Raw genomic sequence first — 49,150 nt, 5'->3', positions numbered from 1 at the left:
GGGCTTTGCGTTGTTTGCCGCTAAAGCGGGTGGGACCGAAGTACACCTGGTTAAGACTTGCTAGTTCGGCGGCATCGGAGGCATCCGCGCCGAGCGCGCGGAGCTCGTCGGGTGAGCCAGGAATGTTTTCCACCAGCGCAATCCCCGAATTGCGGAGGCGGATGTAGGTTTCAATATCCCCCATGAGCACAGAGACTAAAACAGGTCTCTACACCCCGCAACCGGAAGAAGAAAAATTCTGGTCGCGGGTAGCGGAGGGATAAGAAAAGCCCCTCAGGGGAGGGGCTTAGCAGCTACATCTCGGTAAGCGAGCGGTCACCTGACCATTCGATATGGAACGTGCCCTCGCGGTCCACACGCTTGAAGGTGTGGGCGCCGAAGAAATCGCGCTGGCCCTGAATCAGAGCAGCTGGGAGGCGCTCGGCGCGCAAGCTGTCGTAGTAGGACAGGGAAGAGGCAAACACCGGAACCGGCAGGCCCAGCTGCGTTGCAGTAACCACGACGCGACGCCAGGGGTCGATGAGGTTCTCCAGCTCGCCCTTGAAGTACGGGTCCAGAATCAAGGCAGGCAGGTCGGCATTGTTGTCGTAGGCCTCACGGATGCGATCGAGGAACTTCGCGCGAATGATGCATCCACCGCGCCAGATGGTGGCCAAATCGCGTGGGTCCACGTTCCAGCCGAACTCCTCGGAGCCAGCCTTGATCTCATCGAAGCCCTGGGAGTAGGCAATGAGCTTCGCGGCATACAGTGCACGGCGAACGTCTTCGACGAACTCAGCCTTGTCCACATTGAGCTCGGCAATGGTTCCGGAAGGCAGCTGGCCTTCCTGGGCAGCTGCACGTTGAGCAGTGGCAGAAGAGAGCGCACGCGCGAAAACGGATTCCGCAATGCCGGTGATCGGCACGCCCAGCTCGAGACCATTAATGGCGGTCCAGCGGCCGGTGCCCTTCTGACCGGCGGCGTCCACGATGACGTCGACAAGCGGGGCACCTGTCTCCGGATCTTTCTGTGCTAGTACTTCGGCGGTGATCTCAATGAGGTAGGAGTCTAGGTCTCCGGCGTTCCATTCGCGGAAGACTTCGGCGATTTCAGCCGGTTCCATGCCCGCACCATAACGAAGCAACTGGTAAGCCTCACCGATAACCTGCATGTCGGCGTATTCGATGCCGTTATGCACCATCTTGACGAAGTGGCCAGCGCCATCGGGTCCGATGTGGGTCACGCACGGAGTACCGTCGACATTAGCGGCGATGGACTCGAGGATTGGTCCCAAGGTCTCCCAAGACTCAGCTGGGCCACCAGGCATGATGGACGGGCCATTGAGCGCGCCTTCCTCACCACCGGAAATGCCTGCGCCGACGAAGTGACGGCCCTTAGCGGCCACCTCCTTCTCGCGGCGAATGGTGTCCGTGAACAGTGCATTGCCGCCATCGATGATGATGTCACCCTCATCCATGGCTTCGGTGAGTTGCTCGATGACGGCGTCAGTAGCCGCGCCAGCCTTAACCATGATGATCGCCTTACGCGGGCGCTCGAGGGAGGCAACGAAGTCCTCGACGTTCTCGGAGGCAATGAACGCTCCTTCATCGCCGTGCTCGCTGATGAGCGCGCGAGTCTTTTCCGGGCTGCGGTTGTACACCGCGACCGTGTTGCCGTTGCGAGCAAAGTTTCGCGCAAGGTTGGAGCCCATCACAGCAAGCCCCACAACGCCAATCTGAGCGAGATCTGTCTTTTCAGCACTTTGAGTCATGTTCACCATCCTACGTCACCGAATTCCACTAACCTGTTGTGGCATGAACCACTCTGAAATCTTTGAAAAGCTCTTGGCCGTTTCCCAGTCGCGTCCGCTCAACGCGGAAGAACTCGAGTTGATCAACTCCAACCCGCAGGGGCTCGCAGGGCTTATTGGCCTGCGCTACACGCACATTTCTGCAGACGAGGTTCGATCTGAGGTGGAAGTCGTCCCAGATCACCACCAGCCTTGGGGCGTTGCAAATGGGGGTCTGTACTGCACAATTACGGAATCGACTGCATCCGTCGGCAGCCTAATCCTCGCAGGCAAGCCCGTTGTCGGTGTCAACAACAACACGGATTTCCTCAAGCCGGTGGCTTCGGGCACGGTGACCGCCGTTGCTACACCGCTGTACAAGGGGCGCCGCACGCAGCTGTGGGAGGTTAAGATCAGCCAGGGGGATGTGCTCCTCGCCGCGTCCACGCTGCGCACGATGGTGGTGCAGTAGCCTCTTACAACCAGTTGTTGCGGCGGAACCACCACCACATTCCGGCCACGACTAACACCATGAGGCCGATTGCGCCGTAATAGCCCCAAGGAAAATGCAGCTCCGGCATGACATCGAAGTTCATTCCGTAGATACCCGCGACAAGCGTTGGTGCGGCCCACATACCAACCACCGCGGAAATCGTGCGCATGTCGGAGTTTTGCTGCATGCTGATCTTGGCCACGGAGGCGTCGATAAGCGAGGTCAAGCGTTCATCGAACCCCGACACGTGGTCCTGGACCACCAGCTGGTGATCGTTGACGTCCCTGATGTAGGAGCGAATCGCCTTCGGAATGAGGTCCTTGTGGTCAGAGACCATCGAGCGCAAAGCAGGCGAAAGCGGCACGATGGCGTGCTTCATCTCCAGAATCTCGCGCTTGAACATATAGATGCGATCGATGTTCGGCAGCGAATTCGGAGTGAAGATTTCTTCCTCGAGCTCGTCGACCTCGATGGCGATGAGGCGGCAGATCTCCGAATAGCGGTCCACCATCATGTCTAGGATCTTCCACGCTAGGGACACGGGGCCCTGTTCGACGAGGTCCTGCTCATCATCGATCACGTAGGCCAAGTTGGGTAGCTTCGCCGAGTGACGCACCGTGATGATGAATGTGTCACCGATGATCATCTGCATCTCACCAGTGGAAATAATTTGGCGCTTATCGGCTACCTCGTCGTGATCCCGGTAGTTCACCGACCGCGCCACCACGAACAGCTGGTCATCGTAGCGTTCCAGCTTCGGGCGCTGGTGAGCTTGGACGACGTCCTCGACGATGAGCTCGTGGATACGAAACTCAGCCGCCACCTTCGTCATCTGTGATTCGAGCGGCTCGTAGAGGCCTACCCACACGAAGCCGCGTCCGTACTCTTCCACGGTTTGCAGCGCGCTGTGCGGCGAAAACTCGCCGGGAAGAGCCTCGCCATCGACGAACACGCGGCAGTGCTCAATGGCACGTTCGACGGGAACGGAAAAACTCGGAGCACTGTCGTCAGAAGTGTTTTTCTTGCGTGGCTTGAATGGTGACGGTACAGATGGCATCGTGTCTCAGCCTCCTTCGTTTCGTATAGGCGTTTTGTAATGGCGGCTAAAGCTTACACCTGTAAGGGCATATAATCGTTGTCATGCCTACCTGGAAAGAAGTTACTGCAGCGAATCCCGCCCATTCCCATAACTTTGCGCGGAAGTGGAAGACACTTCGGGCCCAGGGCAAGGACATCGATGGGGAAGCCCGGCTTATCGACGCCATGAGTGAACGCCACTCCCGCGTCCTCGACGCCGGCTGCGGTTCCGGGCGCCTCGGCGGTGAGTTGGCAAAGCGCGGCCACACGGTGTTGGGCGTGGACGTCGATCCCATCCTGATCGAGCATGCGGTCAATGATTATCCGGAGGCCCGTTGGGAAGTGGGGGACCTTTCGGAAGAGGAAATCCCGGAGGGTAACTTTGATATCGCTGTGGCTGCGGGCAACGTGATGACCTTCATTGCCATCGAAGGACGTGAGGCCGCTCTGCGCAACGTCTTCAACGCTTTGCGCCCGGGTGGTCGGTTCGTCGTTGGTTTTGGCGAAGGTCGTGGTTGGGGCTTCGATGAATTCCTCGACCTCGCCCGCGCGGTGGGCTACCGAGTCGACTTCATCTTCGCATCCTGGGACATGAAGGTCTTTAAGGAGAACTCCACCTTCATGGTGGCCGTGCTTACCCGCCCCGGCGCAGACCTATTGGGTTAGCGCTGCGCGCCTGCGGCGAGGCGCCGCAGCCGGTGACCATGGTCAACGGGGCCGCGCCCGCGACCGACGTGAAGCGCATCAGCATTCTCTATCGCTTCGTGGAGCCATTCGGTGGCCCATACCAATGCCTCGTCGAGTGTTTCCCCCGCTCCTAAACGTGCTGCGAGCGCGGAGGAGAGCGAGCAGCCGGTGCCGTGCGTGTTCTTCGTGTTAATCCGCGGGCAGGGCACGCGGGTTACCGCGCCGGACGGGCTTACCGTTGCATTATCGGCTTGGGCGCCGTCGAGGTGTCCGCCCTTGACCACGACCCAGGTCCCATTGTCGTGAGCCCACTGAATGGCGATATCGATTGCTTCCTCGAGGATGCGCGGCTGTGCGACGTCCGCGAGGACAGCGAGCTCCGGCAAGTTCGGCGTGACCACGGTGGAGCGGCGGGCGAGTTCGCGCACAGCGCGCTCCGCCTCCCGTTCGAGTAGGCGGTCGCCGCTGGAGGCGACCATGACCGGATCGCAGACTATGGGAACCCCCTCGGGCAGGGTAGAGACGAACTTGCTCACCGTTTCGGTGATGGACACCGAGCCGAGCATGCCGATCTTGAGGGCGTCGATAGTCACGTCCTCCTTCACACTTGTCAGTTGTTCGCGCAGGAATTCCACCGGAGGGGTGTGGATGGCGCGCACCCCTTGCGTGTTTTGCGCGACGAGGGCCGTCACCACTGCCATGCCATAGGCGCCGGCCGCCTCAAAGGATTTGAGGTCAGCGTGAATTCCCGCCCCTCCCGTGGGATCGGTGCCAGCAATGCTGAGGACGCGAGGCAGGGCAGGACGGTTCACGGTTTTCTCCTTTACGCTAGGGACTTCTTCCGTTCTACCGTATGTGGCCAAAGAAAAGGGAGAGAGGATGATTCCTCTCTCCCTTAAAGCGCGTAGAACTTAGTGAAGGTCGCGGTCAATGACGTTGCGAGCGACGCGCTGCTGCTGGGTGATTTCCAGGTTGCCGCGGTCGCGCGAGAAGGCGTTGAGGATCCAGTGCAGCGCCACGAGGGTACGGCTGCGGAAGCCAACGATGTAGAAGATGTGCAGGCCGAGCCAGGAGATCCACGCCGGGAAGCCAGCAAACTCGGTCTTGCCCAGCTTGACGACGGCGTTGAAGCGGGAAATAACGGCCATGGAGCCCTTGTCAAAGTACTCGAACGGCTCGGCTTCGTTCGCGGTGGACTCTTCATCGATCTTGGCTTCGATGAGCTTGCCCACGTGGTTGCCGCCCTGGATGGCCACCTGGGCCACGCCCGGAAGGCGGTTGAGGGAAATCATGTCGCCGACGATGTAGACGTTCTTGTACTCGCCAACCGTGAGGTCCTCGTTAACGGAGACGCGGCCGGCACGGTCGGATTCCACGCCAGCCTGGTCAGCGATGACCTTGCCCAACGGGGAAGCGGCGACACCTGCGGACCAGATCTTGGTCGCGGCCTCGATGGTGACCTCTTCCTCGGTCTTCATGTTCTTGTAGGTGACGGCGTCAGCGGTGACGTCGGTAACCATGGCGTTGAGGCGCACGTCAACGCCCAGCTTCTCCAGCGTGCGCTGAGCCTTGCGGCCGAGGCGCTTGCCGAACGGCGGAAGGACCTGCGGAGCGCCGTCCAAGAGGTAAATCTTGGCGGAGGAGGAACCGAAATTGGAGTATTCGCCAGCAAAGGTGCGCTGTGCCAGCTCGGCAATCTGGCCGGTCAGCTCAACGCCGGTCGGGCCAGCGCCCACGATGACGAAGGTCAGCAGCTTCTCGCGCTTTGCAGGATCCTCTTCCAGCTCCGCCTTCTCAAAAGCGGAGATAATGCGGGAGCGGATCTCTAGGGCATCATCCAGCGTCTTCATGCCCGGGGCATACTCGGCGAAGTGGTCGTTGCCGAAGTAAGACTGGCCAGCGCCGGCTGCCACAATGAGGGAGTCGTAGCCGTAGGTACGAACAGCGCCATCGAGTTCCGCGGTGACGGTCTGATCCTTGATATTGACGTCGGTGACCTCACCGTTGACAAAGTTAACGTTGTCCTGGTGACGCAAGATCTGACGCGTAGACGGGGCGATTTCGCCGGCGGAAATGACGCCGGTGGCTACCTGGTAGAGCATCGGCTGGAAGAGGTGGTGGTTCTTCTTGTCGATGAGGGTGATCTCAACATCCGCGTCCTTGAGCTTCTTGACGGCGTTGATACCGCCGAAGCCGGCACCGATAACAACGACGTGGTGGCGGCCGTTACTAGGACGGTGGGGAGTTTGCGCCATGGTGTTTGATTACCTTCCTTAAGAAAGCCAGATTATTTTACCCGAGTCAGTCTAAACCTTTCTAGCGGTACATGCATACTTTATGGGTTATTAACTGGCTTTTTGGGCCGCGCCTCCACCCGCGCGGGCCCCGTTGGCTTTAGTCTGGGAGGACACATGCGTGCGATGAGGAAGGCTGACTTGAGCGTGTATCCCCACTTGGCTTCGATTGATGCTGCGGTGTGGCCCGGTGTGGCTACTGTCCCTTCACCGCGCCTACTGCGTATGAAAGCTGGCCGGGCTGAGGCGGAGTTCGCGCAGGCCTGTTCCAAGGCTGGGGTAGAGCTGGACGGCGAAGACCCAGATGTCACCGTGCTTCACGACGCCCTTTTCTCCCGCATCGCCGATTCGGGCTGGCTGGGCCTGGCCGAGTCTTATATGGCTGGCGAGTGGACAACTCCCGATTCTGAGCGCCTTGTCAGAGTCCTCACGCGGCTGGTGGGGGTGGGTTATCGGCCGAAGGCCAAGGAGCTTGCCGTGGAGACATCGAGCCCTGGTGAACTACCCCTTGACGTTGTGAAACTGTACGCAGGTGACTCGTTGAGCCATTCGGGCGGCATTTTTGCAAGTGGCGTACCCACTACGGTGCGCGAGGCGGTGCGTAGCTATAGCGCGCGTGCGGGCAGAAAAGAACCCAAAGAGCACTTCGTCGATGTAACCACGGTGACCGAGCCGGCATCAACGGACCGCGAGGACTTGGGCGACGCACAGCGTCGCGCTGCGCAGTGGCTTCTCGACGCCACCCGCACCGGCGCCGGAACCCACCTCCTGGTCTACCCAGCCACTGGGCTGCAAGTAGCGGTTCAGGCGGTGGCCCGGCGCGCCACGGTGGACGTGCTTACGGGCGACACGGAGCAGAAGGCGCTTTTCGACGAGCAACTGCTTCTCGAAGGCGCCGCTGATTCGGTTCACGTGCAGGGCATAGAGACGGCCTTGCCCAACCCAAAGAAGTGGCGCGGGCGGTATGACGCGATAGTGAGCGTCGAAAAGCTGGAGACGCTTTCGCCGCCGGAACGCCGCCGATATGTCGAGATGCTGGACCGCTCGCTGGTCAGTGGCGGGCGTCTGGCTTTAGCTTCGCTTTTTGCCACGAATGCGATGACTCCGGCGGCGCGTTCGGCGATTCAGGTTCTGCGTGCCTATATCTGGCCTGGCTTGGAATACCCGTCGTTGGAAGAAACCCATAGGCTCTTCGATAAGCGCTCCAACCTGCGAATCATCGCGCAAACCCACACCGGAAGCCACTACCTCGAAACGCTTCGCTACCAGCGCAGCTTTTTCGATGGCCGCCACCGCGAAGCCGGGGCAGCCGGGTTCGATCAGGTCTTTCGACGCCTGTGGACCTTCCAATTTGCCCTGCGCGAGGCGTTGCTCAGCCTGGGCATGCTGGATGCCGTGCACGTGGTGGCGACCCACCGCCACCGCGGCGGCCGGCGTTAGCGGTCTACACTGGGGCGGCGCCAACGTCACAATTCACTTTGCCGCCCGGAGGATAAGAGTATGTCAGAGCGCCCAGGAATCATCGCGCACCGAGGTTATAACGGCTGGTACCCCGAAAACACATTCCGGTCCTTCGAAGAAGCTCTCAAGCTCGACGTGGCTGGTGTGGAGTGCGACGTCAACCTAACCAAAGACGGAGAAGTCGTAGTTATCCACGATCAGACGGTGGGCAGGACGTCGGATGGCGCCGGCGCTGTTGGCGACATGACCCTAGAGGAGCTGCGCACACTCAATTTCGGTACCCACGGGGATCCGCAACGCATCATGCTTCTCGACGAACTCGTGGACCTCGTCATGTCTTACCCCGGAAAGCAGCTGCTCATAGAGACGAAGCATCCGTCTCCTTTTGGTGCACGCCTTGAGGAATCGGTAGCGGAAGTCCTACGCGGCCGACAGCTCGATGCCGACCCACGGTTTAGCCTGATCTCCTTCAACCCCGAAGCAATTGCTCGGTTTCGACACTTCTTGCCGTCCTTGCGGTCATTCCTTCTCCTTGAACCTGATGAGGGAGTCCCGGAAACGCTCGAGGGTGCAACGGGATTTGGGCCTTCCATTCACCAAGTGCGGAGGGACGCCGTCTTCTTTGTCGGTGTTGATGCCCCGTCCTACGTGTGGACGGTGAACCTGCCGAAGGACATGGAGTGGTGCCGCGAAAACGGAGTATCGCTCATGGCAACCGACCTGCCAGAGCTGGCAATCAACGTGCTTTCGCGCAGTTAGCCAGCGTTAGGCTACATCCTCATCTGATCCGTCATGGACCGAAATGGTCTATCTAAAGAGATGGCGGAGTTCTCTCATTAACGCAACGTGATGTGAGGTCTTCCATTGTGTTGCTTGTGATGTTCCCCACGCGCAGCATGGGTTTTCGAGTGCTCGGCTCCGGAAATTTTCCTGCTGTTTATCAAGTCAATACTTTCAATAAACTTTTTGTTTACTGCCTTGGTCTAGTTTCTTCTGCATGGCAATTTCCACCCCGGCAAGCGGGCTAACGGCTGCGATCCCTGCAGTCACTGAGAAGCCGGTCGTCTCCGAGGACTTCGCGCGTCATCCACGCAAACGGAAGCTCGATTGGAAACAGATCGGTCTTGCGGCATTGCTCGTTGGCCCGAACCTTCTCCTTCTCGTTCTTTTCACTTATCGGCCGTTGGTCGATAACATTCGCATCTCTTTCTTTAACTGGAATATTTCATCGCCGACCATGACCTTTGTCGGTCTTCAGAACTACATCGACTGGTTCCAAGCACCGGATACCGGACGCGTGGTGTTCAACACTGTCGTTTTTACTTTCTTCGCGGTGGCCGGTTCGATGGTTTTGGGACTGGCTCTGGCATTGCTGCTGGACCAAAAGCTTTTTGGTCGCGCTGCGGTGCGTTCGATAGTCTTCGCTCCCTACGTCATCGCAGGTGCGGCGATTGGCGTGGCCTTCCAGTTTGTCTTTGATCCCAACTACGGCCTCATCCAATACTTCTTGGGGATCATCGGGGTCGATGTGCCGAACTTTTACCAACAACAGAACTGGGCGCTGTTCATGATTACGGTGACCTATATTTGGAAAAACGTAGGCTACGTCTTCGTTATCTATCTGGCTGCCTTGCAAGGACGGCGCCGTGATCTTGACGAAGCATCGGAGATTGACGGCACCCCGGCCGCGCGACACTTCTTCCGTGTGGTCCTGCCGCAGCTTCGCGGCACCACCTTCTTCTTGTTGATTACCGTGCTGCTCAATTCCTTCCAGGTCTTCGACATCATCAATGCGATGACCGGTGGTGGACCGTTCGGCTACGGAACTTCCACGATGGTTTTCCAGGTGTACCAGGAGACCTTCATCAACAACCGTGCCGGCTATGGTGCAGCAGTAGCCACCATCATGTTCCTCGTAGTGCTTGTCATTACGGTGCTGCAGATTAAGTTGCAGGAAAGGATGGATAAGTAAATGTCCGAAAGCCACTCAATTCCGGCTTCCGTCCAGGTAGGTCTCCCGCAAGCCAAAGGCGAACTGCCACCCGTTCCTGGCTCCCAATCCCTCGCAGCGCCGGTCATTACTGATGCCCAGCGAAAACGCAAAGGCGAGCCAATTGATCACAGTCATCCAGCGACGAAGGTCATCGGCTACATCGCCTTGGTACTGACAGTGCTGATGATTATGGTGCCGCTGTACTTTATTTTCATCACCAGCTTCAAGTCTTTCCAGGACGTGTACTCGGATCCAATTTCCTTCTGGCCTAATCCGCTCGAGGCGGAGAACTATTCCTACGTCTGGCAGACCTCTGGCTTCTCGAGCTACCTGAAAAACTCCGTCATCATCACTCTGATCCTGACGGTGGTAGAGGTAGTCCTCGGCGTTCTGACTGCCTATGCCTTCGCATTCATTCGTTTCCCCGGCCGAAACCTACTGTTCCTGCTTATCATCGCCTCGCTGATGGTTCCCAACCAGATCACCATTATTTCGAACTACTCGCTGGTTGCGTCATGGGGTTGGAGAGATACCTACGCTGGCGTCATCATCCCACTGGCGGGCGTGGCGTTCGGTGCCTTCCTCATGCGCAATCACTTCCAGTCATTGCCCCCGGAAATTCTCGAGGCCGCTCGCATGGACGGAGCAGGTTTCTTTACCACCTTGTTCCGAGTGGTCCTGCCAATGTCGTGGCCAACGCTGTCTGCGTTTGTCCTCATTACCGTGGTCAATGAATGGAACCAATACTTGTGGCCCTTCCTGATTACGGATACACCGGCTGCCGCCACGCTGCCGGTGGGCCTGACCCGCTTGCAGGATGCGGAAGGCGTTACAAACTGGGCGCCGGTGATGGCCGGCACCGTGCTGACAACTCTGCCCATGATCATTATCTTCCTCATTCTTCAGAAGCCGATGATCAAGGGCCTGACTGCGGGCGCAGTCAAGGGTTAGTCTGACCGCCTGCTATCTCAACGCCCAACTCACTCAAGTCCCCCATATTCTTCACTTTTCAAGGAGAACCTCCACCATGTCTCGTAAGACCTCTACTCGCATCGCTGCCGTTTGTGCAGCACTGCTGACCACCGTGTCTCTGACCGCCTGCGCAGGTGGCTCGACCACTGCAGGAAGCGGCTCCAAGGATGGCGGCGATGCCAACACTATTACTTTCTGGTCCAATCACCCGGGATCCTCGCGCGACTTAGAGCAAGAGCTCATTGATGAGTTTGAGAAGGAAAACCCGGATCTCAAGGTTGAGCTGGTCACCGCGGGATCCAACTATGAGGAAGTTGCGCAGCGCTTCAATGCTGCCCTCGCAGGCGGCGATCTGCCTGACGTCCTCGTTGCCTCCGACGTCACCTGGTTCAACTTCGCACTGAATGAGGCCACCACGCCGCTCGATGACCTCTGGGAGATGAACGACATTGACTCGGAGAGCTACGTCGATACCCTGCGTGAAGACTACAAGTACAAGGACAAGCACTACGGCGTGCCGTACTCCCGATCCACGAACCTGATGTACTGGAACACCGATGACCTCAAGGCAGCGGGGCTTCCTACCGATCGTGGCCCGAAGGACTGGGAAGAGTTCGACGAGTGGGCTACCAAGATCAAGGACAAGCTCAACAAGCCGGCTGTTACTGTTCCGGATGGCTCCAGCTATCTCGACTGGTACTTCCAGGGCATGATTTGGGCCTTCGGTGGTTCTTACTCTGATGAGTGGGAACCGAACTTTACCTCGAAGGAGTCCATCGAGGCAGGTAAGTTCCTGCAGGAGCAAGTCAAGGCTGGGCATATCGAAATCTCCACTGACCCGACCGTCGCATTCGGCTCCGGCAAGGCCTCCGGTCTGTTGGAGTCCACCGGTTCCTTGGGTGGCCTGAAGGAGACGGCAACGATTCCGTTCATCACCACCTACCTGCCGGGCCCTGGTCCTTCGGCAGCGACTGGCGGTGCCGGACTGGCCGTGCCGGCTGGCATTTCTGACGAGCGCAAGGCTAACGCGGTTAAGTTCATTGACTTCCTGACTAATACCGAGAACACCATCAAGTTCTCCCAGAAGACGGGTTACATGCCGGTGCGCAAGGACGCCTTGGACGATCCGGAAGAGAAGAAGTTCTTGGAGGAGAACCCGAACGCGCAGACCGCTATCGAGCAGCTCAACGAGAACACCAAGCCGCAGGACTATGCTCGCGTCTTCGTACCAGGCGGCGGCCAGCGTATCGGTGGTGTTCTCGATCGCATCACCGTAGGCAATGAGGACGTGGAGTCCGCATTCGGTGACCTGCAGAAGGAGACCCAGAGCGTTATCGACCGCGACATCACCCCGAAGCTCAAGTAACACTTCGGATAGTTTGAAAGGACACCATGGCTACAGTTGAATTCCGTCAAGCTTCCAGGATTTATGATCCGAAGAAGCCTCCGGCGGTTAGCCGCATAAACCTAGATATCAAGGACGGCGAGTTCCTAGTACTCGTCGGGCCTTCGGGCTGCGGCAAATCTACGACATTGCGCATGCTCGCTGGCCTTGAGCCAATCGACGAAGGCCAGATCTTCATCGACGGGGTTGACGTTACTGAAGCCCGCTCGCGGGATCGCGATGTAGCTATGGTGTTCCAATCCTATGCGCTGTACCCCAACATGACAGCGCGCCAGAACATGGCCTTTGCTTTGCAGAACGCCAAGGTGGATAAGGCAACCATCGAAAAGCGCGTTAATAATGCCGCCAAGATGTTGGAACTGGAAGACCTCATTGATCGCAAGCCTTCCGCGATGTCGGGCGGCCAGCGCCAGCGCGTGGCGATGGGACGCGCTATAGTTCGCCAGCCCAAGGTCTTTCTCATGGATGAGCCGCTGTCTAACTTGGATGCGAAGCTGCGTGTCTCCACACGTGCACAAATCCTGCAGCTGCAGCGCGAGCTCAATACCACCACGGTCTACGTCACCCACGACCAGACTGAAGCGATGACCATGGGGGACCGCGTGTGCGTTCTCAAACAAGGCATCATTCAGCAGGTCGACGCGCCGAACACGTTGTATGAGAATCCGGGTAACTCGTTCGTGGCGACGTTTATCGGTTCGCCGGCTATGACTCTCATCGACAACGTCCCCTTCGTCGACGGTCGCGTTGTCGGCGGCAAGGACCATGCTTTGGACTACTACATGCCGCCGGAGCAGGCCGCGAAGGTGGCATCGGATCGCGTCATCGTCGGCGTGCGCCCAGAGAACTGGGAAATCGTTGGCGTGAACCAACCCGGTGAGCAATATGGTCTACCAGTTCGGGTCGACATTGTGGAGCACCTTGGCTCCGAGTTGTACGTCTACGGCGGCCGGGAGGAATCGGCGGACGACGTCATCGCAGTCCGCGGTGACCGGATCACTGTGAAGGTGCCGCGCGGCATTGCCGTGCACCAGGGAGACACGATTTACCTGCGCCCGATTAAGGGAGGTTGCGTGTTCTTCGCCCCAGACACCGAAATCAATTACGACTATCTCTAAGCTGCTTCCGCCACGACTGACGTGCCGGTGGCGGGGCTCCCACGAGGGGTGCCGCCACCGGCATGGTGCTATGGAGTGACGACCGGACGGGAAGCCCTCTCCAACAGCACTGCAATCGAGTCATAGGTCTTGCCCGCAATCATCTCTAGACCCATCTCGCAGGTGCGGTTATCGGAGACGTACGCGTCGAAGTGTTCGGCGTCGAGAGAAGCGCGCTCCTCGCGGGTAGCGGACTCAACAAGCTCCGGGTGAAGCATGACGCGGTCGCCGGCGGAGCCACAGCACATCGCGCCCTCAGGGATCTGGGCGTCACCGCAGAGGTTGGCCAAGTCAAGGAGGTCCTGGCTAATCCCCATGTGGTCTGTCGAGCACGTCGGGTGGACGGCGATGCTGCCCATGCTCTTCACGATTGGCAGGTGTGGTGCAATTTCATCACGCAGCCACTCCACGACATCGAGGATCTTTAAGTCCTCCCAGAGCTCGCGGTCAGCGGGGGAGAGCACCTCGGGAACCGAATCGAGTAACCCGTGGGTGCAGCTGGCAGCATCGACCACGATGGGCAGGCGGCCGTGTTCCGACCAGTGCCAGAGGTCGCGAACGATCTTTTGAGCTTGATATTCAAATCCCTCTTTGTAGCCCTTGGAGGACCATGGGGTGCCGCAGCAATCGCCCGCGACATCTTCGGGGATCCACACTGGCTGGCCAGCCCGGCGACCAAGCTCCACGATGGCGCGCGGCAGGTCTACGGAATCCTTGGCTGCCCCTGCTGGGTGGCCGAAGATGCGGTTAATACAGGCTGGGAAGTAGAGTGCGCCTGCGGCCTCGCGCGGCGTTTCCGGCAGGCGCGATGCGGCCTTCGGAAGTGGGCCCGGGACGGTGGGCAGCAAGTCGGGAGCTACCACGTTGCGAGCCATGTTGGCGCCCAGCTCGAGGGGCTTGTGGGGGATCTTGTTGGCGGAGATGATGCCAGCGCGGGCAAGCTTTTCCACCAGTTCCCAGCGCTGTGCCGTCGTTAGTGCCACCTTCTCGCGGGCCGGGGTGGCCTGTTGCGCGCGCAGCTGCTTCATGACCGCACCGGTATCGATGCTGATCGGGCAGGGGATAGAGCACGTACCGTCGGCCGCGCACATGTCGACGGCGTCGTACTGGTACTCCTTCTGCAGCTGAGCCAGAACCTCCGAGCCTTCTTTCTGCCGGGCCATTTCTCGGCGCAAGACGATGCGCTGGCGCGGGGTTACCGTGGCGTGCCGGGAGGGGCAGACAGGCTCGCAGAAGCCGCACTCCACGCAGGGGTTGATTTCATTTTCGACCTTGGGGAAGGACTTGAAGTTGCGCAGGTGGATAGTCTGGTCACGCGTAAGCTTCACGTTCGGCGCGAGGATGCCCTTGGGGTCGATCATGTTCTTGACCTCCCAGAACAACTCAAAGGCCTCCGTGCCCCACTCGTGCTCAAGGAAGGGAGCCATGTTCACGCCGGTGCCGTGCTCGGCCTTCATCGAGCCCTGGTACTTATCAATGACCAGCTCGGCGAGGTCATCCAAGAACGCGGCATAGGACTCGCGCTCTTCCTCGACATCAAAACGCGGGGTGAAGAAGAAGTGTAGGTTGCCAAAGGCTGCGTGGCCCATGACAGATTCCGGGTAGCCATACTTGGCCTGCAGATCGAGCAGATCCGCCGCTGCCTCGCCGACCTGGGAGGGCGGGAAACATACGTCCTCGGTGATATAGGCCGTGCCATTCGGGCGATCCGCACCCAACAGGCCGTACAGGCCATTGCGTAGCTCCCAGGCGCCGCGCATTCCTTCTGCGGTGGTGAGGAATTCGAGGGGGCGCAGTAGTGGGGCGTCGGCAAGCACGGTGCGCAGGCGATCCATGGCCTTGTTCAGGTCTGCCTCGTCGCTGCCGCCGACCTCCACGAGGAGTGCTGCGGCGTCATCGTCGAGGTTGCGCCAGGACTCCGGGGCGTGGGAGTAGTGCTCGGCCGAGCGACGCATGACCGGGGCGACGAGAAGTTCGCAGGCTTCCGCGCCGGTTTCCATGATGGGGTGCACGTAATTGGCTGCGTCGCGGAGATTGGGCAGCTCGACCCACGTCGTGGCCTTCACGCGGGGTAGCTTCACCGTGCGGATGATGGATTCCGTGATCGCGCCGAAAATGCCCTCGGAGCCGATGAGCAGGCGCTTGAGGATGTGCACGGGCTCGTCTTCGTCAAGGAAGGCATCGATGCGCAGGCCGTTGGTGTTGCGGATGGAGAACTTGGTGCGCAGGAACTCTACCATTTCGGTGTTGGCGCGTAACTTATCGCGGAAGGCCAGCAGCTCGGCGTGGAGCTTCGGCTCCTGCTTGCGGAAGGCCTCATCGCCGCGCGAGGTATCGACGATGGTGCCGGATGGCAGGACGAAGATGAGCTCTTCGATGCTGTGGTAGCTGTCGCGTTCCAAGGAGCAACGCATGCCGCCGGAGTTATCCGCCAGCACGCCACCGATAGTGCATACGGACGTGGAACCCGGGTCAGGCCCCAGCATGAAGCCGTGGCGGGAGAGTACTGCTTGGGCATCGCCCAAAATGACGCCGGGGCGCGACCACAACGTGCGGCCTTCCTCGCGCACTTCCATGCCACCGAAGTGGGTCTTGACATCGACGAGGATGTCGTCGCCCATAGCTTGGCCGTTGAGCGAGGTTCCTGCAGCGCGGAAGGTCATGTGGCGATCGTGGCTATCGCAATACTTCATCAAGGCAGACAGGTCCGCCGCGTTGCGTGGAGAGACCACGATGTTGGGGATGGAGCGGTAGGGGCCGGCATCGGAGGAGAAGCGCACGAGGTCGCTGAGACGTCCATGCACGTTTTCTGCGCCGACGATGGCTTCCATGTCCGCGAGGAGTTCGGCGGGGGAGCCGTTCTTGAAGCGTGCGGGGACGGCGTCGGCCTGGCTTGTGGTGCCGGCTGGACGTGAGAAACGAGAGGAATCGGGGCTTAGTAGCTTGGACATGTTTCTAATCTATCGCTTGATAGTAAATATGGGTCAAACCGGGTACGTGAGGTTCATCATATGAGATACTCAATTCATCTAGTGAGACACCTTCTGGAAAGGAAACACCGTGACGAACCCACGCACAGAGGGGGAGACCGGCGAGAAATTCGCCGTGTATATCTTCCCCATCGTCATCATTGCCTGCGCTTTTGTTGCTTTCATGAGCCCCAACACCTTTGAACCGATAGGGCAGTACACCTCGCAATTGCTGATGGTCATCATGTTCTCGATGGGTCTGACCTTGACCATTCCGGACCTGGCGCTCGTGGCGAAGCGTCCGTTGCCCATCTTCTTGGGTGTTATCTGCCAATTTGCCATCATGCCGACCAGCGCCGTACTCGTGGCAAAACTGTTGGGGCTTTCCGACGCCGCCACCGTCGGCCTCATCCTCCTCGGCTCTGTCCCCGGCGGTACCGCATCCAACGTCATGGCTTACCTAGCCAAGGGTGATGTGGCACTGTCAGTGGCGATGACCTCGGTATCGACCCTCGTCTCACCGATTATGACGCCTTTGCTCATGCTGTGGCTGGCGGGGGAGACCGCTGAGGTCGACGGCGCCGGCATGATGTGGTCGCTGGTTCAGACAGTGCTCATTCCTGTAGGACTCGGGCTTCTCTTGCGCGTTATCGCCAGCAAGGCAGTGGACAAGGTCCTGCCGGCGTTTCCGTGGGTAGCTATTGCCGGCATCGGAGGCGTGGTCATGGCTGTGGTTTCACAATCGCAGGACAAGCTCGTCACCGTTGGCCTGGTCGTCTTCGCAGGTGTGGCCATTCAGAACCTCATCGGCTTCCTTTTTGGCTATTACTCGGCGAAGCTTGCCCGTCAACGCGAGGCGGCGGCGCGTACTACGGCAATCGAAGTGGCAACGCAGAACTCCGGATTGGCTTCGGCCTTGGCGCTGCAGTTCTTTACCCCGGAGGCGGCGCTGCCGGGTGTCGTGGCCGCGGTGTGGGCCAATGTCACCGGAGCGATTTTCGCCGCCATCGTGCGCCGCAAGCCCATTGTCAACGAACTCCAGACCGAGCGAGCAACTGTTGCTGCGTAGTTAGCAGGCGCCTCTGTCACAAAGCAGCATCTCATGGGCGGCTAGCAACTACTGTGCTAGCCGCCCTTTCCATTTGTCCAGACCTGAAAGTGCAGGAACGCTGGTCGTCGCCAAGCACTGCCCGGATGCTTAGCGACGGCCACCTGCAGGTATGCACTTTCTAGTCTGCGCTTTTGGAAGCAGCGGCAGAGTGCTCCCACGATTGGATCCCCCAATCGGTGTCTTTCGGGACGGCGCTGCCGGGGCCAAGCCGCCGACGGAACCGAAACCAAAATCTCCCCGACCTTTGGTGTGAAACACCAGAAGAAGTCGGGGAGAAGTATGTGTCTTAAGACCGGCTAAACCTGCGAGAGGTCATGGTCCTTCAGCTCCTGCATCATGATGATTGCGATGAGAGAGATGAAGCAGACGATGATGAGATAGTATCCAACAAAATTCACGTTATAGGAGCTGACCAGCCACGTTGCGATGAAAGGTGCTACTGCAGCACCGAGGATGGATGAGACGTTGTACGCGATGCCGGAACCGGTGTAGCGCACGTTGGTGGGGAAGAGCTCTGGAAGGACAGCGGACATAGGGCCGAAGATGAGTCCCATGATGAACATGCCGACGACGAGGAATCCGAGGACCGAGTTTCGGTCAGCGTTGTCGATGCCGAGGAAGAAGGGGAAGCTAAAGCCGAAGGCAATCATGATGAGTGAGGTTACGGTCAAGATTGGCTTGCGCCCGTACTTATCCGAAAGCATCGAAGATACGGGGATGCCGATCATGAACATGAAGATGGAGATTAGCTGAATCTCGAGGAATTCCAGGTAAGGGATTCCCAGGCCCAGCTCCTTGGTCTTATCACCAATGCCGTAGGAGAGAATCCAGGTGGTGACCAGGTAGAACAACGTGTAGCAGGAGACCATGACGAAGGTGCCGATGATCATTGGCTTCCAGGCGATGCGGAATGCTTCAGCCATAGGTGTTTTGACCTTCTTGCCTTCGTCAACGGCCTGCCGGAAGACAGGAGTTTCTTCCAAGCGCAGGCGGACATAGAGGCCGATGAGAACCATGACCGCAGACGCGAGGAAGGGGAGGCGCCAGCCCCATTCCATGAAGGTGCCGGTGGTGTCACCGCGTGAGTAATCCATGGTGGCAACCAAGGTTAGGAAAAAGCCGTTAGCTAAGAAGAAGCCGAAAGGTGCGCCAAATTGTGGCCACATGGCAGCAGAAGCGCGCTTACCTTCCTCAGCGGTTTCGGAGGCCAACAGTGCTGCGCCGGACCATTCGCCACCCAAGCCTAAGCCTTGGCAGAAACGCATCAGAGCCAGCAAGGCCGGGGCGATGATACCTGCGGTCTGGTACGTGGGCAGGATACCGATGATGAAGGTGGCGATGCCCATTGTCAGGAGCGCACCGACGAGCGTGGCTTTGCGGCCGACGCGATCGCCGAAGTGTCCGAAGAGCAATGACCCCAGCGGCCTCGCGATGAAGGCCAAGCCGAAGGTGGCGAAGGACTGGAGCAGGGCGACGGTGGGATCCTCGGTCTTCGGGAAAAAGAGAAAAGGAAAGACGGCTACGGCTGCCGTGGCATAAATATAGAAGTCGTAGAACTCGATGGTCGTGCCAATGGTCGAAGCCACGGCAATACGAACACGATCACGTTTGGTGAGTTGCTGTGTTGTGCCCGCTGGCTTTGGCAGCGTGGTGTTGACGGCGGTCATGTGAGAGGCGCCCTCCTTGAAAATTTCAATAGCTTGATTGGTTATGGAGGAAACACTACCGTCTCACCGGGTGAAATGAAAGTCTCATTGAGTGAAAAAGTTAAAGCGAGCGACTAGCGGTTGAAAGCTGGGGAGCGGAAGCGTGGTTAGAATGACATAATGTACATTATCGGACAAACACTTATGAACTGGGTGGGGTCTTTCCTTCAGGGCTGCCCGGTTCCGAGTTTGTTCCTTGACTGTGCTGTCTCGACTCACTCATGGACGCTCATGGTTTCACCCTGGTCGCAGCGCGTGCTGTTGGCGGCTGGCTGGCGATTGGTTTCTGGGCTGCGTGTCGTATCGGCGTTGCCGATTCTGTGTTGGGAAATCCTTCGTGGCTGCAAGGTTCCTTTGCTTGCTACCTTCCGGATGCCCCTTTTTGCGCGCCACTCCTTGTTTTGTGGATAAGGTCTCGTGCGCGGGGTTGCTATAGTTGGCGGCCGCTTACCTTCATCTGCGCCTCCCTGTTGGCTGCTTAGTGGGCGGCCCCCAAATTGCCATTAAATAGTCACAGTTACGTAATTGGGGTATACTTCTGTGCATGCGTCAAGCGTCAGTTTTAGCGCTGACGGTAGGCGATCACCAGCTGCACGATGGTAAGAGCTACGAGTACCGCCGAGAAGGCAGCGAGGAGCTTCATCTCCTGCAACCAAATAAAGATGCCAAACCCTACGAGCACGACGAGCCGTACCCACAGGATTGGAATGAGGCGTTGGGAATTCATGAAGAACAGTGAATCTTACTTCTCAAAGGTGACGCGGACGTTGATCTCGCCAGTTTCGGAGATCCGCGCGGCGATCATTTCAGGAGTCTCAATGCCGAAATCGAGGCGGTTAATCGGGATGTCGCCACCCAAGATGATGGTGTCGCCATCGCGGACCACCTGAAAATCCTGGCTAACGCTCTTGGTCTGGCCGTGGATGGTGAGATCGCCTGTGAGTGGGATGGTGACTACTGAGCCGTCGTCAGGCACGGCGGAGACGTCTGCGGGCTCGGTCAATGTGAAGGTAGACTCTGGATACTTTGTGACCTCAAAGAGCTTTGTCTTCATGTTCTGGTCGCGCACCTTCTTGTCCGTGGTCAGGCTCGCCATGTCCACGGCGATGTGCGCCTTCTCAACGGTGCCGTCCTTGATGGTGGCCTGGCCGGTGACATGCTTGGTTGAGCCGGATGTCGTGCGCTTATCGGCTGGGAGGATCTCATCGATAGTAAAACCTGCCGAGGTGTGGTTATATGCCGTACCTTGCGCCACGTGCCATTCGCCATCGACGTTGGTAGTAGCGGCCTGGACCTTATCCGCATTGATGGGCTCGGTTTTGACACCGCGGCCCATGATCAAAGAAAACACGAGTGGTCCTAGGGCCAGCGCTGTCGAGGCCACAATCAGGATCACGAAGATACTAACGATCAGTTTGCGGTTGCCTAATAGGGATTTCATGTACTATCTCAATTCCTCAAGCTTTCGAGCCAGTGCGACCAGTTCAGCACACAGCTGTTCCATCTCTTCAGCGCTGGCGCTTTCCGACGCTGCCGTAGCAACATCCTCAGCGCAACACCGCAGCTCAAAGAGGCCGTCGCGGAGACGATCAGCCTTCTCTGGAGTTAGGATGACGGCATCCGCAGGAATGGGCGTTCCAACCACGTTGTGGCGCTGCTCGTAGGCTCGCTGCTTGCAGGATGGCGAGCAGAACTTGCGTGGCCTACCCCGGCCGCCCTGCGCGATTTCCTTGCCACACCACTGGCAGGTTGCCGGGCTGCGCCTTGGCGGCGTGTCGGGCTGCGGATCCTGTGTACCAATCACCTCAATCACCTTAGCCCATTAACCCGAGGGTGGGAACAAAGGCAAGGGGCCATTCGTTATAATGATAGATCTTTGGGTGATATAGGTCGACCCTGATCCCTTTCCTACCTCAACACTTGAAAAGGATGATGTTGCATGGCAGATCGCGTACTCCGTGGCAGCCGCATGGGCGCAGTGAGCTACGAAACCGACCGCGACCACGACTTGGCCCCGCGCCAGATGGTGAAGTACCGCACCGAAGACGGCGACATCTACGAGGTGCCCTTCGCTGACGATGCGGAGATTCCCGAGGAGTGGATGTGCAAGAACGGTAAGCTCGGCACTCTGGTTGAGGGCGAAGGCGTAGAGTCCAAGCCCGTGAAGCCGCCGCGGACCCACTGGGACATGCTGCGTGAGCGTCGCTCCATTGAGGAGCTGGATGAACTCTTGACGGAGCGCATTGAGAATCTGCGTTCGCGACGTCGCGCGGCGGCACGCCTCCTCAAGGAGCAGAAGGCGCAGGAAGAAGGAGAGGCCTAGCAGCCTTTGCGCGCCGCATAGAATTCTCAAGGGTAGTGAATCCACGAAGAAGTGGATACCACTACCCTATTTTTCGTTTTGGGGCCGGCTTGCCCGCAGCGCCTTATGCGGCGCTGCCATCGGGTGAATCGGAATTGAGTTCGGGCCATTGTAGCGCCAACTCAGCGAGATAGACTGCGAGGGCCGGACCGAGCACAACGAGAAAGAACAGGTAGCCTCCCCACTGCGCAGGGAAAAAGAGTGGGTACAGTACCAGCAGTGCCCAAGGGCACACTGCTAAAAGCGTACGCGGAAGGTGCGCTACCGCCTTCATCATGGCCGTTGTGCACCGTTGACTAAACCTCAACCCTGGCGCATCGAGGTGGAAGAACCACACACTAATGCAGCTTATGACAATGAGGCCTGAGACCAGCGCAGCGCGAAGCACTACGCCCATCGTCCCGAGCTCAGCCTTTGCGATAATGGCGAATTCATAGGCGGCCAAGGCGCCTACGGCGAGGTAAATGAGCCACCATGTAGTGTTTACCCCGGGACGCGTCAAAAGGCCCCGAACGAAGGCCGAGCCGCGGCGGGAACCTTCTTCGCGAACCATCTGACCAGTCACCGCGTGAGCGGTGCGTAGGGACATTCCCCCAGTGAATACGGGAAAGCACGTGATAACCAGGAGAACGTTAACGATGACGAGGTCAGCGAAGAGGCTCAGAGCAGCATAGAACTTCGATTCGGGGCCCAGCATGCGGTTCATGGTTTTCTAACCTACCGCACTGCGGATTAGCCCTTGACAGCGCCGGCAGCAACACCTTCGATGATGTGCTTCTGCGTGGAGAAGTAGAAGATGACGATAGGAATAATGGCCAGAACCAGCATCGCCATCATGGCGCCCATATCGCGGTTACCGTTGGAGCCAACGAAGGACTGGATGACTACCGGGATGGTCTTGTAGCGGGTGGAAAGGCCGATGACCAGGTACGGCAGCAGGTAGTCGTTCCATACCCACATGGCATTGAGAATGGCCACGGTAATGGCAGTCGGCTTAAGCATAGGCCACACCACGCGGAAGTAGTTCTGGAGCGGGCCGCAGCCGTCGATCATCGCGGCTTCCTCGACGTCCAAGGGGATGGACTTCACGAATCCGGCAAACATGAACACCGATAGACCGGAACCGAAACCGAGGTAGAGCACCACGATGCCGATCGGGTTGTTGAGGTGAAGCATGTCTGCAATCTTGACCGTCGGGAACATGACCATCTGGAAGGGGATAATCATGGACACCACGAAGAGGTAGTACAGAAGGTTCGTCCACCAGGTCTTAACGCGCGTGATGTAGTAGGCGGTCATCGCGGAGAAAAACACGATGACAATCACGGAGAGAATCGTAATGACGAAGGACCACAAGGTCGCTTCAAGGAAGCCCTGCTTGGTCAAGCCCACCATGAAGTTCTCGAAACCGACCCAGGTTTCACCGATGGGTAGGGAGAAAGGATCGGATGAGATAGCGAACTTGGACTTAAAGGAGTTGATGAAGATGAAGAGAATCGGGCCAAGGAACACGATGGTAAAGAACACCAGGATGGCGTAGACAATGAACTTGGCGCCGCCGGACATCCTGGTCTGGTTGTCCGTGGGAAGCTGGTGTTCCTTCTTCTTCGGGGCCGGTGCGGCCTGCGCTGAAGTACTGGTAGTCATGACTTAAGCCTCGATTTCCTTGGAGCGGGTCGCGCGCAACTGGAAGTACGCGATGACGACCACGACGACGACGAAGATGACGGCCTTGGCCTGCCCCACGCCCTCGACGTTCATACGGTTGAACAGCGTATTGACGATGTTAAGGGCGACCATCTCAGTTTGTCCGCCAGGTGCACCGTTGGTCAGTGCAAGGTTTTGGTCGAAGAGTTTGAAGGAATTCGACAAGGTCAGGAAGAGACAAATGGTGATTGACGGCATGACCATCGGAATGGTGACGTGGCGCAGCATTTCCCACTTGTTGACACCATCGAGCTCAGCGGCCTCGAGAAGCTCCGGCGGGACGTTTTGTAGACCGGCGATGTAGATAATCATCATGTAGCCGATCAGCTGCCAGTTCAGCAGCATGATGAGGCCGGCGTAACCGAATTTCCAGTCCGCGCTAATAGTCGTGGAATAGTGCGAAAGCACGGCGTTGATCATGGTCTGCCAGGTATAGCCCAGGACGATGCCGCCGATGAGGTTCGGCATGAAAAAGACCGTGCGGAAGAAATTTGTTCCGCGAAGCTTGCGGGTCAGCATCCACGCCAAGAGGAAGGCGAAGACGTTGACGGTGATCACGGAGACGATGACCACGAGGACGGTGAAACCGAAGGCTGAGATGAATCCTTCGCGTTGGGAGAAAGCTTTGACGTAGTTGTCGATGCCAACCCACTTGGCGTTAGTGATGGTGGTGAATTTCGTAAAGGAGAGGAAGAAACCCACGATAAACGGCACCAAGAAGGCAATCATGAATGCCAGAAGGGTGGGCAAGACAAAGACTGGGAAGTATTTCTTCAGCGTTGCTTGCATGGTGGTGAAACCTTAAATTCAGGTGGTGCCACGCGTTTCCCAAAGGATGGCGGCGAGGAGAGGGGGGCTGAGGGCGTGGAACAAACTGACGAGTACGTGCCATGCCTCTCACCTACTCCCCTCCCCGCCCTCCGTTTGGGAAGGCGGATGGCGAGGGGATGGGACTAAAGGTTTAGCCCCAGTTGGATTCCTTTTCAGCAGCCCAGTTGTCCTTGAACTGCTTGACGACGTCATCCCACTTCAGGGTGCCGGAGGCATACTGAGACAGGGCTTGGCCGAAGTCATCCTTGAACTGCTGTGACGGGAAGTACTGGAAGTTCCACGGGTAGGTGGTGAGGTCTTCGTTGTCGATAGCTTCCGCGACCTGCTTTGCCAGCGGGTCATTCGGAGTGTCTTCTGCGGAGTAGTTCTTGAACGGGGCAATGAAGCCAAGGTCCTTAACCACGTGCTCCTTGCCGGCATCGGAGGTGAAGAGCCAGTCCACGAAGTCCTTGGTAGCCTTCTGGTCTGCCTCGGAAGCCTCCGAGTTCACACCCAAGTAGTTTTCGGTACCGACGTTGATGCCGTGCTTCTCCTCATCCGGCAGGCCCATGTACATCGGCAGGAACTTGATCTTGTCTTCCTTGACTACGTTGCCGGAGGTCTCGGAAATCTGGGACCATGCCCAGTTACCGTTTTGGACCATGGCGGCCTTGCCCTGAGCGAACTCAGCCATGGAGTCAGAGACCGTCTTAGACGGGGCAAGAGACTTCTCGACGGTGGAGTTGTCCAGGTAGAGATCGAAGAGGTTCTTGTACTCCTTGTTATAGGAGAAGTCGATTTCGTTGGTGTCCTCGACGCCCTTGTCTTGGTACTCCTGCCAAATCGGAGCGTTGGCCAGGTGTGTCTGCCAGCGCCAGTCCTCGCCGGAGGTCAGTGAGGTGGAGGCAAAGGCGCCCTCAATGCCGAGCTCGTCCTTCTTCGCCTGCATGTCCTCGGCGACTTCCTTGAGCTTCTGGTAGCTCTTGATCTCATCGGTGGACTTGATCTTTGCCCCGGAGGTGGCGATGTACTTGTCGAAGATCTCGTCGTTGTAGATGATGCCGAAGCCCTCGACAGCGAACGGGACGCCGCGTACCTCTCCATCTTCAGTGGTCAGTGGCGGGATGTCATCGGTGAGCTGCTTAGCTACCTCGGTATCCGACATGTCTGCCATGTAGTCTTGCCAGGTGATGAAACCAGCCGGGCCGTTGACCTGGAAGAGGGTCGGTGCTTCATCTTTGCCGATCTCAGCCTTGAGGGTCTGCTCATAGGAGCCGGAGGCTGCGGTGACGACCTTGACCTTGACGCCGGTCTCTTCGGTGTAAGCCTTTGCGATCTCCTGGTAAGCGGCATCCTGTTCTGGCTTGAAGTTCAGGAAGTAGACATCGCCTTCGTCGTCAGTAGAGCCTGAGCAGGCGACGAGACTTGCGGCGGCCAGCATGGAAGCCATGCTGATGGATGCGATGCGAGTAAGACGCTTCATGTGGTCCTCATCTTTCTTGATGAAAAGCGGGATGTTGAGCCGTAGATAGACAACCGGCTCGTATGCGGTTATGTCTGGGCGATCCTCCATGACAAAGGCTCTTGCCCAGTGCTACCAGTTGGTCCATAGCTGGTCACTATCCGACTATGAACTGGTTAGCCTGTCTCCTACCTTAGTGAGGTATTCCACACGATCAAAAGAAATCGGGCCTAAAACGCCCGATTGTGACTATATCCATATTCGGGCATGAGATCGCTCCCCATTTAAGGGGCAATCGGGCCTAAAACATACAAAACGATATAAGAAACGGCTGAGAGCGGCTCGATAGACTTGAGCTATTGAGCGGTGTTGGGGCACACGGGCGGTTATGACAAGTCGTCATTCGGTGCCGGCGTCTGAAGCAGCCGAGCCTCGTCGCGGCGGGCGGGCAATACGGAAGAGAGATAGGACGCCGTGGCTTCCGGGAGGGTTACGGCTTCTCCCCTCTCTTGGGCGAGGAACCAGCGGTGGTCAACGATCTCGTGGAAGATCTGTGCCGGTTCCAGCTTGTGGAGCATCTCGACGGGAACCGCAGCAATGGTCGGTTCATACTCGTGTGTCATCCACAAGTGCGCCGCCTGGGTCAGCCCAACATGAGGGCCGCACTCGATGGCCTGATAGGCCTGGATAGAGCCCAATAGGCGTTGCGCTTGGTGCTCCTCGACGCTCAGCCCTGTCAAGCTCAACAACTCCGAACGATAGTGGCCGGGATCGACTACCACAGGGCGAATGCGCACGACCTGTTTCGACTCGTCCTTGGTGACCTTGAGCTCCCCCACGTCGAAACCCAGCTGGTTAAGGCGGTCGATCCTCTCGGAAACGCGCCAGTACTCGCTGGCATCTACGGATTCTTCGGCGGTCAGCTCTGTCCACAATTCAAGGTAGGAACTCTCGACCAAGCTTCCGAGGGCGATAACATCGATATCTTGATCTAGGCATTCACCTGCCTGCAAGTCCATGAGCTCACCGATGATGTTGACGCGGGCGATGTCGACGTCGTAAAGCCTGCGTGACTCGGAGAGATTGGGCTGGAACTCCCCTGTTTCGGCGTCGACAAGATAGGCCGAATAAGTCTCGGCATCACGCCGGAAAAGGGTATTCGACAGCGATACATCACCCCAGTAGAAATTCAGCAAGTGCATCCGCACCAAAAGCACCGACAAGGCACGGATGAGCTTCTCCGCTTCGACGACTGTCAGGTGCCGCGAGAAGATCTCGCGGTACGGAAGAGAAAACTCTAGGTGTTCAGTCACCAGAGCTGCGGTGAGCTCTCCGTAGCTTTCTACAGCCGGCTGGCGTCCCGTGATGACTGCAACGGGACGCACGCTGGGAGCGCCGAGGCGCTGCAGCTCACGCAGCATCTTGTACTCGTGGTGAGCGGTACGCGCACCAATCTCCTTGACTGCGACGATGCCGCGATTGATCCCCACGAAACGCACGATATGCCGGGAAATGCCCCTGGGCAGTGCGGCGATGAGATCATCGGGCCACTGTTCCAGGGGCGTATCCCAAGGCAACGCCAGCAATGCCGACGCGTACGTCGAAGAGGTGATGCTCATGGACTCTTTCATGTCGAGTCACTCCACCTTCTTTGCTGATTTTGGCCTAGAGCTTTGCCACAGCCGTGCTGACGTTCGCGACATGTTCCGCGGGTCAGCCGGCATATGGGCTTAAGGGAGGCGCTTGCCAGTCGACGCCGAGAAGTTGTGCTGGCCGCCTTCCACGATGCGTGCGTGGAAAATGCTGCCCGGGGCAGGCGCAGTGTTCGGAGCTGCACGAACGACGATCTGGCCCGACTCGGGAACGTCTTCGCTCGAGGAGCCGAGATCACCTTCGCCCACCAATTTTCCGTAGAGGAAGGAGTCGGAACCAAGCTCTTCCACGAAGTCAAGCTTGATCGGGATGGAGAGATCGGTGGACTCGCCCTCGGGGATGATTTCGAGGGCCTCTGGGCGGAAGCCGATGGTGATGCGACCGTTATCCTCCGGCGTCATCGCAGCGACAGTTTCCGGGGAAAGCTTGATACGAGCATGGCCGGAGGTTGCGTTACCGTCCTTGACAGAGAAGGTGCCCAGGTTCATTGCCGGGGAGCCGATAAAGCCGGCGACGAAGACGTTGGCGGGGCGGTCGTAGAGCTCGCGGGGTGCGCCAACCTGCTGAAGGTAACCGTCCTTCAGTACAGCGATGCGGTCACCCATGGTCAAGGCCTCAGTCTGGTCGTGGGTGACGTAGACGGTGGTAACCCCAAGCTTGCGCTGCAGGGCTGCGATCTGGGTACGGGTCTGCACGCGCAGCTTGGCATCGAGGTTGGACAGCGGCTCATCCATGAGGAAGACCTGCGGGTTACGCACGATTGCGCGGCCCATGGCAACACGCTGACGCTGACCGCCGGACAGGGCCTTCGGCTTGCGCTCAAGGAATTCGGTAAGACCCAGGGTGGCGGCGGCTTCGTCGACACGCTTGTTAATTTCGTCCTGGGACTTGCCGGCGATTTTCAGGGCGAAGCCCATGTTCTCGCGCACGGTCATGTGCGGGTAGAGAGCATAGTTCTGGAAGACCATGGCGATATCTCGGTCACGCGGGGCAACGTGGGTGACGTCTTTGTCGCCGATGTAGATGGCACCGTCGGTGACGTTTTCCAAGCCGGCCAGCATGCGCAGCGTCGTGGACTTACCGCAGCCGGAGGGGCCGACGAGGACGAGGAATTCGCCATCGGCGATTTCCAGGTTGAACTTCTTGACGGTGGGTTCCTTAGCGCCTGGGTAGGTCAGGGACGCATCTTTGAACGTTACGGTTGCCATAGCATACTCTCCTCCATCGGCAGGTACGTGCCGAACGATCCGTAGTGTGAGAATGAAGTGAAGCAAGTCACTGTGCACCAGATAAAGTGCCACCTACGACATTAGCACTGGTGGTGGTTATTACCGCAAAAGCCCGAAAACCATGACAGGTTTTCGGGCTTGTTTGCCTTATGCGAGGCTCGAAAGGTCAGCGTGCCTTTCCTTGGAGAGACTGGATTTTAACGGCTGAGCATTCCTTTAACCAGGCTGGATACCTCGGACACAAAGTCAGACACGGCATTCTTAGCCGTGGCGGCCTTGGAACCAAGCTCCATATCCTTCACTGTGCGGGAAGTGATCTTGGATACTTCCGAGGTGAAGTCGCTGACCTGCTCGGAGCGGTGAGCGACTCCCCACTTGGTCACCTCGAGCAGGGAATCCTTGACGAAGGAGCCGTCCAGCTTGGATTCGCCCAGCTCGCGCTCGGTGAAGGTAATCGGAACCTCGCGGACATCGAAGCCATCCTTGATGGCGCGGAAGGCAACATCTACCTGGAAGATGTAGCCGGCGTTGGATAGTTCCTCAAAGTCGAGGTGCTCTAGCAGTTCGCGACGGAAGGCGCGGTATCCAGCGGTCATGTCGTTGATGCCAGCGCCCAGCGCCACCGAAATGTACTTGTTGCCCAATCGGGACAGTAGCTCGCGGTTGGCCGGCCAGTTCACAGTCTCTCCACCCGGCACATAGCGAGAACCGATCACCAAGTCAGCACCCTTGTCGATCTCCTCGAGCAAGAGATGCAGCTGCTCCGGGGCGTGGGAGCCGTCCGCGTCCATCTCGCAGAGCACCTGGTAGTCCTTCTCCAGGCCCCACTCGAAGCCGGCGATGTAGGCGCCGAGGAGGCCGCCCTTGCCCTCGCGGTGAAGGACGTGCAGGTGAGAATCCTCGGCGGCCAGCTTGTCCGCGGCCTCTCCGGTGCCGTCCGGGGAGTTATCGTCCACGATCAGGATGTGAACCTCCGGGGTGGCCTTGCGCACGCGGCCGGTAATCAGCGGCAGGTTCTCAATCTCGTTGTAGGTGGGGATGATGACCAGAGTAGATTCGCGGGTCGAGCTCACTAGTTCCTTGCTCCTTTTGGTTTCTGCTTTAAGGCGCGCTGCGCCGTCCGGACAAGCGGGTGGAATAGATCGCGTACAGCGCGCAGACCGTTCCAATAATAGTCATGAGCCACTGCAGGAGCGAACCATAACGCACCGCAAATGTACGCCCCTCTCGGAGCGGAAGCTCTTCTTCGAGATAAGCCGGTTCAAAGATGCCGCTGTCCTGGCTCACGGAACCATCTGGGTGCACGATGGCCGAGACCCCTGACGTGGCCGCCACAACGACGGCGCGATCTGCTTCCATGGCGCGCAGACGGCTCATGGCCAACTGCTGGTAGGTCATATCGGAATCACTGAACGTGGCGTTATTTGTTGGCGTCGTGAGAATCTGCGCCCCGTTGTTAATCGCGGTTCGAAAGGCCTGGTCAAAGCTCACCTCGTAGCAGGTGGCAACGCCGACCGCAGTTCCGGCCATGGTCACCATTCCTGGCCCGTCACCGGGTTTCATGTCGCCTGCGAGATCCACCAAATCGGTAATCCGCGCAAAGAAGTCACGCATCGGCATCGTTTCGCCAAAAGGCTGCAGGTACTTCTTGTAGTGATGCTCCCCCACCGATCCATCCGGGTTGAATACCTGCATGGTGTTGCGCGCACCGACCTCATCGCGCGTTAACGTGCCGACGAGGATGGGGGCGTCGATGTCGTGGGCGGCGGCGTCGATAAGCGCCCGTGCGTCGTCGTTGGCAAAAGGATTGATATCGGAGGAGTTCTCCGGCCAGATGACGATGTCAGGCCGTGCACCATCCTTGGCTGCCTGTTCGGTGACGCGGACGTGGTTATCCAGCACCGCGCGGCGCTGCGCGGCGAAGTCGAGGCCAAGCCGCGGAACGTTTCCCTGGACAGCGGCTACCGTCACAGTACCCGTGGTATGGCTAGGGCGATTCACGCCCTGCGCAGCTACAAGTCCGGCAAGCAACGGCACCGCTAAGAGGGCACAGGCCAACCGTGGCGCGCGCGCAAGCCCCACCAGACCCGCGCCCATGCAGACGACCGCACAAGTAATGAGCGCGGGACCACCCCACGGGGCGAGGTTGGCCAACGGTCCTTCGATCTGACCCCATGCCAGGCGCACCCAGGCAAAGCCTCCAAAAGGTACGGAGGAGCGCAGCATTTCCACCGCCACGTAGAAAAAGGGAAAGAGCGCGAACCCATAGCGCAAGCGCAGCAGTGCTGCCCCACCGACGCCGAGGAGGATGCTGTACAGCGAGAGGAAGATAGCGAGCGCAATATAAGGCATGTTGCCCACGAGCTCACCAATCCACGGCAGCGTGAAGAGGTACAAGACAGCGCTATGGACTATGGCGATGAGTACTGCCCATCCTAGATGCAGGGGCTTTCTCCACGGCGCCAGCGCTGCCACCAGCATGGCCATCCCAATGATCCCCGCGGCCCACCAGCCGCGTGGTTCCACCGAAAGATACGTGACCGCGCCCGACAGAGCGGCAAGAACAAGCCGCGCGAATATGGGGAGCACTACTTGCTTCCGTCCTCGAAGTCCTCGGGCTTAACGTGTTGAGTCCACGAGCGGATTTCTTCTTCATCCAAGACTTCGTGCGATTGGCCTGACTGATCCATCCCGCTGCCGGCTGTATTGCCACCAACAGTGCCGAAGGAACCATAGGAATCGCGGTGCTGCGACATGGGCGAGGCCTCGTACACGCGCACGCCCATGTCCTCAATCTTTTTGAACATCGATGCGGCAAGGAGCGTGCGGATTATGGAGCGCGTGGGCGCAAAGATGAGCAGAGCGCCAAAAACAGTGGAGACGAACCCAGGCAGCGAAAGCAGGATGCCGCCCACCATGGTCAGACCAACATTGCCGGCCGTTTTGCCTGGGGTGGGATCCTCCATCACATAGACGCCGTCTTCGGTCTGCCGGATGCGGCTGGCCATCATGCGGCGCACTTCCCAGCTGGCAATCGTCATCCCGAACAGCATGGTTAACGCCAAAGCAAGCAGCGCCCACAGCACACCGATCCACTCGGCGACTGCCCAAAACGCCAGGGTTTCGAGGAGGATGTACGCGATGAACAGAAGAAACGGCATGCAGCCCACCATACTTGCTGGACCTGCCGGTTCGCTGGCGACCCTCCCGTAACGATTAAACTTGCGCACCATGTCCCTCACTGAGTCGAAGCATCCTGAATCCGAGACCATGCGCTTCCACCCCGCCGGCGGCGTCGTCACGCCCGAGCAGTGGTTAGCACTGGGCCAGGCCGCCCGTGAACATGGCGATGGCTATGTGTACCTAGAGCAGCACAGTGTTATCAGTGTGCGCGGCGTGAGTAACGAGCAGGCGCTTGGCGACGTCCCCCTCCCCACCGCCGCTGCCCACGTCTTGGCCTCTCCCCTCTCTCTTCAGGCGCGCCGGGTAGCGCAGCGCGTTGCTGATGCCTTATCTGAAGAGGAAGGAACCTCCCCGGCTATCACCCGCGCTGCGGTCTTCGGCGTCGATGGTGGAGCTGGCGATCTCCTCGCACACGGCGTGGCGGCGGGACTCCAACTATCCGGCGGCAGTGCAGGGCAGGTCGAGGAAGCCGACTCCGCACGCCTCATCCGTGAGGGGGCAGCAACTGGACCGGCGCTGGGATTATGCGACGCGATTTCGCAGCTCGTGGACTACGTGGACGAGGTCTCCGCTGAGAATCCAGAGGCCATTGACCGGTTGTCCTCGGCTACACCTGCCGGACTCGCGCAATCGGATGTGCCCATTGGTTGGTTAACCGAACACACTGCGCCCGGCCGCGTCGATCTCGGCGCGGGCCTCCAAGATGGCGTGTTGCCCGCAGAGTACGCAGGGCTCATTGCTCAGCTGGGAGCAGCGATCACCGTTACTCCGTGGCAGGGCTTGGTCATCCACGATTTGGCGGAGGGCGATGCGGACGTCGTGCTCCGCGTCCTTGCTCCGCGCGGCTTCATCTTCGATGCCAATTCCCCCGCGCTCGGACATCGCTAGCGCGGCATGTGCCGCCAGATGGGGCGCGGGACAAGCTTCATGACCCAGGCCAACAGCTGAAGCGTCCGTGGGATCCACAGCGTGCGGGACACCGGCCGCGAACCCGACGAGGATTCGACGGCCTTGACCACAGCTTGTGCGACTACGTCAGGTGTCACCGACAGGGGCGCGGGTTTCATCCCTTGTGTCATGGACCCGATAACGAAACCGGGGCGCGCGGTGATCAGCGCTAGGTCGCTGCCCTGCAGGCGATCCGCCAGACCTTGGCAGAAGGCATCGAGGCCAGCCTTGGTTGAGCCATAGACATAGTTGGCCCGCCGTGCACGCCAGCCCGCAATGGAGGAAAAGGCCACGATATGGCCTCTTTTCATGACGTCGGCCAGCACGGTGAGCATAGATACCTGCGCGGCATAATCAACCAGAGCGATGTCGAAGGCATGGGCTTCGTCGTGCTCAGCTTGCTCCTGGTCACCCAAGATTCCGAAGGCGACAACCGCCGTCGTGATGTCCTCACCCGCGAGCGCTGCAGCTTGCTCGATAACTGCGCGGTGGGAGGACACATCCGCGGCATCGAAGGAAAGCGTGTGAACGGACGTTGCTCCGTTGCGCAGAAGCTCTGAGGTGAGCTCATCCATGCCGTGCTCACCCCGCGCGGCAAGTACTACCGGGCGGCCTGCGCACAACCGGCGTGCAAGCTCGCCGCCAATATCGCTGCGCCCACCAAGAATCAATAGCGCGCCCATTAACGCAACCCCCTCGGAGCTTGGTTCAAAGACTCGTAGCCGGACTCGGTGGTCACCACGATGTCCTCGAGACGCATGCCCCATTTTCCGGGTACATAGATACCAGGTTCGATCGAGAAGGCCATGGACTCTGCAAGCTCCAGCTCGTTTCCTTCCATGATGAAGGGCTCCTCGTGCGTCGACAAGCCGATGCCATGTCCGGTGCGGTGCGTGAAGTACTCACCCCAGCCGGCGCTTTCGATCACACTGCGTGTCGCACGGTCGATCTCCTGGGCAGTCGCCCCGGGCCGTGCAGCAGCTCGCCCGGCAGCTTGGGCCTCTTCCAACACCGCATAGGCTTCCTGGAAATCAGCAGGCGCCGCAGAAGGATCTGCGCCTACCACGTAGGTGCGTGTGCAATCAGAGTGATAGCCGGAGGGCAACGTCCCCCCGATATCCACCACCACGGGATCACCAGCGCTGAGTTCGCGCTCCCCGTAGTCATAGTGCGGGTTCGCACCATTCGGGCCGGAACCAACGATTATGAAGTCCACCTCTTTGTGCTCGCGCAAGATAAGCTCGCGCAAATCTGCCGCTACGTCGGCCTCAGTGCGGCCAGGCTGCAGGAGACGTGGCACCTCTGCATGGACGGCATCGATAGCCACTGCCGCAGCGCGTAGCTCCGCGACTTCATCTGGGTCCTTGCGGCTAAAGAGCCCAGCCAGCGCCTCGGTAGCAAGCACATACTCCACATGTGGAGCATCCGTCGAAGTGAGCGAAGACGGCTCGACTTGGCGTCGAATCGTGGACTGGAAACGCAATACGTGGTCCGCAGTTAGCGAAGAGCCCACAGCCACGGTGGTGGGATGCGTACCGTCTAAGGCCAGTGCATAAGGGTCCTGCCCGTCACTCCATCCCACTAGCTGGGCAGCAACGCCTTGAAGCGATTCAATGTCGGTGCTGGGTGCGACGATGATCGGTTTGGCCTCGGGACGGATGACCAGGCACGTCAACCGCTCATGGGAAGAGACCCAGGAACCCGTAAGATAAGCGAACTCTGCGCCGGTACCCACGAGCAATACATCGATACCCTTGGCAGCGGCAATCGCGCGGGCGCGGTCCAAGCGGGAAGCATAATCAGTCATGGCAGTTAGCCTACCGCTCGCCTTCGTCCAGTTAAGCTGGGCGCCGTGAATTCCTATCCCGCAGCCGTCAAGATCCGTACCCGCGGTAGCTATTGCTCGGGTGTGCTCATCGATGCATCCTTAAACCCCCGCTCCCAGCAGCGAACCCGGCTAGTTCTGACCTGTGCGCACTTCTTTCGCGATGGCGTGGGCGGTGGTGAACACTACAAAGTCAGTGGCGGGTTCAACCGGCGGATCACCGCCGTGCGCACGATTGACGGGACCGATATAGCTGTGTGCCTGCTTGATATACCAGCACCGCCCCGGGACCTTCCGGGGCTCGCTAAAAGCACACCGCATTCTCGCGCGCCAGTCAACACCTGGGGATATGGCGGAAAGTCCCGTCGCGCACAGAAGCGAACGGGGTTATTTCTACTGCCCTTCTTTCGCACGTGGTCCATCGACTTCCGCACCACTGTCTCCCCCGCCGGATTTGTCTTCAACACGATTCCGGCAGTCAAGGGTGACTCGGGAGGGCCAGCGCTTGTCGACGACTCCGTCATCGGAACCCAAGCCCTCATCCTCAACCCATTGGGGAGAAACCTGAAGCTAGCCACGGTGGCGCTGGTCGCGCCCCACCGCAAGGCCATCGCGGCGGCAGCCACCGTGATACTGGACTTGGTCGAAGGAAATTAAGCGCCGATGGCGACAACGCCTCGTTGAATCGCGTCAATGGCGCGCCGGGCATTGCGGCGAATCTCTTCTTCGTAGCCTGTCTTGGCTACCTGCTGGAGCAGGTCGATGACCTGGCGGCACCAACGGACGAAGTCACCCGGAGTCAGCTCTGCGCCGGACTCGTTAGCCGCGGCCATGCAATAGGCCAAGGGTGCGCCCGCCGTCCACTGGTGGATGGCCAGCGCGAAGGCAGGCTCCGGTTCACGGGTCTGTGGCAGATTATGGCGCTTCTCATCGCTGACAAGCTCCGCGTAGATGCGCCACGTTGCGTTCATGGCGTCCGCCATTTCGTCGCTAGCCGCACCTGGTTCGCCGCGGGTGGCCTTGCGGTTTTCGAAGACGCACAGGGAGGCAACGCCGGCCAGCTCTGCCGGGTCAAGGTCATTCCAGATACCCCGCTTGAGGCATTGTGCCACCAGTAGGTCGGATTCGGAATGGATCTTGGCCAAGCGCTCGCCTTCGTCCGTGATGACCGGCTCGCGGTCCTCGCCATAGCCTTCAAACTCCACGTAATCCATCTCTGCCAGCAGGTCCACGATGCGCTCGAAAGTGCGGCCGAGGGTATCCGTGGCGCGCTCCACCTTGGCTTCCAACTTGTGGAGCTCGCGCTCGCGTCGGGCGAGCTTTTGGGCCACACCGGCCAGCTGCTCGCGGTCGGTCGCCGGCCAATTGTGCACCGGGTGCTCGCGGAGGGCATCGCGCAGCTGCGCGATCTTCTTGTTGGGACGATTGCGCGGCTCAGTGCGCATCTTCTTAGGCCGCTTGTAGTAGTCGCGTTTGAAGGCATCCTGAACGTACTTGGTATGCCGACGCGGATTCTTCTGCGCCGCACGCGGCAGCTTCATGTGGCCGACCACAATTGGCGGATTATCTATACCGGCTGCATCGATGCGGCCTGACCATCCGGTCTCCGTGGTGACCCAGGGGCGTGGATCGGCGGTCTGGTTTGCCGGGGTGATGACAACTGCCAGGGTTGGTCGCTTCTTCGTTGCGATAGCGATGACCTCACCCACCTGCAAGCGGGCAAGGACCGCCGCGACCTCCTTGCTCCTCTCTTCCCTCTTGGAGGCACGCGCTGACTTTTCTTCCTCAGTCAGTGCGCGGCGCAGCCTCATATAGTCCATGAGGATCTCAGCCGGGTCTTCACCATCAATTGTCGGTGGTGCCAAGTTATCTACGGCCTGATCCAACTGTGCCCGAAGCTCACGGACGCGGTGCTCAGCGCGCTCAATCTCGCGCGTTTCTTCCACGACGGAACCATCCGCCTGGAACTGCGCAAAGGACTTCTCCAGCAGGCGCAGAGAGTCATCGAAGCCGAGCATGCCCAGCAGGTTGATGGCCATGTTGTAGCCGGGTTCGAAGGTAGAGATGAGCGGATAAGTGCGGGTCGATGCGAGCCCCGCCACCGCGGTGGGATCCATGGCGGGTGCCCACTGCACGACGGCATTGCCCAAGGTATCGATGCCACGCCTGCCCGCGCGGCCGGTGAGCTGCGTGTACTGACCCGGTGTCAGATCCACGTGTGCCTCGCCGTTAAACTTCACGAGCTTCTCAAGGACCACCGTGCGCGCGGGCATATTGATGCCCAGGGCAAGGGTTTCGGTGGCAAAGACCGCACGAACCAGGCCTTTGACGAAGAGCTCCTCCACGATGTGCCTAAAAGCTGGCAGCATACCCGCATGGTGGGCAGCAAAGCCACGTGAGAGTGCTTCGCGCCAACGCTTGAAATCAAGAACCTTGAGGTCTTCTTCCGGAATGCCTTCCACGCCCTTATCGACGATGGCCTTAATCTCAGCTGCCTCCTCTTGGGAGGTCAACACCATGCGGGAGCGCAGGCACTGGTACAAAGCGCCATCGCAGCCCGCACGGGAGAAGATGAAGGTAATCGCCGGCAGCATCTCCATTGCCTGCAGTTCTTTGAGCACCTCTGGACGGCCCAGCGGTCGGTAGCGGTCCTGCGCACGGGGTGCGCCGCTGCGCCGATCCTTGTTTCGGTCGTTGCGTCCTCCGCCTTTGTGTCGGGCACGTGCACGGAAGCTCGCGCGGTTTTGTGAATAGTCTGCGCGGCCGTTATCGCTGTCTCCTGCTTCTAGGCGCTGGATACGCCGCGCCAACTCAGTATTGACCTGGCCGCCTGAATCAGGCTCGAAAAGTGGGTAGATCTTACGGCCCACCATCATCCACTGGTCCAGCGGTACGGGGCGCTTGTCGGTGACGATGACCTTGGTATCTCCGCGCACGGTGGTTAGCCACCGGCCGAACTCCTCGGAATTGGACACCGTTGCCGACAGACCGATGATGGAGACGTGCTCCTCCAGGTTAAGGATGACCTCTTCCCATACCGCGCCGCGCGAGGCATCCGCCAAGAAGTGGATCTCATCCATCACCACGTGGGTCAAGCGATCCAATGCGCCTGAGCCCGCATAAATCATGTTGCGCAGGACCTCGGTGGTCATCACGAGGATGTCCGCGGAAGAATTGATGGAGACATCACCCGTCAGCAGCCCCACGGCATCCTCGCCGTGTGCCTCAACCAGGTCGTGGTACTTCTGGTTACTCAGCGCTTTGATAGGGGTGGTGTAGAAACAGCGGGTCCCCTGGCGCAGCGCCAGGGACACGGCGAACTCACCAACGACCGTTTTGCCCGCGCCGGTGGGAGCACAGACCAAGACTCCGTGGCCCGCTTCAACTGCTTGGCATCCTTCAATCTGGAAGTCATCCAGTGAGTACGGCAGTGCTTGAGTGAACTCGTCCAGATGCGTCAGTGTCATAAGTCCCCAGGGTACCTGTCAGGCACCGCGAACTAGCGCGCTGGCCCCGGCCCCTAAACAAAGAGCTAGGGCAGGAGCCTCAACAGGCTATAGAACGTCGTCGAAGAAACCGCTTTGCGGGGGCTGGGTATTGGCCTGATGGGCCTTTGGTGCCTGAACGTCACCGGCCGCAGCTGGAGGGACGGGGTGGGAAGATACCGGCCGCGAAGACACAGAAACGCTCGTTGATGCAGACACCGGAGTTGGTGCACCTATGGCACCCGGACCTTCGTCCAAGGACGAGGCAGTTTCATCATCCAGATCCATCCAGTCTGGGCGCTGGCGCTTCTGGCGTTTGTCGTTGATGCGGCAGAACTGGAAGGCCAATTCCACGAGGAGTACGAGGGCACCGGCCAAGACCAACATCGAAAAAGGTTCTTGGCCGGGTGTCACCACCGCAGCGAAGATCATGATGGCGACAATGATGATGCGGCGCTTGTCCTTGACGTCATCGTATTCCAGGACACCTATCACATTGAGGCATACCACGAGTAGTGGGATCTCAAAGCTCACGCCGAAGATGAGGAGCAACGTCAGCAGGAAGTAGAAATAGCGCTCACCGGTTAGTGCCGCGGTCTGGTACTCCGAGCCCATGCCCATGAGGAACTCCAAACCCACGGAAAGGATGAAGTAGGCAAGAAGCGCGCCAAGCACGAAGAGAACTACCGCCGTGGAGACAAAAAAGAAGGTGAAACGGCGCTCGTTCTTATGCAGACCGGGCACAATGAAAGCCCATATTTGATAGAGCCACACCGGTGAGGACATTACTGCGCCAGCCAACGCGCCCACTTTGAGGCGCAGCAGCAGCATTTCGAAGGGGCTGGTGGCAAGCAAGCGGCATTCGCCATCCGCGGTGAAAGAGATGCGCTTTTCCTCAGGCAGCGAGCAATAGGGCCCACGCAAGATCTCGCCCAGCGGCGCCATATTGAACGGAGCGTTTTGATACCAAATGAATCCGATGATGGTGCCTACCACGAGAGCAAGCAAGGAAATCACGATGCGCCGACGCAGTTCTTGGAGATGTTGGACTAGGGTCATCTCCCCCGTAGGATTCTTGGGCTTGCGGCGCAGCTTTGAGATCCACTTTTGCTTGCGTGCGCTAGACGCGGGATTCGGCGGTGTACTCGCGGTACTCAATGCAATGCCTCCCTAGAAAGCCCACAGCGGCACACACGCCCTTGGAGTTCCAAGTCCCTTGAGCGTGGTGTGCCTACCGAGAAAGATGATTAGTTCTGATTTCCATCAACCGGCTTGGATGCGCGCGGCTGCATTTCCGGGCTGTTCCAGAAGTCCTCATCGTTCTTCTTCGATGCAGCAATTTGGGCCTGCTGCTCGGGAGTGTTGTTCTCCTCCTTCATCTCCTTGACTTCGGACTTAAAAATGCGCATGGAGCGGCCCATCGAACGAGCTAGCTCCGGCAGCTTCTTGGCGCCGAACAACAGCACGATGACGAGAACGACAAGGCCGATTTCCAAAGGTCCCACGGTCATTGAGGGTGCCCCTTCTTTCTAGGTTGATGAAGCGTACGGTTCCATGCAGCAGCGCTGTACGGGACGCACGCAGGAGAGCTCTTAGTCTGGCAGTTGAGTATAACGCTCCAGCGCCCGATTTCTATGCTCCGAAATGGCGTCAACAAGCTTTTGCGGCCCCACGACCCGCATTCGGTCGGCTTGGCCGAGGGCGAAACGGCTAAACCATGCTTCAGAGCCGACGGGCATTGTTGCAGCTATCAGCCCATTTTCCAGTGTGTCGCCGAGCGTGATGTCGTAGTGCTCTGCGAGCCAGGTGAAATCTTGGTGAATCTCCAGCTGCGCAACGAAAGTGTGATCTAGACCAAAGGGGGAATCGGGGTTGAAATCCAGCTTGCGCACGTGCGGGGTCGCGCTGGCGTCGAGTACCTCAACATCGCTCATGCGGTCCAAGCGGAACGTGCGGTGCTCCCCCACCGAATCATCCCAGGCCACCAAATAGGGTTCGCCATCCACGATGAAGATTCGTGCCGGGTGCACGGTGCGCTCGCTGGTGCGGTTGGAGGACATGCTCCAATAGGTGAAACGGACCTGCTGGCGCTTGTCGACGGCCCCCGCCAACGCCGCCTGTACCTGAGATTCCTCCGGATCCGTTGTGGCCAGGGAATCGTAGATGGCGGCGGTCTTTTCATCCATGATCTCACGCAGCTTCGCGGCGGCAGAGTGAACCGCGGAAACGTCGACAAGCCCCGGCATTGCCTCGAGGGACTCGAGCGTCAGCAACAACGCGCCGGCCTCAGTTGGGGTCAGACGCAGGGCCTGGGTCAGACCCTGGTCGTTGTAAATCTCGATGCCGTCGCGGTAACTGAAGCTTAAGTCGATGAGGTCTTCAGTATTGCGGCCCACCCCAGAGCAGAAAAGCCTATCGACGGCATCTTTAAGCTCAGTGGGAGTCATTCCCAAGTCTTCGGCCGCTTCCATCGGGGTCAACCCTGGGTGGTTGCGCAGGTATGGGATGAGGTTGAGGGAGCGAACAAGAGACTGCAGCTTGCGAGGTTGATCAGCCATGGTGCGATTCCTCCCCGCTCAAGAGCGCGATGATGTCGGAGCGAACTTCTTCTGGCTCAACCACGACGATATCTGGTGCATATCCCGCGGCGGTGCGCACTAGCCAATCGCGGCGCACGCCCGTCAGCGCAAGGAGGCCATCCGCGCGTCTGCGTCCGGCATCGACAAGCTCCGCGGCCTGGCCATCTGGTACCTCAAGGAGGGCATCGACGGTGTCTCCCCGGTCAAGCGCTTCCACGACGAGATCTTGCAGCGGCGCGGTGGGCTCGAGGTGGGTGGCCGCAGCGCGCGAGCGCCTGACGTTGTCCACGCGGGTAGCGCGGAAAGTACGAGGTGCCTCGCGGTCCACATCCCACCCGACGAGGTAAACGCGATCACGGTGGTTGACTAGGCCCCAGGGATCCATGTGGCGGCGAACCGGCTTGGCTGAGGGCGTGGCGTAGTAATCAAAGGAAATGCGCAGCCCCGCGCGCACGGCGGTAATCACCCCGGTGACGAGCTCTGGGCTCAGCCTGGTCATGTCGTTGACGGCGGTGTAGACGGGCGCACCGCGCAAGTCGCGGGAGGCTCCCGAGGCTGCGAGTTTGGTCCACGCGGACAAGCTGAAATCACTCAAGCCCCCCGGGGTGCCAATCCCTCCGGCAACGCCCAACACCATGGCTTCCTCGGGTGTGAAGTCCACGGGAGGCAGCTGGTAGCTCTCAGGATCAAGGCGATACAGCGAGCCTTCCACACCACTGCTGTGCACCACCGGCACTCCGGCGCGTTGCAGCGTCACAATGTCGCGGGAAAGCTGCTTCTGAAAGGCCTCGTCGCTGCGGGATTGATAACCCTCGACGTTGGTGCGAATCCAGGCAGCGCTGCGGTCGGGAACGCCGCCTTGGTGCGCTGCGCCGTGGAGGGCAAAGGCGAGGTTGGTGAGCCTTTCGATGGCTCGATCTCGGACTGGTGTCCGAGCCGCAGTGCGATCTGCTGACGGCATGATGGCAGGTTCCTTGTTGAGGTTCGGGGCCTTAAGCACCTTGGTGCGAACGCATGTAGTCTAACAACCCGTCTAAGCGCGGGTCCTCGGATACGAAGGGGTCGGAGAACTCTTCGGTCATGGGTTCTGGGCGGTTGACTTTCATCCGCGTCCAATCCACCGTCACAGCGGCATTGAGCTCGCGGGCAACGGCGAGGAACTCGCCGCGCAGCTTGGCACGGGTGGTCTGCGGTGCGGTATCGACGGCGGCATTGATTGCTGCATCATCGATCCACTGTTCCACCATGCCGCGCTGCTCCAGCACGCTGTAGAGACCGCGCCCAGGGCGAATGTCGTGGTAGGTCAGGTCAATCTGGGCCAGCTTGGGGTGCGCCCAATCTCCGCCCAGGCGCTCGCGGTAGCGGTTCAGCAGGCCGCGCTTAATCACCCAATCGATCTCGCGGTCGACCGCGGAAAAGTCTTGTGTGTCAATGGCCTGGAGGGTGCGCTTCCAGAGATCGACGACGCGTGCGAGCTCAGCCGTTGGTGTCCCGGTGTCCTCGCGGTGCTCCAGCCAACGCTCTGCGGCGGCACACAGTTCTTGCTGGATTGCGAGCGCGGTGGTGTTGCCGCCTCCCTCGAGCGGAAGCTCGGTGCGGCCGGTGGAATCGAGCGCGATGGTGCGGATGTGCTGAATTGGATCAAGCACCGAAAGCTCCGGTACCTCAAAGCCAGCCTCTAGCATCTCCAGCATGAGCAGCGTGGAGCCTACTTTGAGCGCCATCGTGGGCTCCGCCATGTTGGAGTCGCCGACGATAACGTGCATGCGGCGGAAACGCTTCGAATCACCATGCGGTTCATCGCGGGTGTTGATGATGGGGCGTGAGCGAGTCGTCGCAGAGGACACGCCCTCCCACACTTGGTCGGCGCGCTGTGAAAGCACGAAACGCGCAGGCTCGTCGCCCTTGGCAGGTTTAATCATCCCGGCGCCGCAAATGAGCTGGCGGGTGATCATGAACGGCAGGAGGGCCTTGCCGAGGTCTTTGAGCACCACGTGGCGGCCAATGAGGTAGTTCTCGTGGCAGCCGTAGGAATTGCCCGCAGAATCGACGTTATTCTTGAACAAGTAGACGGCGCGCTTCTCCCCCTCCGCAGCCAAGGCTTCCTCCGCCTGTACGGCCATGCGGTTGACCATGGCATCGCCAGCGCGCTCGTACGCGATGAGCTGGCTCAGGCTATCGCATTCAGCGGTGGCGACCTCCGGGTGGGAGCCGACATCGAGGTAGAGGCGCGAGGCGTTGGGGCTAAAGATGTTCGAGGAGGAGTACTTCGACACGATGGGCCGGAAAAGCACGCGAGCTATCTCATCCGGGGACATGACTCGCTGGCCATGGGAAGCACTCGCCGTGATTCCGTACTCGGTTTCGATGCCCATGATCCGCCGTGCGTAGACAGGGGCGCTACCGGAGCGCTGTTCCACCTTTATTCGCCGCCCTTTTGGACGTAGGAGCGCACGAACTCCTCGGCATTGGATTCCAGGAGCCCATCGATCTCATCGAGGAGATCATCGGTTCCGGCGCTGTTGATGCTGACTTGTCCAGCGTCGAACTCTTGTGAGTCTCCTCCCTCACCGTTGCCGCCGCCGGCATTGATCTGAGACTGCTGTCCGCTCATTGTCAGAGCTCCTTTCGCGAGTGGAGGTTTGCTGCGCTAATACAGTGTAGGGTACTCGATTCGCACCCCGAGCTGGCGCAAACCGTCGACGAAATCGGCGGCGCTGTCTGCAGATTCCAGCAAGGTTCCCACTTCGTCCTGTCCGAGCCGCGTGGTGTCATCGAGCGCCACGCAGGCGGCTCCCGAGTTGGCGCCCTCGGCTTCACCAATTCGGAAGGTTAGTGACTGCCACGATGCGGCCAGGACGTCTTCGCCGAACATGCGGGTGGCGTGTCCGCGCAGATAAGCGCGGGTATCCGTGGGCGGGGTGTCGCCGGCCGCAGCAATCTCCTCCTCACTGACCAAGGTGCGCATCTGGCCCTTGCGCACGAGCGCGTGGTAGAGGGACTTGGCCGGGTCAATATCGGTGTACTGCAGATCGATGAGCGCCAGCTTCGGGTCATCTGCAGCCACGCCACGGTCGAGGTATCCCTTAATCAAGCGGTACTTGGCTACCCAATCCAGCAGATGGGCCGCCTTCAACGGGTTGTCCGCCAAGAGCGACACGACCTCGTCCCAGGCGGCAAGAACCTTCTCATCTGACTCTGAGGTCGCAGTGACCCGCTCCCGGTAGACGGCGAGGATCTCGAGGGCGGTGAGGCGGCGGCCGTCGTGAAGCTCCAGCTGATGAGTCAGGGTGAGGTCGCGGCTAACTCGCTGGACCTCTGCCACGGGGTCCTTCAGGCGCAGGTCACTAAAGTCAACGCCCTCCTCAATGGCGTCCAACACCAGTGACGTCATACCCAGCTTGAGCAGCGTCGAGGTATGGGCCATCGTGGCATCACCGATGATGACGTGCAGGCGGCCAAAGTCCTCTGCCACCGCATGCGGTTCATCACGGGTGTTAATGATGCCGCGGTTGAGCGTGGTCTCCAGGGAAATCTCCTGCTCGATATAGTCCGCGCGCTGCGAGATCTGGAAGCCTGGTTCCTCACCATCAGCGCCCAGGCCCATGCGGCCAGCACCGGTGACCACTTGACGGGTGACGAAGAACGGGATCAGACCTTGGGCGATGTCGTCGAAATCAGTCTCCCGGGAGTACTGGTAGTTTTCGTGGCTGCCATAGGAAGCTCCCTTGCCGTCCACGTTGTTCTTGTAAAACTTCAGCGGCGGGCAGGGATCGTGCGTGGCCAGTACTGACGTGCCCTGGGCAGTCAGAGATGCTACGGCATCTGCAGCGCGGCGCAGGATGAGGTCGCCGGCGGCGTCATAAAGCATCGCATCCCAGGCATTGGTGCACTCCGGAGAGGAATACTCAGGGTGGGCGTGATCGACGTAGAAGCGGGCTCCGTTGGCCGTGACCACGTTGGCCACGCCCAGCGCGTTTGGGTCCACCACGGGCACGGTGTGGTAGCGCTTGAGATCGAAGCCGCGGCTATCGCGCAGCGGGTGCTCCTCCCGAAAGTCCCAGCGGGAGCGCGCACCGGTATGCAGGGCGGCATAGGCCACTACCGCGTGCGTGGACGTCACGATTGGTGACAACGCCGGGTTCGACGGCGTGGAGATTCCGTACTCGGTTTCGGTTCCTAGGACACGGCTCAAGGTTTTACTCCCATCAATTCGACCCCGGTGACATGCGCGCCGGCGGAGGTCCCGGCGACGATCTTGGCCCACTCCTCCGGGTTGGCGGATGTCGGTACGTATTCCGATTCAGCCTGCTCGGCAGCAATGGCCTGGTGCAGGTGCGCGGCGGTGATGCCTGCGGGTTGTTTACCCTCCGCAGCGTTGGTTTCGTCCAAAGCCTCCTTGATAGCCAACTTCTTTGCGCGGGAGACGATGTTGGCGATCATCGCGCCGGAGACGAAGTCCCGGTAGTGCAGCACGCGAGGATCCGCGTTGGAGAAGTGCAGCGTGACGAAGGGGCGCTCCGCGTAGAGATCCTCCACTGCGGTATCGATGAGCTGGGAAAGCTCGCCCTCGTGCGGGACTGATTCCGGGAAGTGGCGCGCAAAGATTTCCCGCGCGCCCTGCTTGGTGGGCCGGTTGACGCGGATCTTGATGTCGAGGCGCCCCGGGCGCATGATGGCGGGGTCGATGAGCTCCTCGCGGTTGGTGGCACCGATGACGATGACATTGCTGAGCTTCTCGACGCCATCCAATTCCGTCAGCAGCTGCGGGACGACGGTGGTTTCCATATCGGAGGACACACCGGAGCCGCGCGTGCGGAAGATGGATTCCATCTCATCGAAGAAGATGATGACCGGCCGCTGGCTACCATCAGCAGTGGGCTCGGAGGCAAGCTCGCGGGCGCGTTCAAAGATGAGGCGGATACGGCGCTCAGTCTCACCCACGAACTTGTTGAGCAGTTCTGGGCCCTTCACGTTGAGGAAGTAGCTGGGGGCAGTAGCGCCCAGGGACGCCGACAGAGAATGCGCGACCGCCTTGGCGATGAGCGTCTTGCCACAGCCAGGTGGGCCATAGAGCAGCACGCCCTTCGGCGGCTGGAGATCGTATTGGCGGTAGAGCTCTGGGTGGAGGAAAGGCAACTCGACCGAATCGCGGATGAGCGAAATCTGCTCGTCCAAACCACCGATGTCCTCGTAGGATACGTCCGGGACTTCCTCCAGCGTGAGCTGCGCTACTTCAGTCTTGTGCACGCGCTCGGTGGCCACGCCTGATTTCGGCTCGACCAGGAGGGTATCGCCGGCACGGACGGTATCGCGCAGCATCGTGCCGAGCAGCACCACCTGCTCTTCGCCCGCGGAATTGATAACCACCGCGCGGTCGGTGCCTAGGCGCTCCTGGAGCGTCGCCAGCGCGCCGGTATTCACCGGGGCACAGCCCTCCACCACCACGAATCCTTCGCCCAAGCGGACCTGCTGCCCGACTTCTAACGAGCCTGGCTCCAGGTTCGGAGAAATCTTCACCCGCATGGCGCGGCCATTGGTGTATACCTCAGCATCGCGGCGCGAATCGTGTGCGCGCCCGGAATAGCCAAGAAAGACGCCGTACGTGGAGGCAGGCTCTGCAAGAGCGTCCACCTCCGCGAGCATCTGCTGAAGCTTCGTGCGCGCATCCTTCAACAGGGCAGCAAGCTTGGCATTGCGCTCAGCCAGTTGCTCTATCTGGCGGCGGTGCTGGCCAAGTTCCTGGGAATGAGTGGCATCGTTCATAGAATCCACCCTAGCGCGCGGTGCGCCACGTTAAGCCTCGGGGCTTATTTTCGGGCGCGGCGCTGCGGGCGGGGCGGGGTGACGCCGTCGGCAAGCCGACGCGTCCAGATCAGGAACGCGGTGTGCGCGTTCATGCGGTGCTCCGGGCGGGTGGCCAAGCCCTCCACCTTCCATTCACGCACGAGGGACTCCCAGGCGCGCGGCTCCGTAAAGCACTTCAGCTCGCGGATTCCCTCCATCACCTTCATCAGCTGCGGCACGGTGGCCACATAAGTCATGAAGACGCCGCCCGGGATGAGGATATCGCGCACCTTCTCGAGGTGCTCCCAGGGTTCGAGCATGTCCAAGATGACGCGATCCACGGGGCCGCCGAGCTCCTCGACGGTCACATCGGCCAAATCGCCAAGCCGCGGGCTCCACCACTCGGGCTGCTCACCGAAGTATTCGGCGACGTTGTTCACGGCGTATTCCAAGTGATCATCGCGCACCTCATAGGAGAAAACGTGGCCTTCTGGCCCCACGGCGCGCAAGAGGGTCATTGAGAGTGCTCCGGAACCGGCGCCGGCTTCCAGCACGCGCGCACCCATGAAGATATCGCCCTCGACCAGGATCTGCGCGGAGTCCTTGGGGTAAATCACCGCAGCACCGCGCGGCATCGACAAGACGTGATCCACCATGAGGTGGCGGAACAAGAGGAAGGAGCTGCCCAGCGTCGAATCGATGACGGAGCCCTCATCCATGCCGACGATGTCATCGTGGTTGATGATGCCCTTGTGCGAATGGAACTGGCCTCCCTCCTCGAGGACGATGGTGTAATGACGCCGCTTGGCATCCGTGAGCTGCACGCGGTCGCCGTAGCGGAAGGGGCCAGAATAAGCCATAGCGTGAAAAACCTTTCACAAAGTTAGGGGCAAGAAGGATTAACCAACCAAGTATGCCTCAAGGGCGTCACCAAGCCATAGTTGGTCGCGCTCGCCTACCAGCTCACGGATCGAGTGCATCGAGAGCATCGGCACTCCCACATCAACGGTGGGGATGCCCAGACGGGTGGCAGAAATCGGCCCGATGGTGGAGCCACACGGGACATCGTTATTTCCCACGAAGCGCTGGACCGGAACACCCGCACGGCGGCAGGCAGATTCCCACAGGGCCACGGTATTAGCGTCGGAAGCATAGCGCTGGTTGCCGTTAATCTTGGTCACCGGGCCTTGGCCGATGATCGGGTGATGCGTGGGATCGTGCTTTTCGGCGTAGTTGGGGTGCACGGAGTGCGCGGCGTCGGCCGAGACACAGCTGGAGCGCGCAAACATCTGGAAACGCTGCTCCTCGTTCGCGCCGAGGGCACGGGCGGTGCGGGTCAGGATATCCCCCAGGATCGGGCCACCTGCGCCGTAGCGCGAAGAGGAGCCCACCTCTTCGTGATCAAAGGCCGCCATGACGAGGACGTCCTTGTGCTCGATGGAGTCGGCGTTCTTTGCAGCAGCGAGCAGGGCACGCAGCGAAGCATGAACGGAAGAAAGGTTGTCCATGCGCCCGGCAGCGATGAGCTTTTCGCCGGCGCCAAAGACCTCACCGCGCTGGGCATCCGCGGTAATCAGGTTGAAGGAAGCGATATCCTCTGGGTCTACGCCAAGCTGCTTGCCGACGACCCCCATCACCGACGTCTCCGGAGTACCCACGGAGAGCACCGGCTGCATGTGGCGCTGGCGATCCGGCTTGAACTCATCTTTGCGGTAGAGGTGGATCGCCAAGGAAGGCAAGCGCAGCAAGGGGCCGGTATTGATCAAGTGGCGGCTGCCATCCTTCGTGATGACCTGGCCGCCGACGGTGAGCTCGCGGTCGAACCAGCTGTGGAGAAGCACCCCGCCATAGACCTCGACGGCTACCTGCTGCCACCCTGCGGAATCGAAGTCCGGGGTGGGCTTGAGCGCCAGGCCGGGCGAATCGGTGTGGGAGCCGATAATGCGGAAGCCGGAATCCGGGCCGGCGCCTTCGGGGACATACCATGCCATGACCGCACCACCCCGGACCATGACGTGGCCGCCTGGTGCAGCTGACCATTCGGCAGACTCATCTTGGCGGCTAAAGCCGGCGGCGACGAGCGTGCGCGCCACCTCTTCAGCCGCGTGATAGGACGAGGGGCTCGCGGCGATGAAATCAAGAAACTCTTGCGTAGTGCTCATGCCATCTAGCTTGCCACGGACGGTCGGGAGATGCGGGAAGGTTCGCGGTGGGCTATGCGCTAGGCTGAGAAACACTATGCCGAAACGACTAGCCCTCTCTCCTTCCCGTGCCTCCGACTACAAACAATGCCCGCTGCTCTATCGCTTCCGGGCTATTGACAAGTTGCCCGAGCCCAAGACGAAGGCCCAGGTGAAGGGAACGCTGGTCCACGCAGTCCTAGAAAAGATGCACCAGCTGCCCCGCGAGCAACGTGAGTACCCAGCCGCGGTGAAGATGATTAAGCCCGAATGGGCGGTGATGCTGGACAAAGACCCCGAGCTGCGTGAATTGGTGCCGGAGCCCGAAGAGCTGGACTTCTTCGTCGAGGCGCGCGAACTGGTCAAGGGCTACTTCCAGATGGAAAACCCCCAAGGCTTCGACGCCCACAAGTGCGAGATGTACGTCGATACCGTCTTGCCGAACGGTGTTCCTGTCCGTGGGTTCATCGACCGCGTCGACGTTGCCCCCACCGGCGAGGTACGCGTGGTGGACTATAAGACGGGAAAGAAGCCGCTCCCCCGCTATTCCCAGGACGCGCAGTTCCAGATGAACTTCTACGCGCTGGTGTACTGGCGGCTGCTCGGCACCATCCCCACGCAGTTGCGGCTGATGTACCTCAAGGTCCTGGATTCGATGTTCCTCACGCCGGGGCCGGAGGAGCTCGAGTACTTCGAGCGCGACCTGGGTGAGCTCTGGGCCAAGATCGAAGGCGATGGCAAGTCCGGTGACTTCAGGCCCAAGACCTCGAAGCTCTGTGGCTGGTGTTCTTTCCAACACCTATGCCCCGCCTTCGGCGGCACGCCACCCGAGTACCCCGGGTGGCC

Annotated in this window: 44 protein-coding genes and 1 pseudogene (1 of these 45 only partly in view); 13 read left to right on the top strand and 32 right to left on the bottom strand. The window is 59.7% G+C overall.

Features of this window, described 5'->3' with window-relative positions:
* Positions 1-184 (bottom strand): annotated as a pseudogene (locus HMPREF2912_RS01330) (HNH endonuclease); the annotation flags it as partial.
* Positions 185-293: 109 nt separating this feature from the next.
* Positions 294-1,751: an NADP-dependent phosphogluconate dehydrogenase gene (gene gndA, locus HMPREF2912_RS01325; protein WP_070520417.1), complete on the bottom strand. Its 1,458-nt coding sequence runs from the start codon at positions 1,749-1,751 to the stop codon at positions 294-296.
* 43 nt (positions 1,752-1,794) lie between these two features.
* On the opposite strand from gndA, the gene HMPREF2912_RS01320 reads away from it, so the two are divergent.
* On the top strand, positions 1,795-2,241 hold the full coding sequence (locus HMPREF2912_RS01320; RefSeq protein ID WP_070520420.1) for a PaaI family thioesterase: 447 nt from the start codon (positions 1,795-1,797) through the stop codon (positions 2,239-2,241).
* A 4-nt stretch (positions 2,242-2,245) separates the two neighbouring features.
* Here the strand turns inward: HMPREF2912_RS01320 and corA are convergent, their stop codons facing one another.
* On the bottom strand, positions 2,246-3,319 hold the full coding sequence (corA, locus tag HMPREF2912_RS01315) for a magnesium/cobalt transporter CorA (protein WP_070520423.1): 1,074 nt from the start codon (positions 3,317-3,319) through the stop codon (positions 2,246-2,248).
* A gap of 83 nt (positions 3,320-3,402) precedes the next feature.
* Here corA and HMPREF2912_RS01310 point away from each other — a divergent pair, with 83 nt between their 5' ends.
* Complete coding sequence (locus tag HMPREF2912_RS01310; RefSeq protein ID WP_070520425.1) at positions 3,403-4,005, top strand: class I SAM-dependent methyltransferase; 603 nt, start codon at positions 3,403-3,405, stop codon at positions 4,003-4,005.
* Here HMPREF2912_RS01310 and thiD read toward each other — a convergent pair.
* Together thiD and HMPREF2912_RS01300 are read right to left on the bottom strand one after the other, a co-directional pair.
* Entirely contained in the window at positions 4,002-4,838 is an 837-nt protein-coding gene (thiD, locus tag HMPREF2912_RS01305) for a bifunctional hydroxymethylpyrimidine kinase/phosphomethylpyrimidine kinase (RefSeq protein WP_070520428.1), read from the bottom strand. The two genes, HMPREF2912_RS01310 and thiD, sit on opposite strands and share 4 nt — an antisense overlap.
* 99 nt (positions 4,839-4,937) lie before the next feature.
* The gene (locus tag HMPREF2912_RS01300; protein WP_070520431.1) at positions 4,938-6,281 is read right to left on the bottom strand and encodes an NAD(P)/FAD-dependent oxidoreductase; all 1,344 of its coding nucleotides are present in this window, start codon (positions 6,279-6,281) and stop codon (positions 4,938-4,940) included.
* A 186-nt stretch (positions 6,282-6,467) separates the two neighbouring features.
* Here HMPREF2912_RS01300 and HMPREF2912_RS01295 point away from each other — a divergent pair, with 186 nt between their 5' ends.
* The 6 genes from HMPREF2912_RS01295 to HMPREF2912_RS01270 all read left to right on the top strand — a co-directional run bounded on the left by HMPREF2912_RS01295 (position 6,468) and on the right by HMPREF2912_RS01270 (position 13,269).
* A complete protein-coding gene (locus HMPREF2912_RS01295; RefSeq protein ID WP_070623563.1) occupies positions 6,468-7,760 on the top strand; it encodes a class I SAM-dependent methyltransferase in 1,293 nt (430 codons plus the stop codon).
* A 60-nt stretch (positions 7,761-7,820) separates the two neighbouring features.
* Entirely contained in the window at positions 7,821-8,540 is a 720-nt protein-coding gene (locus tag HMPREF2912_RS01290; protein ID WP_070623407.1) for a glycerophosphodiester phosphodiesterase, read from the top strand.
* Positions 8,541-8,778: 238 nt separating this feature from the next.
* Positions 8,779-9,753 carry a carbohydrate ABC transporter permease gene (locus HMPREF2912_RS01285; RefSeq protein ID WP_070520440.1) on the top strand — a complete coding sequence of 325 codons (975 nt, stop codon included), beginning with the start codon at positions 8,779-8,781 and terminating at the stop codon, positions 9,751-9,753.
* The gene (locus HMPREF2912_RS01280; protein WP_070623410.1) at positions 9,754-10,725 is read left to right on the top strand and encodes a carbohydrate ABC transporter permease; all 972 of its coding nucleotides are present in this window, start codon (positions 9,754-9,756) and stop codon (positions 10,723-10,725) included.
* Positions 10,726-10,801: 76 nt separating this feature from the next.
* The gene (locus HMPREF2912_RS01275; protein WP_070596586.1) at positions 10,802-12,112 is read left to right on the top strand and encodes an ABC transporter substrate-binding protein; all 1,311 of its coding nucleotides are present in this window, start codon (positions 10,802-10,804) and stop codon (positions 12,110-12,112) included.
* Positions 12,113-12,138: 26 nt separating this feature from the next.
* Positions 12,139-13,269, top strand: coding sequence for an ABC transporter ATP-binding protein (locus HMPREF2912_RS01270; protein ID WP_070596585.1), 1,131 nt, complete (start codon positions 12,139-12,141; stop codon positions 13,267-13,269).
* A gap of 68 nt (positions 13,270-13,337) precedes the next feature.
* Here HMPREF2912_RS01270 and HMPREF2912_RS01265 read toward each other — a convergent pair whose 3' ends face one another.
* Positions 13,338-16,259 (bottom strand): FAD-binding and (Fe-S)-binding domain-containing protein, encoded by a 2,922-nt coding sequence (locus HMPREF2912_RS01265; protein WP_070683051.1) that lies wholly within the window; start codon positions 16,257-16,259, stop codon positions 13,338-13,340.
* 109 nt (positions 16,260-16,368) lie between these two features.
* Between HMPREF2912_RS01265 and HMPREF2912_RS01260 the strand changes: the two genes are divergently transcribed.
* Positions 16,369-17,346 carry a bile acid:sodium symporter family protein gene (locus HMPREF2912_RS01260; RefSeq protein WP_070520455.1) on the top strand — a complete coding sequence of 326 codons (978 nt, stop codon included), beginning with the start codon at positions 16,369-16,371 and terminating at the stop codon, positions 17,344-17,346.
* A 338-nt stretch (positions 17,347-17,684) separates the two neighbouring features.
* Here the strand turns inward: HMPREF2912_RS01260 and HMPREF2912_RS01255 are convergent, their stop codons facing one another.
* The 4 genes from HMPREF2912_RS01255 to HMPREF2912_RS01245 all read right to left on the bottom strand — a co-directional run bounded on the left by HMPREF2912_RS01255 (position 17,685) and on the right by HMPREF2912_RS01245 (position 20,898).
* Positions 17,685-19,055, bottom strand: a complete 1,371-nt coding sequence (locus HMPREF2912_RS01255) for an MFS transporter (RefSeq protein WP_070520459.1) — start codon at positions 19,053-19,055, stop codon at positions 17,685-17,687.
* A gap of 601 nt (positions 19,056-19,656) precedes the next feature.
* A complete protein-coding gene (locus tag HMPREF2912_RS12950; RefSeq protein ID WP_168163001.1) occupies positions 19,657-19,821 on the bottom strand; it encodes a hypothetical protein in 165 nt (54 codons plus the stop codon).
* 15 nt (positions 19,822-19,836) lie between these two features.
* Positions 19,837-20,535, bottom strand: a complete 699-nt coding sequence (locus HMPREF2912_RS01250; RefSeq protein WP_070565281.1) for a YceI family protein — start codon at positions 20,533-20,535, stop codon at positions 19,837-19,839.
* A gap of 3 nt (positions 20,536-20,538) precedes the next feature.
* On the bottom strand, positions 20,539-20,898 hold the full coding sequence (locus tag HMPREF2912_RS01245) for a hypothetical protein (protein ID WP_070533068.1): 360 nt from the start codon (positions 20,896-20,898) through the stop codon (positions 20,539-20,541).
* Between the two features lie 135 nt (positions 20,899-21,033).
* Here HMPREF2912_RS01245 and HMPREF2912_RS01240 point away from each other — a divergent pair, with 135 nt between their 5' ends.
* The gene (locus HMPREF2912_RS01240; RefSeq protein WP_010186588.1) at positions 21,034-21,417 is read left to right on the top strand and encodes an RNA polymerase-binding protein RbpA; all 384 of its coding nucleotides are present in this window, start codon (positions 21,034-21,036) and stop codon (positions 21,415-21,417) included.
* 103 nt (positions 21,418-21,520) lie between these two features.
* On the opposite strand, the gene musI is transcribed toward HMPREF2912_RS01240, so the two are convergent.
* The 9 genes from musI to HMPREF2912_RS01195 all read right to left on the bottom strand — a co-directional run bounded on the left by musI (position 21,521) and on the right by HMPREF2912_RS01195 (position 31,478).
* The gene (gene musI / locus HMPREF2912_RS01235; RefSeq protein ID WP_070520465.1) at positions 21,521-22,162 is read right to left on the bottom strand and encodes an ABC transport system MusEFGK2I component MusI; all 642 of its coding nucleotides are present in this window, start codon (positions 22,160-22,162) and stop codon (positions 21,521-21,523) included.
* 26 nt (positions 22,163-22,188) lie between these two features.
* The gene (locus tag HMPREF2912_RS01230) at positions 22,189-23,103 is read right to left on the bottom strand and encodes a carbohydrate ABC transporter permease (protein WP_070520468.1); all 915 of its coding nucleotides are present in this window, start codon (positions 23,101-23,103) and stop codon (positions 22,189-22,191) included.
* 3 nt (positions 23,104-23,106) lie between these two features.
* Complete coding sequence (locus HMPREF2912_RS01225; RefSeq protein WP_070520471.1) at positions 23,107-23,952, bottom strand: carbohydrate ABC transporter permease; 846 nt, start codon at positions 23,950-23,952, stop codon at positions 23,107-23,109.
* 172 nt (positions 23,953-24,124) lie between these two features.
* The gene (locus HMPREF2912_RS01220) at positions 24,125-25,456 is read right to left on the bottom strand and encodes an ABC transporter substrate-binding protein (RefSeq protein WP_070520595.1); all 1,332 of its coding nucleotides are present in this window, start codon (positions 25,454-25,456) and stop codon (positions 24,125-24,127) included.
* 365 nt (positions 25,457-25,821) lie between these two features.
* The gene (locus HMPREF2912_RS01215) at positions 25,822-27,066 is read right to left on the bottom strand and encodes a DUF4032 domain-containing protein (RefSeq protein WP_070520475.1); all 1,245 of its coding nucleotides are present in this window, start codon (positions 27,064-27,066) and stop codon (positions 25,822-25,824) included.
* A gap of 99 nt (positions 27,067-27,165) precedes the next feature.
* Positions 27,166-28,296 (bottom strand): ABC transporter ATP-binding protein, encoded by a 1,131-nt coding sequence (locus HMPREF2912_RS01210; protein ID WP_070520478.1) that lies wholly within the window; start codon positions 28,294-28,296, stop codon positions 27,166-27,168.
* Positions 28,297-28,514: 218 nt separating this feature from the next.
* Positions 28,515-29,390, bottom strand: coding sequence for a polyprenol monophosphomannose synthase (locus HMPREF2912_RS01205; protein ID WP_070520481.1), 876 nt, complete (start codon positions 29,388-29,390; stop codon positions 28,515-28,517).
* A gap of 28 nt (positions 29,391-29,418) precedes the next feature.
* On the bottom strand, positions 29,419-30,906 hold the full coding sequence (gene lnt, locus HMPREF2912_RS01200; protein WP_070520484.1) for an apolipoprotein N-acyltransferase: 1,488 nt from the start codon (positions 30,904-30,906) through the stop codon (positions 29,419-29,421).
* Positions 30,906-31,478 carry an FxsA family protein gene (locus tag HMPREF2912_RS01195; protein WP_070565285.1) on the bottom strand — a complete coding sequence of 191 codons (573 nt, stop codon included), beginning with the start codon at positions 31,476-31,478 and terminating at the stop codon, positions 30,906-30,908. Before HMPREF2912_RS01195 ends, lnt begins: the two co-directional genes overlap by 1 nt.
* 70 nt (positions 31,479-31,548) lie before the next feature.
* Between HMPREF2912_RS01195 and HMPREF2912_RS01190 the strand changes: the two genes are divergently transcribed.
* Positions 31,549-32,388, top strand: a complete 840-nt coding sequence (locus HMPREF2912_RS01190) for a cobalamin biosynthesis protein (protein ID WP_070520490.1) — start codon at positions 31,549-31,551, stop codon at positions 32,386-32,388.
* Here the strand turns inward: HMPREF2912_RS01190 and HMPREF2912_RS01185 are convergent.
* Both HMPREF2912_RS01185 and HMPREF2912_RS01180 read right to left on the bottom strand, forming a co-directional pair.
* Positions 32,385-33,131, bottom strand: coding sequence for an SDR family oxidoreductase (locus HMPREF2912_RS01185; RefSeq protein ID WP_070520492.1), 747 nt, complete (start codon positions 33,129-33,131; stop codon positions 32,385-32,387). The two genes, HMPREF2912_RS01190 and HMPREF2912_RS01185, sit on opposite strands and share 4 nt — an antisense overlap.
* Positions 33,131-34,255, bottom strand: a complete 1,125-nt coding sequence (locus HMPREF2912_RS01180) for a M24 family metallopeptidase (protein WP_070520494.1) — start codon at positions 34,253-34,255, stop codon at positions 33,131-33,133. Before HMPREF2912_RS01180 ends, HMPREF2912_RS01185 begins: the two co-directional genes overlap by 1 nt.
* A 45-nt stretch (positions 34,256-34,300) precedes the next feature.
* Here HMPREF2912_RS01180 and HMPREF2912_RS01175 point away from each other — a divergent pair, with 45 nt between their 5' ends.
* Positions 34,301-34,930, top strand: a complete 630-nt coding sequence (locus HMPREF2912_RS01175) for a trypsin-like peptidase domain-containing protein (RefSeq protein WP_246816445.1) — start codon at positions 34,301-34,303, stop codon at positions 34,928-34,930.
* On the opposite strand, the gene HMPREF2912_RS01170 is transcribed toward HMPREF2912_RS01175, so the two are convergent.
* From HMPREF2912_RS01170 to HMPREF2912_RS01120, 11 genes are all read right to left on the bottom strand, one after another.
* Entirely contained in the window at positions 34,927-37,740 is a 2,814-nt protein-coding gene (locus tag HMPREF2912_RS01170) for a DEAD/DEAH box helicase (protein WP_070683050.1), read from the bottom strand. The two genes, HMPREF2912_RS01175 and HMPREF2912_RS01170, sit on opposite strands and share 4 nt — an antisense overlap.
* An 87-nt stretch (positions 37,741-37,827) precedes the next feature.
* A complete protein-coding gene (gene tatC / locus HMPREF2912_RS01165; RefSeq protein ID WP_070564581.1) occupies positions 37,828-38,817 on the bottom strand; it encodes a twin-arginine translocase subunit TatC in 990 nt (329 codons plus the stop codon).
* A 188-nt stretch (positions 38,818-39,005) separates the two neighbouring features.
* Positions 39,006-39,269: a Sec-independent protein translocase subunit TatA gene (gene tatA / locus HMPREF2912_RS01160; RefSeq protein WP_070520503.1), complete on the bottom strand. Its 264-nt coding sequence runs from the start codon at positions 39,267-39,269 to the stop codon at positions 39,006-39,008.
* A gap of 81 nt (positions 39,270-39,350) precedes the next feature.
* Positions 39,351-40,316, bottom strand: coding sequence for a helix-turn-helix transcriptional regulator (locus HMPREF2912_RS01155; RefSeq protein ID WP_070564578.1), 966 nt, complete (start codon positions 40,314-40,316; stop codon positions 39,351-39,353).
* Positions 40,309-41,298: a helix-turn-helix transcriptional regulator gene (locus HMPREF2912_RS01150; protein WP_070683055.1), complete on the bottom strand. Its 990-nt coding sequence runs from the start codon at positions 41,296-41,298 to the stop codon at positions 40,309-40,311. Before HMPREF2912_RS01150 ends, HMPREF2912_RS01155 begins: the two co-directional genes overlap by 8 nt.
* A gap of 31 nt (positions 41,299-41,329) precedes the next feature.
* Positions 41,330-42,712, bottom strand: coding sequence for a Pup--protein ligase (pafA, locus tag HMPREF2912_RS01145; protein WP_070520512.1), 1,383 nt, complete (start codon positions 42,710-42,712; stop codon positions 41,330-41,332).
* Between the two features lie 47 nt (positions 42,713-42,759).
* Positions 42,760-42,951, bottom strand: coding sequence for a ubiquitin-like protein Pup (locus HMPREF2912_RS01140; RefSeq protein ID WP_070520514.1), 192 nt, complete (start codon positions 42,949-42,951; stop codon positions 42,760-42,762).
* A gap of 36 nt (positions 42,952-42,987) precedes the next feature.
* Entirely contained in the window at positions 42,988-44,532 is a 1,545-nt protein-coding gene (dop, locus tag HMPREF2912_RS01135; RefSeq protein WP_070520517.1) for a depupylase/deamidase Dop, read from the bottom strand.
* Entirely contained in the window at positions 44,529-46,103 is a 1,575-nt protein-coding gene (arc, locus tag HMPREF2912_RS01130) for a proteasome ATPase (protein WP_070520520.1), read from the bottom strand. The genes dop and arc overlap by 4 nt, the downstream gene beginning before the upstream one ends.
* Positions 46,104-46,147: 44 nt before the next feature.
* Complete coding sequence (locus HMPREF2912_RS01125) at positions 46,148-46,984, bottom strand: tRNA (adenine-N1)-methyltransferase (RefSeq protein ID WP_070520523.1); 837 nt, start codon at positions 46,982-46,984, stop codon at positions 46,148-46,150.
* Between the two features lie 39 nt (positions 46,985-47,023).
* On the bottom strand, positions 47,024-48,286 hold the full coding sequence (locus HMPREF2912_RS01120; RefSeq protein WP_070520601.1) for a M18 family aminopeptidase: 1,263 nt from the start codon (positions 48,284-48,286) through the stop codon (positions 47,024-47,026).
* Between the two features lie 76 nt (positions 48,287-48,362).
* Here HMPREF2912_RS01120 and HMPREF2912_RS01115 point away from each other — a divergent pair, with 76 nt between their 5' ends.
* On the top strand, positions 48,363-49,150 hold the 5' portion of the coding sequence (locus HMPREF2912_RS01115; RefSeq protein WP_070520526.1) for a RecB family exonuclease. 16 nt of this gene lie beyond the right edge of the window; the window shows 788 of its 804 coding nt (coding positions 1-788); the start codon lies at positions 48,363-48,365; its stop codon lies beyond the right edge, outside the window.

Origin of the sequence: Corynebacterium sp. HMSC056E09, assembly GCF_001813425.1 — a bacterium.
In the GTDB taxonomy this organism is placed as follows: domain Bacteria; phylum Actinomycetota; class Actinomycetes; order Mycobacteriales; family Mycobacteriaceae; genus Corynebacterium; species Corynebacterium hesseae.
Note: the sequence above shows the minus strand (reverse complement) of the source record. Positions and strands in the feature narration are given on the sequence as shown.

Bases quoted from the DNA above. Each gene is read 5' to 3' on its own strand.
- HMPREF2912_RS01155 (WP_070564578.1), bottom strand. From the start codon at position 40,316: ATGGCTGATCAACCTCGCAAGCTGCAGTCTCTTGTTCGCTCCCTCAAC.
- HMPREF2912_RS01255 (WP_070520459.1), bottom strand. From the start codon at position 19,055: ATGACCGCCGTCAACACCACGCTGCCAAAGCCAGCGGGCACAACACAG.
- HMPREF2912_RS01250 (WP_070565281.1), bottom strand. From the start codon at position 20,535: ATGAAATCCCTATTAGGCAACCGCAAACTGATCGTTAGTATCTTCGTG.
- HMPREF2912_RS01140 (WP_070520514.1), bottom strand. From the start codon at position 42,951: ATGAGCGGACAGCAGTCTCAGATCAATGCCGGCGGCGGCAACGGTGAG.
- tatC (WP_070564581.1), bottom strand. From the start codon at position 38,817: ATGACCCTAGTCCAACATCTCCAAGAACTGCGTCGGCGCATCGTGATT.
- HMPREF2912_RS01240 (WP_010186588.1), top strand. From the start codon at position 21,034: ATGGCAGATCGCGTACTCCGTGGCAGCCGCATGGGCGCAGTGAGCTAC.
- HMPREF2912_RS01300 (WP_070520431.1), bottom strand. From the start codon at position 6,281: ATGGCGCAAACTCCCCACCGTCCTAGTAACGGCCGCCACCACGTCGTT.
- HMPREF2912_RS01150 (WP_070683055.1), bottom strand. From the start codon at position 41,298: ATGCCGTCAGCAGATCGCACTGCGGCTCGGACACCAGTCCGAGATCGA.
- HMPREF2912_RS01185 (WP_070520492.1), bottom strand. From the start codon at position 33,131: ATGGGCGCGCTATTGATTCTTGGTGGGCGCAGCGATATTGGCGGCGAG.
- HMPREF2912_RS01320 (WP_070520420.1), top strand. From the start codon at position 1,795: ATGAACCACTCTGAAATCTTTGAAAAGCTCTTGGCCGTTTCCCAGTCG.
- pafA (WP_070520512.1), bottom strand. From the start codon at position 42,712: ATGGGCATCGAAACCGAGTACGGAATCACGGCGAGTGCTTCCCATGGC.
- musI (WP_070520465.1), bottom strand. From the start codon at position 22,162: ATGAACCGCATGCTGGGCCCCGAATCGAAGTTCTATGCTGCTCTGAGC.
- HMPREF2912_RS01290 (WP_070623407.1), top strand. From the start codon at position 7,821: ATGTCAGAGCGCCCAGGAATCATCGCGCACCGAGGTTATAACGGCTGG.
- HMPREF2912_RS01180 (WP_070520494.1), bottom strand. From the start codon at position 34,255: ATGACTGATTATGCTTCCCGCTTGGACCGCGCCCGCGCGATTGCCGCT.
- HMPREF2912_RS01170 (WP_070683050.1), bottom strand. From the start codon at position 37,740: ATGACACTGACGCATCTGGACGAGTTCACTCAAGCACTGCCGTACTCA.
- HMPREF2912_RS01210 (WP_070520478.1), bottom strand. From the start codon at position 28,296: ATGGCAACCGTAACGTTCAAAGATGCGTCCCTGACCTACCCAGGCGCT.
- HMPREF2912_RS01285 (WP_070520440.1), top strand. From the start codon at position 8,779: ATGGCAATTTCCACCCCGGCAAGCGGGCTAACGGCTGCGATCCCTGCA.
- corA (WP_070520423.1), bottom strand. From the start codon at position 3,319: ATGCCATCTGTACCGTCACCATTCAAGCCACGCAAGAAAAACACTTCT.
- HMPREF2912_RS01230 (WP_070520468.1), bottom strand. From the start codon at position 23,103: ATGACTACCAGTACTTCAGCGCAGGCCGCACCGGCCCCGAAGAAGAAG.
- HMPREF2912_RS01265 (WP_070683051.1), bottom strand. From the start codon at position 16,259: ATGTCCAAGCTACTAAGCCCCGATTCCTCTCGTTTCTCACGTCCAGCC.
- HMPREF2912_RS01225 (WP_070520471.1), bottom strand. From the start codon at position 23,952: ATGCAAGCAACGCTGAAGAAATACTTCCCAGTCTTTGTCTTGCCCACC.
- HMPREF2912_RS01220 (WP_070520595.1), bottom strand. From the start codon at position 25,456: ATGAAGCGTCTTACTCGCATCGCATCCATCAGCATGGCTTCCATGCTG.
- HMPREF2912_RS01190 (WP_070520490.1), top strand. From the start codon at position 31,549: ATGTCCCTCACTGAGTCGAAGCATCCTGAATCCGAGACCATGCGCTTC.
- HMPREF2912_RS01120 (WP_070520601.1), bottom strand. From the start codon at position 48,286: ATGAGCACTACGCAAGAGTTTCTTGATTTCATCGCCGCGAGCCCCTCG.
- HMPREF2912_RS01195 (WP_070565285.1), bottom strand. From the start codon at position 31,478: ATGCCGTTTCTTCTGTTCATCGCGTACATCCTCCTCGAAACCCTGGCG.
- HMPREF2912_RS01215 (WP_070520475.1), bottom strand. From the start codon at position 27,066: ATGAAAGAGTCCATGAGCATCACCTCTTCGACGTACGCGTCGGCATTG.
- HMPREF2912_RS01275 (WP_070596586.1), top strand. From the start codon at position 10,802: ATGTCTCGTAAGACCTCTACTCGCATCGCTGCCGTTTGTGCAGCACTG.
- tatA (WP_070520503.1), bottom strand. From the start codon at position 39,269: ATGACCGTGGGACCTTTGGAAATCGGCCTTGTCGTTCTCGTCATCGTG.
- gndA (WP_070520417.1), bottom strand. From the start codon at position 1,751: ATGACTCAAAGTGCTGAAAAGACAGATCTCGCTCAGATTGGCGTTGTG.
- HMPREF2912_RS01125 (WP_070520523.1), bottom strand. From the start codon at position 46,984: ATGGCTTATTCTGGCCCCTTCCGCTACGGCGACCGCGTGCAGCTCACG.
- HMPREF2912_RS01280 (WP_070623410.1), top strand. From the start codon at position 9,754: ATGTCCGAAAGCCACTCAATTCCGGCTTCCGTCCAGGTAGGTCTCCCG.
- arc (WP_070520520.1), bottom strand. From the start codon at position 46,103: ATGAACGATGCCACTCATTCCCAGGAACTTGGCCAGCACCGCCGCCAG.
- HMPREF2912_RS01270 (WP_070596585.1), top strand. From the start codon at position 12,139: ATGGCTACAGTTGAATTCCGTCAAGCTTCCAGGATTTATGATCCGAAG.
- HMPREF2912_RS12950 (WP_168163001.1), bottom strand. From the start codon at position 19,821: ATGAATTCCCAACGCCTCATTCCAATCCTGTGGGTACGGCTCGTCGTG.
- HMPREF2912_RS01310 (WP_070520425.1), top strand. From the start codon at position 3,403: ATGCCTACCTGGAAAGAAGTTACTGCAGCGAATCCCGCCCATTCCCAT.